The organism is Kitasatospora sp. NPDC003701 (genome assembly GCF_053587085.1).
Genome location: NZ_JBSFNM010000073.1, coordinates 1 through 43,096 on the forward strand (window position 1 = coordinate 1; position 43,096 = coordinate 43,096).

Consider the following 43,096-nt stretch of genomic DNA (forward strand, 5'->3'; position numbering starts at 1 on the left):
GGCCGCGCCGCAGCTCGTCGAGGTCGACGTTGGGGCTGACGTTCACGCGGAGCTTGCGACCCCCGGTGAAGATGTCGGCGGTGCCGTCCTCGTTCTGGCTGAGGAAGGTGCCGAATCCGGCCGGGGGCTGTGCCAGCCGGTCCACTTCCTCCTTGAGGGCCACGATCTGGTCGCGGGCCTCTCGCAGGGTGGAGGCGAGCCGTTCGTTCTGGGCGGACACGCCGGCCAGGTTGGTCTGGAGCTCGACGATCCGCTCTTCGAGGATTCTCGAATTGCGCGGCGAGTCGGCGAGCTTGCGGCGCAGCACGGCGATTTCCTGCTCAAGGTACGAGACCTGAGCGGCCTCGTCGGAACCACGAGCGGGCCTGCCGGTGCTGCGGTTGTAGTCGTCATCGTGGGCTGCCACGGTCCTCACCTCCTCCGGGGAGCTGGACGCTTCCAGACCCTACCTGGGACCAGGGGTCCGTAAACCCCTAGATCAAGAAAGATGGAACGGGCGTGTCCGATCTTCGCCCTCGCGTGCTTCCCCTCTGCTAAGGAGATACCCAGCGCGCACCACCCAAAGCCGACCAGATGTATCGTCGAACGAGTCGATATCCGATCGCGACCGCGGGTCGCGGTCCGATCGTTGTACGAATGGCGGGATTGCCTCCCAATAAGGGGCGACCCGGGACAGAAACGGCAGGGGACCATGTCGGTGACCGAAGAGGCGACGACCGGCGAAGCGCTGGAGGTGTGGATCGACCAGGATCTGTGCACCGGCGACGGCATCTGTGCGCAGTACGCGCCCGAGGTCTTCGAGCTCGACATCGACGGCCTCGCCTATGTGAAGGGCTCGGACGACGAACTGCGCCAGCAGCCCGGCGAGACCGTACCGGTGCCGCTGACGCTGCTTCAGGACGTGGTGGACTCGGTGAAGGACTGCCCGGGCGACTGCATCCACGTGCGGCGCGTCTCCGACCGGGCCGAGGTCTACGGCCCGGACGCGGAGTAGCCCGCGGGTCCCGCCCCGAGCCGAAGGGCCGCGCCGATGCCGAAAGCGACGAGTGACAAGCGAGGCACGAGCGCCGGAGCGAGGAACGTCGGCACCGGGTCAAAGCGGCCCGGAGGCGAGCGGGCGAATAACAGTCAGACCTGCGCGAGTGGGGCGGCGGTCTGGGCACGGTCCCAGCCGCCGCCCTTGCGCGTCCAGGTGAGGTCCAGTGAGATGTCCGGGCTGAACCGCGGCACGTCGTCGCTGGAGTACCCCTGCGCGTGGCCGGTGATGACGCCGTCGCTGCGCAGGCCGAGCCGGCCGACGGTGAGGTTCTCGCGCTCGGAGAGCAGGGTGGCCACGACGGCGGGCCGGCCGTCGGCGCCGGGGGCGAGCAGGTAGACGGCGTCCGGCGGGGTGCCGTTCTCGGCCGCGCAGTGCGCGGCGGCGACGGTGCCGGGACGGCCGTCGCCGAGGTCGGCGGCGAAACTGACGGATATCTTGACCGGGAACGGGCCGCAGTCCAGCGGGAGTTCGGCCTTGGCCGGATCGGGCGCGGCCGCCGCCGGGAGGGCCTTCACGGTGGGGCGGGCGGGCTTCGGCGTTCCGGTGGCCGGGTCCGCGGCGAGCGCGGTGGCCACCACGGCGGCGCAGCCGCCGATCGCGAGGGCCCAGTGCCAGGGGGCCGATCGGGCGTGTCCGGGCCCGCTGCGGGCCTGCGGTGTCTGCTGCTCAACCGTCGCCGTGACCGCGGTCTCCACCAGGCGTCCCCTCCAGTGGGTCGGTGTGAGCGAGCATCGTCCCACACCGGGGTGGCCGGGAGGCGGCCCGGGTGCGCAGGTAGCACGAAGGGGTGGTACGCGGGCGTGAAACCCGCCGTACCACCCCTTGCGGACGTACGGTCAGCCGAGGTCCGACTGCTCCGGCTGCTCGGTCCCGCCGGCGCGGGCGGCGGCCCGGGCGGCGGCGCGCTCCTGCAGGCTCGGCTCGGCCGAGCCGTTGTCGTAGTCCTCGCCGTACGCGCCCTTGGCCGGGCGGCGGCGGCGCAGCGGCGGCTCGACGCCGTCGGCGAGGCGGCGGGAGGTGAGGAGGAAGCCGGTGTGCCCGATCATCCGGTGGTCCGGGCGGACGGCCAGGCCCTCCAGGTGCCAGGTGCGGACCATGGTCTCCCAGGCCTGCGGCTCGGTGAAGGTGCCGTGCTCGCGCAGCGCCTCGACGGTCTTCGACATCTGCGTGGTGGTGGCCACGTAGCAGCAGATGAGGCCGCCGGGGACGAGCGCCTTGGAGGCGACGTCCAGGCACTCCCAGGGGGCCAGCATGTCGAGGATGACGCGGTCGACGTCGGACTCGACCAGGTTGTCCTGGAGGTCGCCGACGGTGAGCTTCCACGCCGGGTGGGGGCCGCCGAAGTAGCGCTCGACGTTGCTCTGGGCGATGTCGGCGAAGTCCTGCCGGCGCTCGTAGGAGGCCAGCATGCCGGTGTCGCCGACGGCGCGCAGCAGGTAGGTGGAGAGCGCGCCGGAGCCGACGCCGGCCTCGACCACGCGGGCGCCGGCGAAGATGTCGGCCATCGCCAGGATCTGCCCCGCGTCCTTGGGGTAGATCACGGCGGCGCCGCGCGGCATGGACAGGACGTAGTCGGGGAGCAGGGGGCGCAGCGCGAGGTACGGGACGTTCCCCGTGGTGCGCACGACCGTGCCCTCGGGGGCGCCGATCAGCTCGTCGTGCGGGAACGCACCCTTGTGGGTGTGGAACTGGTTCCCGGCCTGGAGCGTGAACGTGTAGTGGCGGCCCTTCGGGTCGGTCAGCTGGACCTGGTCCCCGACCTGGAAGGGCCCGCGTCGGCGGGTGGCACCGGTCGGTTCGGACATGCGGACAATCCTAAGGGAAGCGGGCGCTCCGGCCGACCACGATGATCACCGGCCGGCGATGGCGGTGGTCAACCGCTGCTCGATGTCGCTGAGCGTGGCGACGCCGTAGACCCGGCCGTCGGGCTCCACCACCAGGTACTCGCTGGCCGGGTTGGCCCGGATGGCGCGCAGCAGGTCCTCGCCAGCGAGTTCGGCGGACAGCCGCAGGCCCGGTTCGAGGTCGCGGGCCAGCGCGCCGACGGCGACCCAGGGGCGCCGGTGCTCGGGGACCTCGCGGACCTGGGCCTCGCGGACCAGGGCGATCGGGTCGCCGCGGCCGTCGATCACCACGAGGGCGCCGGCCTGCTCCTCGCGGACGCGGCGCAGCGCCTCGCCGAGCGGGGTGTCGGAGGTGACCTCGACGACCCGGCGGACGAGGTCGCGCAGCCGCAGGTCGGGCAGGACCTCCTTGAGCCGGGCCTGCTGGACCCCGGCGCCGGCGCCGTTCCAGATGATCACGGCGAGGACGGCGGCCAGCACGGCGTCGACCAGGGTGTCGGTGGTGGTGCGCTCGACGCCGCGGGCGGCGCCGAGCAGCGGCAGGCCGATCAGGACGGCGATCGCCAGCACGCGGCCGGCCCAGGCGGCGGCGACGGTGCCGGTCATCGGCCGGCCGGTGACGGCCCAGACGACGGCGCGCAGCATCCGCCCGCCGTCCAGCGGGAGGCCGGGCAGCAGGTTGAAGGCGGCGACGACGAGGTTGGAGACCATCAGGCCGGTGAGCAGCACTCCCGGGACGCTGGAGAGCTCGACGGCCTGGACGGCGAGGTAGAAGACGCCGCCGAGCACCAGCGAGAGCAGCGGGCCGACGAAGGCCAGCCAGAACTCCCGCCAGGGGCTCTCGGCCTCCCGCTCGATCTCGGAGACGCCGCCGAGGAACTGCAGCCGGATGCGGCGGACCCCGAGCCGGTAGCGGAGCGCGACCACGGTGTGGGCGAGTTCGTGGATCAGGACGGAGCCGTAGAAGGCCACCGCGAAGAAGAACGCGACCAGGTAGCGGGTGGCGCCGAGCCCGGGCAGCACGTGCTCCAGCTGCCCGCCGAAGACCCAGGTGATCAGCGCGGCGATCACGAACCAGGAGGGGGTGACGTAGACCGGCACGCCGAAGGGCCGGCCCATCAGGATGCCGCTGTGCCGCTCCGGCTCCTCGGGCGGGCGGGGGCCGGGCCGGGAGCCGCCGTCCTGCGGTGGCTGCTCGGAGGTCTGTCGACCTCTGCTGTCGCTCACCGTGATCCCTTCGGTCGGTTCCCCGTCGTGCGGCCGTGCGCCCACGCTACGTGATCAGGGCCGCGTACCGTCGCGCGCCCCTCTCGCAGGCTTCATACCCACTGGGAGCGCGGTGTGGCAGCACCGTGGCAGCGGGATGACAGCTCGGGGCAATAGGGTCGGGGTATGCAGCAGACCGACACCAGCAGCGCCGTCGCGGCCCCGGCGCGTCCACCGGCGCCGCCGACCGGCCTGTCCCCGTCCCGCGCGGGGGACTTCCTGACCTGCCCGCTGCTGTACCGGCTGCGGGTGATCGACAAGCTGCCGGAGCCGCCGAGCGCGGCGGCGACCAGGGGCACGCTGGTGCACGCGGTGCTGGAGCGGCTGTTCGACAGCCCGGCGGTCGAGCGGACGCCGGAGCGGGCGCTGGGTCTGCTGCGCCCGCAGTGGGAGCGGCTGCTGGGCGAGCGCCCGGAGCTGGTCTCGCTGTTCCCGGAGGACCCGGACGGCGCGGCGCTGACCCGCTGGCTGGCGGACGCCGAGAAGCTCGTCGAGCGCTGGTTCCGGCTGGAGGACCCGACCCGGCTGCACCCGGTGGAGCGGGAGCTGTACGTGGAGACGGCCCTGGAGTCGGGGCTGCTGCTGCGCGGCTACATCGACCGGGTCGACGTCGCGCCCACCGGCGAGGTGCGGCTGGTGGACTACAAGACCGGCCGGGCGCCCTCGCGGGACTTCGAGGGCAAGGCGATGTTCCAGATGAAGTTCTACGCGCTGGTGGTGTGGCGGTGGAAGGGCGTGATCCCCAAGCGGCTGCAGCTGGTCTACCTCGGCGGGGGCGGGGACGTGGTCAGCTACGACCCGGACGAGGCGGACCTGCTCGCGGTGGAGCGCAAACTGCAGGCGCTCTGGGAGCGGATCTCCGAGGCGGTGGCCACCGGCGACTTCCCCGCGACCCGCAACCGGCTCTGCGACTGGTGCGACCACCAGGCCAGCTGCCCGGAGTTCGGCGGCACTCCCCCGCCGTACCCGCTGCCGGTGCCGCCGGCCCGTACGTCTGACGAGGACGATCCCACGGGGGATCCGATGAGCAAGGAGTCCTAGGTGACGATCCGAGTGCTGCTGGTCGACGACCAGCCGCTGCTTCGCACCGGTTTCCGGATGATCCTGGAGGCCGAGGCCGACCTGGTGGTGGTCGGTGAGGCCGGCGACGGCCAGCAGGCGCTGGACCAGGTCCGGGCCCTGCAGCCCGACGTGGTGCTGATGGACATCCGGATGCCCCGGATGGACGGCGTGGAGGCGACCCGCCGGATCGCCGGCCCGGGTCGGGACGGCCCGGCGAAGGTCCTGGTGCTGACCACCTTCGACCTGGACGAGTACGTGGTGGAGGCGCTGCGCGCGGGTGCCAGCGGCTTCCTGCTGAAGGACGTGCCGGCCGAGGAGCTGGTGCAGGCGATCCGGGTGGTCGCGGACGGCGCGGCGATGCTGGCGCCGAGCATCACCCGGCGGCTGCTGGACATGTACGCCACCAAGCTGCCCTCGGGCGAGGAGGCGCCGCCGCAGGCGCTGAACGCGCTGACCGAGCGTGAGCTGGAGGTGCTGAAGCTGGTGGCGCGCGGCCTGTCCAACGCGGAGATCGCGGCGGAGCTGTTCGTCAGCGAGACCACGGTGAAGACGCACGTCGGCCATGTGCTGACCAAGCTTCAGCTGCGGGACCGGGTCCAGGCGGCGGTGTACGCGTACGAGAGCGGTCTGGTGCGCCCCGGCGCGCTCTGAGCCCGGCCGGTCCGGTACCGGACCGGAATGTGACGGTGGCCCGTCCGCTCCCCTTGCACCCTGGGGGGAGTGGACGGGCCACCGTGCTGAGGGTCGCCCGGGTTACTTGCCGAGCCGGCCGATCTCCCAGAAGCGGAAGAAGCCCGTGGTGTCGACGGTCGACTCCACACCGGTGATGTTCGAACGCGAGGCGAAGAAGGCCTTGTTCTGGAACAGCGGGATCAGCGGCGCGTTCTCGGCGACGATGCCCTGGATCTGCGTGTAGCTGGCGGCGGCGGCCGCGCGGTCGGCCTGCTTGAGGCTCTCGGGCACCAGCTTCTGGCTGATCCGCGGGTCGTCCCAACCGTGGTGGTAGGCCCCGCCGTCGACGATCAGCGGCGCGACGTAGTTGTCCGCGTCCGGGTAGTCGGCGAACCAGCCGATGGTGTAGGCCTGGTACTTGCCCTCGACCCAGCCCTTCTTGTAGACGTCCCAGTCCGCCTCGTGCTGGACGGTCACCTGGAACACGCCGCCGGCCTCCAGCTGCTTCTTCAGCGCGTCGGCCTCGGCGCCCTCGGCGCGCGAGCGCGACCAGGTGAGGTTCAGCTTGACCGGCATCTGGACCTTGGCCGCGGTCAGGATCGCCTTGGCCTTGTTGACGTCCTGGTCGCCGTACTTGTCGAAGAAGGCGGTGTTGTGGCCGGCGACACCGGCCGGGACCATCGAGTAGAGCGGCTGGACGGTGCGCGCGAAGACGTCGCGGGCGAGCGACTTGCGGTCGATCAGCTGGGCCGCCGCCTGCCGGACGGCGACGTTGCCGCCGGTCGCGTCCTTGGTGTTGAAGACCAGGTAGCGGGTGTCGTTGCTGTCGCCCTCGACGACCTGGAGGTCGCTCTTGCCGCCCTGCTGGTCGGCCAGGACCTGGGCCGCGGTGTTGGGCTCCAGGCTGTTGTCGGCCAGGTCGATGTCGCCCTTGTCGAGCGCGGCCTTCAGCTCGGCCGGCTTGTCGAAGTACCGGAGGGTGAACTTCTTGTTCCGGAGCTTGGCGTCGCCGGTGTACTTGTCGTTGGGGGACAGCACGACCTTGCCGGGGACCTTGGCGCCGCCCTCGACGGCCGTGGTCTCGATCGAGTCGATCTTGTACGGGCCGGAGCCGACCAGCTTGTCGTTGGACAGCAGCTTGTCGGCCGGGAAGACCTCCTGGTCGACGATGGCGCCGGCCGGGCCGGCGAGCTTCGCCGGGAGCGTCGCGTCGGGCGCGGAGAGGTGGAAGAGCACCTCGGTGTCGCCCTTGGCCTCGACCGACTTGATCGACTCCAGCAGGCCCGACGGGCCGCTCTGGTCGGCGATCTTCTTCGTCCGCTCGATGGAGTAGACGACGTCGGCGGCGGTGAGCGCGTGGCCGTTGGAGAACTTCAGGCCGCCCTTGAGCGTGCAGTGGTACTGGGTGGCCTCGCCCGCGGTGAACTCGCAGGACTGCGCGGCGTCCGGGCCGGGGGTGCTGGAGGCGGCCGGGTAGGACAGCAGCGACTGGAAGGTGTTGCGCAGCAGCAGCCAGGAGCCGGCGTCGTACGCGCCGGCCGGGTCCAGCACGTTGGTGACCGAGGTGGTGCCCATCGTGATCGCCTTGTCGCCGTCCCCCTTGACGGCGTCGGTGACCGAGCCGCAGCCGGCCACCGAGACGGCCACCAGGCCGGCGCAGCCGAGCACTGCCAGTCGTTCAGCTGAAGTCTTCACGGGTCGCGTCCTTCGGGTGCGGTCCGGCCGGGGGGCCGGCGGCCCGCGCTCGGTTAATCCTCCGGGGTCGTGGAGGTCGCGCACGGACCGGGCGCCGTGCGACCGCGGGCAGGACGGGGTTGCCCGTCAGCGGCGATGGCAGGGCTCGGGGGTGGGGAACGAACTGGAGTAGCGTGCCATATCGAACACACCCCACCGATACGTGTACAGGTGACAGTTGGGACACGAGGGGACGGTGTGGGCGCGGCCGTCCCACGAGTTGTCAGGCAATGCCCGATTTCTCCCCGGGGACGCGCCGTGAGCGGACGACACCGACCACGTACCGGTCGGTAAGAGGTCTCCGCAATGAGACGACAATCACACTCGCGAGGCGACCAGCGAGCGGAGCAGTTCAAGATCGACGTGCTCCAGCGAGGGCAGCACCAGCCGCCCGGGGGCGGGCTCGATCGGCGCCACCGACGGCACCGCGATCACCGGGCAGCCGGCCGCCTCGGCCGCGCGGACGCCGGTCGGCGCGTCCTCCACCACCACGCAGCGGCCCGGCTCCGCGCCCAGCCGGCGCGCCGCCTCCAGGTACGGGTCCGGATGCGGCTTGGTCCGCGGCACCTCGTCCCCCGCGATGGTGAAGGCGAAGTGGTGGGCGCCCAGCGACTGCAGCACGATGTCGATGACGTGCCGGTGCGAGGCGGACACCAGCGCGGCCGGGACGCCGTGCGCGGCAAGGGTGTTGAGGAGCCGCTCGGCGCCCGGCATGAGCGGCACGCCGCCGCCCAGGAGGTCCACGAAGCGCTGGTTGATCAGGACGGTCAGGTCGGCCGGCGAGATGTCCACCCCGGTGGCGGCCAGCAGGTAGTCGATCACCCGGCTCATCGGGCCGCCGACCACGTGGGCGCGGTCGTTCTCGTCCAGCGTGTAGCCCAGCTCGGCGAAGAGCGAGGCCTCGGACTTCCACCAGAAGTCCTCGGTGTCCACCAGGGTCCCGTCCATGTCCAGCAGCACCGCCTGCAGGCCCCGGCCGTCGCCGTGGTCGAGGGTACGGGTGGCGGTGGAGATGGTCGTCATGGCGGGGTCCTTCCGTCCGTGCCCCGGGGCGCTGCCCCTGGGGATGGCACGGGCCGGCCCGCTGGTGAGCGGACCGGCCCGTTCAGGATGATCCAGGATACGCCCCGCCCTGCGGAAAGGAGCGAACGGTGCGCGACGCGGGGGTTACCGCGCGTTGAAGTACTTGGCCTCCGGGTGGTGGATCACGATCGCGTCCGTGGACTGCTCGGGGTGCAGCTGGAACTCCTCCGACAGCACCACGCCGATCCGCTCGGGCCGCAGCAGCTCGGCGATCTTGGCGCGGTCCTCCAGCTCCGGGCAGGCCCCGTAGCCGAGCGAGAAGCGGGCGCCCCGGTACTTGAGCGCGAACATGTCCTTGACGTCCTGCGGGTCCTCGCCGGAGAAGCCCAGCTCGAAGCGGACCCGGGCGTGCCAGAACTCGGCCAGTGCCTCGGCCAGCTGCACCGAGAGGCCGTGCAGCTCCAGGTAGTCGCGGTAGGAGTTGTTGGCGAACAGCTCGTTGGCGGCCTCGGAGACCCGGTTGCCCATGGTCACCACCTGCAGGCCGAGCACGTCCCGCTCGCCCGACTCCTCCGGGCGGAAGAAGTCCGCCAGGCAGAGCCGCCGGCCGCGCCGCTGGCGCGGGAAGGTGAAGCGGGTGTGCTCGGAGCCGTCCTCGTTGTAGACGATCAGGTCGTCGCCCTTGGAGTTGGCCGGGAAGTAGCCGTAGATCACGGCCGGCTCCAGCCAGCCCTCGGTCTGCAGCCGGTCCAGCCACATCCGCAGCCGCGGCCGGCCCTCGGTCTCCACCAGCTCCTCGTACGAGGGGCCCTCCCCGGTGCGCGCGGCCTTCAGGCCCCACTGCCCCTTGAACAGCGCGTCCTCGTCCAGCCAGGAGGCGTAGTCGGCGAACGGGATGCCCTTGACGATCCGGTCGCCCCAGAACGGCGGGGCGGGCACGGTGTTGTCCACCGCGACGTCCGAGCGGATCTGGCCGAGGTTGACCTCGTCCGGCTCCTCGACCTCCACCCGGGCGTGCCGGCGCTGCTTGAGCTCCGGCAGGGTCGCGCCGGGCACGCCGCGCTTGACCGCGATCAGCGCGTCCATCAGCCGCAGGCCCTCGAAGGCGTCCCGGGCGTAGCGGACCTCGCCCTCGTAGATCTCGTGCAGGTCCTGCTCGACGTAGGCGCGGGTGAGCGCGGCGCCGCCGAGGATCACCGGGTAGTCGGCCGCCAGCTTGCGCTGGTTCAGCTCCTGCAGGTTCTCCTTCATGATCACGGTGGACTTCACCAGCAGGCCGGACATCCCGATGACGTCCGCCCGGTGCTCCTGGGCGGCGTCCAGGATCGCCGAGACCGGCTGCTTGATGCCCAGGTTGACCACGTTGTAGCCGTTGTTGGACAGGATGATGTCGACCAGGTTCTTGCCGATGTCGTGGACGTCGCCCTTGACGGTGGCCAGCACGATGGTGCCCTTGCCCTCGTCGTCGGACTTCTCCATGTGCGGCTCCAGGTGAGCGACCGCGGTCTTCATCACCTCGGCGGACTGCAGCACGAACGGCAGCTGCATCTGGCCGGAGCCGAACAGCTCGCCGACCACCTTCATCCCGGCCAGCAGCGTGCTGTTGACGATCTCCAGCGCCGGACGCTCCGTCAGCGCCTCGTCCAGGTCGGCCTCCAGGCCGTTGCGCTCGCCGTCGATGATCCGGCGCTGCAGGCGCTCCTCCAGCGGCAGCGCCGCCAGCTCCTCCGCCTTCGACGCCTTCATCGAGGTCGAGGAGACGCCCTCGAAGAGCTGGAGCAGCTTCTGCAGCGGGTCGTAGCCTTCGCTGCGGCGGTCGTAGACCAGGTCGAGGGCGACCTCGCGCTGCTCCTCGGGGATCCGGGCCATCGGCAGGATCTTGGAGGCGTGCACGATCGCCGAGTCCAGGCCCGCCTCGACGCACTCGTTCAGGAAGACCGAGTTGATCACCATCCGGGCGGCCGGGCTCAGCCCGAAGGAGATGTTGGACAGGCCCAGGGTGGTCTGCACGTCCGGGTGGCGGCGCTTGAGCTCGCGGATCGCCTCGATGGTCTCGATGCCGTCCCGGCGGGACTCCTCCTGGCCGGTGCCCAGGGTGAAGGCCAGGCAGTCGACCAGGATCGAGCCCTCGTCGATGCCGTACTCGGTGGTGAGCTGGGCGATCAGCCGCTCGGCGATGGCGACCTTGGTCTCGGCGGTGCGGGCCTGGCCCTCCTCGTCGATGGTGAGGGCGATCAGGCCGGCCCCGTGCTCGCGGGCCAGCGAGGCGATCCGGCCGAACCGGGTGTCCGGGCCGTCGCCGTCCTCGTAGTTGACCGAGTTGAGCAGCGCGCGGCCGCCGAGCGCCTCCAGGCCGGCCCGCAGCACGTCCGGCTCGGTGGAGTCCAGCACGATCGGCAGGGTGGAGGCGGTGGCCAGCCGGCCGGCGATCTCCTTCATGTCGGCGACGCCGTCCCGGCCGACGTAGTCCACGCAGAGGTCCAGCAGGTGGGAGCCGTCCCGGATCTGCTCACGGGCGATCTCCACGCAGGCCTGCCAGTCGCCGGCCAGCATCGAGTCGCGGAACTTCTTCGAGCCGTTGGCGTTGGTGCGCTCGCCGATCGCCAGGTAGGAGGTGTCCTGGCGGAACGGCACCGCCTGGTACAGCGAGGCCGCCGAGGGCTCCGGGCGCGGGTCGCGGGCGGTGACCGGACGGCCCTGGACGCGCTCGACCACCTGGCGCAGGTGCTCGGGCGTGGTGCCGCAGCAGCCGCCGACCAGCGAGAGGCCGTACTCGCGGGTGAAGGTGTCGTGCGCCTCGGCCAGCTCCTCCGGGGACAGCGGGTAGTGGGCGCCGTCCTTGCCCAGCACCGGCAGGCCCGCGTTCGGCATGCAGGAGAGGCCGATCTTCGCGTTCTTGGCCAGGTAGCGCAGGTGCTCGCTCATCTCGGCCGGGCCGGTGGCGCAGTTCAGGCCGATGTAGTCGACGCCCAGCGGCTCCAGCGCGGTCAGCGCCGCGCCGATCTCCGAGCCGAGCAGCATGGTGCCGGTGGTCTCGACCGTCACCTGGACGAGGACCGGGAGGTCCAGCCCGGCCTCGGCGAGCGCCCGCTTGGAGCCCAGGATCGCGGCCTTGGTCTGCAGCAGGTCCTGGCTGGTCTCGACCAGCAGCGCGTCGGCGCCGCCGGCGATCAGGCCGGCCGCGTTCAGCTGGAAGCCGTCGCGCAGCACCTCGTACGGGGCGTGGCCGAGGGTGGGCAGCTTGGTGCCGGGGCCGATCGAGCCGAGCACCCAGCGGGTCCGGCCGTCGGTGAAGGAGTCGGCGGCCTCGCGGGCGATCCGGGCACCGGCCTCGGACAGCTCGAAGATCCGGTCGGGGATGTCGTACTCGCCGAGCGCCGAGAAGTTGGCGCCGAAGGTGTTGGTCTCCACGCAGTCCACGCCCACCGCGAAGTACGCGTCGTGGACGGAGCGGACGATGTCGGGCCGGGTGACGTTGAGGACCTCGTTGCAGCCTTCCAGGTTCTGGAAGTCCTCCAGGCTCGGGTCCTGGGCCTGGAGCATGGTTCCCATCGCGCCGTCGGCCACCACCACCCTGGTGGCGAGCGACTCACGCAAAGCGTTCGCGCGGCTCTGCTGAGTGATGGACGGGTCGGCTGCAGTGGCCATGGGGCTTCTCCCTGGGTGCGACGGCTGTCGGCTTTGCGCGCCCGCTGAATCGGGCACGCACGTGGCCAGGGTATCCGGCCGGTGGCGTGCGCCGGTGGAGCATTTCGTATCCTGAGCACTCGGCCGCGAGGGGGAGCGACTGCATGGCGGGGATCGGCGCACGGATACGACTGCTCGGACGGGCCCTGGCGGCACCGCCACGGGCCCTGCGAACGCGCTGGCGGGGCTGGTCCCGATGGCGCCGCGCCCTTGTGGTGACGCTGGTCGCGGCGGCCGTGGCCGTGCTGCCGGTCGGCTCGGCGGCGCTCGCCCTGCGGCTGCAGTACGCCGGAGACCCCTCCCCCGAGGCCCGCACCCGCGGCAAGGACGCGGTCTGGCTGGGCCACGCCTGGGTGGACGGCCGGAAGAGTGACGCCGACGTCGCCGACCTCGCCCGGCGGCTCGCCGGGACGGGCGTGCGCGACCTGTACGTCCACACCGGTCCGCTGGAGCACGACGGCTCGCTGCCGCCGAGCGTCCACCCCCGGGCCCGGTGGTTCGTCGAGGCCGCGCACCGGGCCGTGCCCGGCATCCGGGTGCAGGGCTGGCTGGGCGACGAGGTCAAGCCCGAGAAGGACGCCCTGGACCTGGAGGACGCCGCCACCCGGGACCGGGTGACCGCCTCCGCCCGCCAGGTGCTGGACCTCGGCTTCGACGGGGTGCACTTCGACATGGAGCCGATCCGCCCCGGCTCCCGGGGCTGGCTCGCGCTGCTGGACCAGGTCCGCCCGGTCACCGCCGAGCGCGGCGCCCGGCTGTCGGTGGCCGCCCCGCAGATCGACCCGCTGCCCTTCCAGCACGACATCGCCATCGCGCTGACCGACCACGGCAAGTGGTGGGACCAGGCCTACTTCGCCCAGACCGCCCGCCGGGTCGACCAGATCGCGGTGATGACCTACGACTCCAGCATGCCGACCGAGTCGCTCTACGGCGGCTACAACGCCTACCAGACCGAGCTCGCCCTGGAGGCCACCCCGGAGGACGTGGACCTGCTGATGGGCCTGCCGTTCTACTGGGAGGACAAGTGGGGCCACTGGGGGCACGCCGAGACGGTGGACGCCGGCATCCGCGGCATCCGGCTCGGTCTCGGCCGCTACGACCTGGACCGGAAGAACTTCGGCGTCGGCCTGTACGTGGACTTCGCCGCCACCGAGCAGAACTGGGCCGACTACCGGAGCGGCTGGGTGCGCTGAGCCCCGGCGCCCGGCGGCGGCCGGACGGCTTCACGACGGGGCGCCCGGACGGCCGGACGGCCGCACGACGGGGCGCCCGGCCGCGGCGGGCCCGGCTACGCCATCCGGTGCGCGAGGGCGCCCAGGTAGCGCCGGACGGCGACGCTCTCGCCCAGCACGTAGTGCGAGACGGCGCGGTGGAACGGCCGGTACACCTCACCGCGCTCGGTGACCGTCAGCGAGCAGCCCCCGCCGGCCGGCGTCAGCACGAGCGTCCAGGTGCCGCCGTAGGGGAGGTCCGGGTCGGCGACGCCGGTCACCAGACGGTGCGGGGCCTCGCTCTCCACCACCTCGTAGGTGGTGTGGCCGTGCCGGCCGTACTCGCGCCAGCGGGCCCGGCCGCCGGCCCCGGCCGGCAGCCGCTCGACGTGGGACAGGCCCGGGCGCCACGCCGGATAGAGGTCGACGTCGGTCAGGACGTCCCACACCGCGCCCGGCGGCTGGGCCAGCTCCAGACCGCCCTCGCTCACGTGCTCCACCGGCAGGCGCCGGCCCGCCGCCAGCGCCGCCACCACCACCGCCGCGGCCCCGGCGGCCATCACCGCGCCGGCACCGATCCACCGCCGTCCGTCCATCCGCCCGGCTCCTCACACCCGCCGTCCGGCCCCTTCCTCCATCATCGCGCCGCCCCGCCGCACGGGCGCGGCACGACTCTGCGTCACCACTCCGATACGATCCGTGCCCGATGGGCCGAGGCGGACCGCGCCCGGCCGCCCGGACCTCCGGAGAACCGCCGTGCAGCGCCACCCCTTCCTGGCCGCCCTGGCCGCCGTCCCGCTCCTCCTCTGCGCCGCCCCCGCCGTCGCCGCGCCCGCCGACACCCCGCCCCGGTACGCCGCACTGGGCGACTCCTACGCCGCCGGGGTCGCGGCCGGCGCCTACGACCCGGCCGCCGGGGACTGCCACCGCAGCGCCAACGCCTACCCGGCGCTCTGGGCCGCCGACCACGGCGCCACCGGGTTCCTCGCCGCCGCGTGCAACGGGGCCACCACCGCGGACGTCCGGAGCGGGCAGCTGCCGCAGGTCGGCGCGGACACCACCGTGCTCACCCTGACCGTCGGCGGCAACGACCTCGGCTTCGCCGGGGCCGCCGTCGACTGCCTCCAGCCGCTGACCACCGAGGCCCGCTGCGCCGCCACGCTGGACGAGTCCGGCCGCCTGCTGCGCGAGGAGCTCCCCGGCCGGCTCTCCGCCCTCTACGACGCGGTACGCGCCGCCGCCCCCGCCGCCCGGGTGGTGGTCACCGGCTACCCGCACCTGCTGCGCACCGGCACCACCTGCCTGATCGGCACCGACGCGCGCCGCCAGCGGTTCAACACGCTCACCGACGAGCTGGACGAGCTGATCCGCCGGCAGGCCGACGCGCACGGATTCGCCTTCGCGGACGTCCGGACGGCGTTCGAGGGCCACGGGGTCTGCGCGGGTGCGGGACAGGAGTGGATCACCGGCATCACGCTCCCCCGGCTCTGGGAGTCCTTCCACCCCACCCCCGACGGACAGTCCCTCGGCTACCTGCCGGCCGTCACCGCGGCGACCGGGCCGCGCTGAACCGCCCCGGGCCCCGGCAGGCGCCCGGGGCCGTGCCGTCACCGTCCGGGGCGCCGCCCCGGACGGCCCGGAACCCGCCGCGGCGATAACCGCTGGATCCCGGCGTCCCGCTCCCCCAGACTGTCCCGGTGCCCGGCCGGGCGGCGCATCAAAGCCCGTAGGCTGGGCAGGTAGGGACCATGGAGCGAGGCGTTCCATGGGTGACGAGAGGTTCGACAGTCGGCAGCCGGCCCGCCGGCGCCTCGGCAGGCCAGCCGGGGCGGGGTACGTCCGTCCGCCGACCGGAGGGAGACGCTGGGTGATCGAGTTGGAAGATGTTCCCGAGTTGATCGACCCGGTGATGGTCTGCGCCTTCGAGGGCTGGAACGACGCCGGGGACGCCGCCTCGGCGGCCGTGGCGCATCTGGACGAGACCTGGGGCGGCAAGGTGTTCGCCGCCCTGGACGCCGAGGACTACTACGACTTCCAGGTCAACCGGCCCACGGTCTGGCTGGACGGCGGCATCCGCCGGATCACCTGGCCGACCACCCGGCTCTCGGTGGTCCGGGTGACCGAGCCCACGACCCGGGACATCGTCCTGGTGCGCGGCATCGAGCCCAGCATGCGCTGGCGCTCGTTCTGCAACGAGCTGCTCGGCTTCGCGCACGAGCTGGGCATCGAGCTGGTGGTGATCCTGGGCGCGCTGCTCGGGGACACCCCGCACAGCCGCCCGGTCCCGGTCAGCGGGGTCACCTCCGACCCGGAGCTGGCCCAGCGGCTGGACCTGGAGGAGAGCCGCTACGAGGGCCCGACCGGGATCGTCGGAGTGCTCCAGGAGGCCTGCACGCACGCCGGGGTGCCGGCCGTGACGCTCTGGGCAGCGGTGCCGCACTACGTCGCGCAGCCGCCGAACCCGAAGGCCACGCTCGCGCTGATCAACAAGCTGGAGGACCTGCTGGACCTGCGCATCCCGCCGGGCGAGCTCGGCGAGGACTCCCGGGCCTGGCAGCTGGGCGTGGACCAGCTGGCCGCCGAGGACACCGAGGTGGCCGAGTACGTCCAGCAGCTGGAGGAGGCGCAGGACACCGCCGAGCTGCCGGAGGCCTCGGGCGACGCGATCGCCCGCGAGTTCGAGCGCTATCTGCGGCGCCGGGAGAACGTCGGGCCGGCCGGTGAGAAGCCGGTCGCCGGGCATGCCACGGCGGAGCGGCCGAGCGATCCCGAGCCGCCGGCCGCCCGGGAGAGCCAGGACGGCGGCGAGGAGGACTGACCCTCCCCGCCGGATCGCCGAAGGGGCGCCGGGACCACTGGTCCCGGCGCCCCTTCGTGCGTTCTGCCGCGTGCGGTCCTACAGCGCGATGCCGAGCAGCGCGTCCACCGTGCGGGAGACCAGGCCGGGCGCGCCGATGTCCGTGCCGCCCCCGGCCTCCTGGCCGGCGGCCCAGCGGTCGACCGCGGCCAGCGCCGCGGGCGCGTCCAGGTCGTGCGCGAGCGCCTCCCGGACCTCGGCGAGCAGGGCCTCGGCCGGCGGGCCGTCCGGGCGGGAGACCGCGGCGCGCCAGCGGGCGAGGCGCTCGACGGCCTCGTCCAGGGTGGCCTTGGTCCACTCCCAGTCCTCGCGGTAGTGGTGCGAGAGCAGGGCGAGGCGGATCGCCGCCGGGTCGACGCCCTCGCGGCGCAGCGCCGAGACGAAGACCAGGTTGCCGCGGGACTTGGACATCTTGTGGCCGTCCAGGCCGACCATGCCCGCGTGCACGTACGCCTGGGCGTACGGGTGACCGCCGGTGGCGACCTGGGCGTGTGCGGCGCCCATCTCGTGGTGCGGGAAGGAGAGGTCGCTGCCGCCGCCCTGGATGTCGAAGGACATGCCGAGGAACTGCAGGGCGATCGCGACGCACTCGATGTGCCAGCCGGGGCGGCCGTGGCCGAGCTCGGTGTCCCAGGCGGGCTCGCCCGGGCGGGCGGCGAGCCAGAGCAGGGCGTCCAGCGGGTGCCGCTTGCCGGGGCGGTCCGGGTCTCCGCCGCGCTCGGCGAAGATCGAACGCATGGCCTCCCGGGTCAGGCCGGACACCTCGCCGAAGTGCGGCTCCGACTCGATCGAGAAGTAGACGTCCTCGTCCACCTTGTAGGCGGCGCCGCTCGCCAGCAGCTTCTGGACCAGCGGGACGATCCACGGGATCGACTCGACGGCACCGATGTAGTGGGCCGGCGGGAGCAGCCGCAGGGCGGTCATGTCCTCGCGGAAGAGCGCGGTCTCGCGCTCGGCGAGGGCCACCCAGTCCTGGCCGGTCTCGATCGCCCGCGCCAGCAGCGGGTCGTCCACGTCGGTGACGTTCTGCACGTACAGGACGTCGTGGCCGGCGTCCCTCCACACACGCTGCACCAGGTCGAACGCGTTGTACGTGGCGGCGTGGCCCATGTGGGTCGCGTCGTAGGGGGTGATGCCGCAGACGTAGATCCGGGCGGTGCCGTCCTGCGGGACGACCTCGCGGATACAGCCCGCGGCGGTGTCGTGGATACGAAGGGGGAGCCCCTGACCAGGCAGGGCGGGAACCTCGGAGGCGGGCCAGGCATGCATGGGAATGACTTTAACCGCGCGAACATTTGAAAGCCTAACCAGTGCGCAAGATCGACTGGATTCGCTTCCTATCGTTGCCTGAGCGCTTCTGGACTGATAGAGACCGGCGCTTGACGTGGTCCGCCCGCCGGAGCGCCCGGTTCCGGGCAGGCGGATGAGCGCCCGGCCGGCCCTGCCGCCGACCGGGCGCCCGACCCCCTGGGGGACGCGGCTGGAGCCGCTACAGCCGCTGCCAGAGGGCCGGCACGTTCGGCGGCTCCCAGCCGGTGATGGCGGTGTGCCCCTGGAGGCAGCGGTAGGAGGCGCCGGCGTAGGTGACGCGGTCGCCCGCGTTGTAGAGCGTGCCGGCGGTCCAGGTGCCGCCGGGCGGGGTGGTCGGGGGCGTGGTGGGCGGGGTGGTGGTCGGCGGCGTGGTCGGCGGCGTGGTGGGCGTCTGCGGCACGTTCAGGACGAAGTCGTAGGTGCCCTCCTTCGCCGAGCCGACCTGGCGGACGTTCATCAGCAGCCGGGCGTCGTAGATGGTGTCGGTGCTGTTGCGCGGCTCGCCGGGGAAGTAGAGCTGGGTGGTGAGCACCGGGCGGCCGGGCGCCTGGAGCTTGACGTGGATGTGCCGGGTGCGGCCCGGGTACAGGCCCGGCACGATGGTGGTGAGGGTGAACGCCCCCTGGGCGTTGGTGAACTGGTGACCGCGGAAGGCGAAGCCGGTGTTGTCGTAGGCGCCGTTGACGTCGGCCTGCCAGAAGTCGAGCAGCACGCCGGAGATCGGCAGGCAGGCCCGGCCGAAGACGTAGCCGCTCACGGTGAGCCGGGTGCCGGGGGTGCTGTCGGTGATCAGCGAGGTCCGCAGCGGGGAGTTCGGCTTGAAGTAGGGGCCCTCGGTCTGCTCGATCGTCGGTTCGTCGCCGTCGTGGCAGGCGGGGGTGAGGCCGGGTGCCTCGCCGGTGCCGGCCCGGTCGCGGGCCAGCGCGACGCCGCCGCCGATCAGCAGCGGGGCCGTGCCGAGGGCCGCGGCCGCCTTGAGGACGGTCTTGCGGCTGATCCGGCGGTCGAACAGGCCCTCCGGCCGGGTGGGCTCTTCGGACGCGGGCATGCGCCGACTCCTTCGGTGGGGGTGTGGGGGTGTGGGGGTGGTGCCGGTGTGGGGGTGGCGCCGGTGTGGGGGGCGGCCCTTGTCATGGTGGGGGCATGACAAGGACCGGGCCGACGACCCGCCCGTTCCGTACGGGCCGGCCATCGGCGGCCAACAGCCAAGCTACGGGCCCCCCGGGGCCGCCGCGATGGACATGATCCGGGGATCGTGGTGATTTCCTCCGACCCGGGCCCGGAACTCCCCCGGCGTCATCCCGGTCTCCCGCCGGAAGAAGCGGCAGAAGTACGCCGGATCGCCGAATCCGGCCTCCCGGGAGACCTGGCGGATCGTCAGTTCCGTCGATGCCAGCAGCCGTTTCGCCTCCAGTGTCTGCTGCTGGCGGATCAGCCGGCCGGGTGTGCAGCCGGTGGCCTGCTTCACCAGGGTCTGCAGATGCCCCGGCGAGACACCCAACTCCTGGGCGCAGGAGGCCACCGAGCGGTGCAACCCGCCCGGGTCGGCGATCAACCGGCCGAAGGCGGCGGCCAGTTCGCTCACCCGGCCGGGCGCCGCGCCGTCCGCGCCCGGGGCACAGGCGCGCAACGCCCGGACGACCAGGATGTGCAGGCTGGCCCGCAGCACGCCGGGGTAGCCGGCCGGCCGCGTCCGGTACTCCTGCTCCATGTCGGCCAGCAACGCGGCGATCGGCCCGGCGTGTTCGCCCAGGGCCAGGGCCGGCCGGGCGGACAGGCCGCGGAGCGCGGCGAGGTCCTCGGGATGGGAGAGCAGGAAGTCCTCGTTGAAGAGGACGACCTGGCCGGTCAGGCCGTCCGCGTCGGCCCAGTAGTGCACCTGGCCGGGCGCGATCACGCACAACTGCGGGGGCTGCAGCGTCCGGTGGACCAGGTCCAGGACGTGGGCGCCGCGGCCGCCGGTGACGTAGACGATCTCGTAGAAGGAGTGCCGGTGGGGGAAGCCCGCGCGGGAGAGCGGGCCGATGGCGTCGAAGCTGCCGATCGCGAACGGGAGCAGATGCGGCAGCGGGACCTGTAAGCGATGCAGCGGCAGGTCCAGGTGGGGGGTGGTCCGTCGCTCGTCCATCGGAGCAGTCTGCGGCCGAGCCGCCGTACCGGTCCAGACCATTGCAGGCCGGGTCCGGTGGCCGCGGTCCGGGCCGGGCAGGGCCGGCCTGCCCGACCCGGCCGGCCCGGGCAGGGCTGAGCCGGGCTGGCTGGTCCGGAGGCCTAGATGGGCGGCCAGGGGATGGACGGCCAGTCCTGCGACGGCAGCGGGTGGCGGCCGGTGCGGAGCAGCTCGGCGACCCGCTCGCGGGTGGCGGTCAGCTCGGCGGCGGTCAGGTGCGGGGCGAGCAGCTCGCCGAGCGCGCCGTCCAGCTGCTCGGCGAGGCCGCCCAGCACCTCCAGCGCCTCCGCCGTCAGCGGCGCGCCGGCCCAGCCCCAGAGCAGGGTGCGCAGCTTGCCCTCGGTGTTGAAGGTGACGCCGTGGTCGATGCCGTAGATCCGGCCGTCGGCGGCGGCGATCAGGTGGCCGCCCTTGCGGTCCGCGTTGTTGAGCACCGCGTCCAGCACGGCGAGCCGGCGCAGCCGCTCGTCGTCGGGGTGGACCAGCAGCGCCGTCCGGCCGTCGCCGACCTCGGCGCGCACGATCGGCAGCCAGCCGTCCTCGGCTCCGCGCGGGTCCTGCAGGGCGAGCAGCGGGTCGGCCTGCGGGTCGGGCTCCACCCAGAGCTGCACCATGCCGGGCCCGTGCGGGCCGTCGCGCAGCACGGTGGGCGGGATCGGCGCCCAGCCGGTGGCGGCGGCGAGCTCGTACGCGGCGACCTCGCGGCCGGCCAGCGTGCCGTCCGGGAAGTCCCAGAGCGGGCGCTCACCGGCCACCGGCTTGTAGACGGCCTGCGCGGTCGGTCCGTCCGGCCCGTCCAGGGTGACGCTGCAGTACAGCGCGGCGTTGGAGGCGTCGGTGAGCCGGCCGTGGACGGTCAGTGCGCCCTCGCGCAGCAGGCGCAGCGCGGTCGGCACGTCCGCGGCCAGGGCGGCACCGGCCACCGGGTCCGCCTGCGGTGCGGTCTCGGTGTTCAGCGCCGGTACCCGTTCGCGCGCGGGCACAGGTGGCCCTCCGGGTCGAGCGGCAGGTTGCAGAACGGGCAGGGCTTGCGGCCGGCCGCGACGAGGTCCAGCGCCCGCTTGGCGAACACCCGGGCCATCGCGCCGGAGAGCCGCACCCGCAGCATGTCCGGGCCGTTCTCGTCGTCCTCGAAGACGGTCTCGGCGGCGTCCTCGCCCTCTTCCTCCTCGATCACCGCCTGCGCCTCGACGACCAGGCAGCTGTCGATGCTGTCCCAGGCCAGGGCCATCGTGCCGACCCGGAACTCCTGCTCCAGCGGCAGGTCCAGCGGCGCGGTGTCGAGCAGGTCCACCGGAGCGGCGGCGGGGATCGCGGAGTCGCCGCCGCTGCGCCGCAGGGCCTCGTCGAGGACCTCCTCGATCCGCTCGGCGAGCGCGGCCACCTGGGTCTTCTCCAGCAGCACGCTGGTGATCCGCCCCCGGGCGCTGGCCTGCAGGTAGAACGCCCGGGCGCCGGGCTGGCCGACGGTGCCGGCGACGAACCGTTCGGGCTGGTCGTAGAAGAAGACCTGACGGGGCACGCTCTCGCTCCGGATCGTTTCGATCGTCGTATGTCGTGTGGGTCGTGTGGTGTCGTGCGGTCGTTCGGTCGGGCGTCCGGCGGTTGTCTGTCGGACGGGTCCGGCCCCCCGGACACCGGTGGGCCGGGTCGCGGCAGGCTCGCTAGTCACCCTACGACCTCCGGGCCCGGCCCGGGGAGCCGAGCCGGTGACGGGGGGTCCGGCGGCGTCGGCGGGGCCTGCGGGCCGTGGCGGCCGGGACCGGCCGGTGGCGGCTCCGCGCGGCGGTCGCCGGGCCGGTGCCGTCGCCGGGGCGGTCGGTCAGGCCGTGCCGCCGACCACCGCGTCCCCGGCCGGGGTCGCGGCCCCGCCGCCGTGCCCGCCGCCGCTCGGCTTCGGCGCGAGCGAGGTGAGGTCGCCCGTGTCGCCCATTCTCAGCACGAAGGGTCGCTGCGGGGTGTAGCGGATCGCGGTGACCGAGCAGGGCTCGACGCTGATCCGCTGGAAGTGGTCGAGGTGCAGGCCGAGTGCGTCGGCCACCACCGCCTTGATCACGTCACCGTGCGAGCACGCGAGCCAGACCGCGTCCTCGCCGTGCTCGGCGGCGATCTTCGCGTTCCACTCGCGGACCGCGTTCACCGTGCGGTGGCTCAGCTCGCGCAGGGACTCGCCGCCCGGGAAGGCGGCGGCCGCGGCGTGGTCCTGGACGGTGCGCCAGAGCGGCTCCTTGGCCAGTTCGCCGAGCGGGCGGCCGGTCCACTCGCCGTAGTGGCACTCCCCGAGGCGCTCGTCCTCGGCGAGCGCCGCGAGTTCGGGCCGGACGGCGAGCAGCGGCTCCAGGGTCTGCCGGCAGCGGTCCAGCGGGCTGCTGACGGCCTGCACCAGCGGGACGGCGGCGAGCCGGCCGGCCAGCGCGGCGGCCTGCTCGCGCCCGGTGTCGTCGAGGTCCACTCCGGGGGTCCAACCGGCCAGGATTCCGGCGGTGTTCGCGGTGGATCGGCCGTGGCGGACGAGCAGCAGCGTGGGCATGGGGCCCAGCGTAAGGCCTCGCGGGCGGCCCGTGGGGCCCGGCCGCCGTCGCCGCCCGCTGCCGCTGTCCGGTCGGCGGGCCTGCTCGGCCCGGTCCGCCCTGCTCTGCCTGCACTGCCTGCGCTGCTGGTCGGCCTGGTTCGCCTGCTCGGTCCGGTCCGGGCGCCGTGGCGAGCCGGCGGGGGCGGGAGCGGGCCGGCGAGGGCGGGAGCGGGCCGGCGGGGGCCGGAGGAGGAGCCGGTGAGGCCGGTGCGCCGAATCCTCACGCTGGCCGATGTGCCGTCGTCGCGGCCGTCGAGGGGCCAGAATGGCCCGCATGATCGTCCATTGCGCCATCTACCGCGACGGCCGCCGGATCGAGGCGCCCGAGGACTACACCGGCGCCCTCACCGCCGCGCGGGCGGCCGGCAAGGGCAGCTTCGTGTGGATAGGCCTCTTCGAGCCGACCGTCGAGGAACTCGACCGGGTCAGCGAGGAGTTCTCACTGCACCCGCTGGCCGTCGAGGACGCCGTCAGCGCGCACCAGCGCCCGAAGGTGGAGGCCTACCAGGGCTCGCTGTTCGTCGCGCTCAAGACGCTCGGCTACCACCCCGGCGGGCACGCGGTGACCAGCGGCGAGGTGATGCTCTTCGTCGGCGAGGACTTCGTGATGACGGTCCGGCACGGCGCCGACAACCCGCTCGGCGAGCTCCGGGAGGACCTGGAGCGGCAGCCGGACCTGCTGAGGTTCGGGCCGAGCGCCGTCCTGCACTCGGTCTGCGACCTGGTGGTGGACGGGTACGTCGACGTGGCCGTCGGGCTCCAGGCCGACCTCGACGAGCTGGAGGCCGACGTCTTCGCCCCGACCCGGATCGGCCGCGACACCGCCGGGCGGATCTACGGCTACAAGCGCCAGCTGGTGACCGTCCGCCGGGCGACCGGCCCGCTGCTGGACCCGATGCTGCGGCTGGAGCGCGGCGGCGTGCCGTTCGTCCGCCCCGAGGCGCTGCCGTACCTGCGGGACGTCGCCGACCACCTCGCCAAGGCCAACGACCAGGTCGAGGGCATGGACCGGCTGCTCTCCGACATCCTGAGCGCCAACCTGGCGCAGGTCAGCGTGCAGCAGAACAACGACATGCGGAAGATCTCGGCCTGGGCGGCGCTGGCCGCCGTACCGACCATGATCGCGGGCGTGTACGGGATGAACTTCGAGCACATGCCCGAACTGCGCCAGCCCTGGGGCTACCCGGCGGCGGTGGCACTGATGGTGGCGGTCTGCACGGTGCTGCACCGGGTGTTCAAGCGGCACGACTGGCTGTAGCGCGACGGGGCGCGGGCGTGGGCCCGCGCCCGCGGGCGCCCGGATCACGCCAGCCCGGCACGCTCCATCGCCTCGACGCCGGTGCGCAGCGCCTTGACCCGCTCCTCCAGGGTGAACCCGGCCGGCGCCAGGGTGAGCGTGGTGACGCCCGCGTCGGCGTAGGCCTGCATCCGGTCCGCGATCCGGGCGGTGTCGCCGACCAGCGAGGTGGCGTCGATCAGGTCGTGCGGCACGGCGGCCGCGGCGCCCTCGTAGTCCCTGGCCAGGTACTTCTCCTGGATCTCGTCCGCCGCCTGCTCGTAGCCCATCCGCCGGGTGAGCTGGTTGTAGAAGTTCTTCTCCTTGCTGCCCATGCCGCCGATGTAGAGCGCGGCGTAGGAGCGCTGGGAGTCGACCCCGGCCTTGACGTCGTCGCCGACCGCGATGGTGACGGTCGGGCAGAGGTCGAAGTCCTCGTCCAGGGCCTTCCCGGCCTTGGCCCGGCCGGCCCGCAGCGGGTCCAGGGAGAGCGCGGCGTGCTCGGGCGAGAAGAAGATGCCGAGCCAGCCGTCGGCGATCTCGCCGGTCTGCTCCAGGTTCTTCGGCCCGATCGCGGCGATGTACAGCGGGATGTGCTCGCGCACCGGGTGCACGGTGAGCTTGATCGGCTTGCCGGGCCCGCCGGGCAGCGGCAGCGTCCAGTTCGCCCCCTCGTGGACCAGCCGCTCGCGGGACATCGCCTTGCGGATGATCTCCACGTACTCGCGGGTGCGGGCCAGCGGCTTGTCGAACTTCACGCCGTACCAGCCCTCGGAGACCTGCGGGCCGGAGACGCCGAGGCCGAGCCGGAAGCGTCCGCCCGAGAGGGTGTCCAGGGTGGCCGCCGTCATCGCGGTCATCGTCGGCGTGCGGGCCGGGATCTGGAAGATGGCCGAGCCGACGTCGATCCGCTCGGTCTTGGCGGCGACGTAGGACAGCACGGTGGCGGCGTCCGAGCCGTAGGCCTCGGCGGCCCAGCAGACCGAGTAGCCGAGCCGGTCCGCCTCCTGGGCGACGGCGGTGTTGTCGGCGTCCATGCCGAGTCCCCAGTAGCCGAGGTTGATACCGAGTCGCATCTGCCATGCCTTCCAGTCGGGTTGTCCGTGAGGGTAACCGCACGTCCGGCGGCAATGCTACTGGCCGGTAGCTATGGGCTGGGCCACATCCGGATCGGCCGGTCGGGTGGTGATCGTTCTGCGGGTCTGCACACCTGCCCGGGCACCGGCCGCTACGCTCAGCCGACGTGGGGACGCCTCTTCCCACCTGCGCGTTTGCCGGGCCCGCCGATACCGCCGGATTCCGGTGCGCCACCGGTCCGGGCGGCGCGGGCCGCGTGGGCCGCGCGGACGGGGTGAGCGGTCCGAGTGGCACAGGCGGTGTCGGCGGCACAAGCGGTGTCGGCGGCACGAGCGGTGTCGGCGGCACGAGCGGTTTCAGCAGGACGAGTGGTTTCAGCGGTACGAGCGGCATCAGCCGTTCCAGCGGTTCAGCAAGACGAGCGGTATCAGCGGTATCAGGTGTTGTCGGCCAGTGGAGGGCCCGTCCGATGGAAAAGCGCCACCTCGGCCGTACCGGGCTGCAGGTCTCCCGGCTCGGTCTCGGAACCATGACCTGGGGCCGCGACACCGACGAGCACGAGGCCGCCGATCAGCTCAAGGAGTTCGTCGACGCGGGCGGCAACCTCGTCGACACCGCCGACGTCTACGGCGACGGCGGCGCCGAGTACCTGCTCTCCCGGCTGACCGACAACCTGATCCCCCGCTCCGAACTGGTCATCGCCACCAAGGCGGGCAGCGTCCCCGACTCCCCCCGCCGCTTCGACGGTTCGCGCGGCCACCTGCTCGCCGCCCTCGACGCCTCGCTGCGCCGGCTCGGCACGGACTACGTCGACCTGTGGCAGGTGCACGCCTTCGACCCGTCGACCCCGGTCGAGGAGACGCTCAGCGCCCTGGACATCGCCGTCGCCTCCGGTCGCGCCCGGTACGTCGGCGTCTGCGACTACAGCGGCTGGCAGCTCGCGCGGGCCGCCACCTGGCAGCGCGCCCACCACGGCCGGGTGCCGCTGGCCGGCGCGCAGCTGGAGTACTCGCTGCTCCAGCGCGGCATCGAACGGGAGGCGCTGCCCGCCGCCGAGGAGGCGGGCGTCGGGCTGCTCGCCTCCTCGCCGCTCGGCCGCGGCGTGCTCACCGGCAAGTACCGGCACGGAGTCCCGCAGGATTCGCGCGGCGCCTCGCCGTACCTGTCCGGCTTCGTCCAGCCGTACCTCGGGGAGCGCTCGCGGCGGATCGTGGACGCCGTCGCCACCGCCGCCGACGGGCTGGCCAGCAGCCCGCTCGCGGTGGCGCTCGCCTGGGTGCGGGACCGGCCCGGCGTGGCGAGCGCGCTGGTCGGGGCGCGGACGGTGGCACAGCTGCAGTCGGCACTGTCGGTGGAGGCGCTTACGCTTCCGGGTGAGATCCGCGGTGCGCTCGACGACATCTCGTCGCCGGTCCACCGCTATCCGGACCAGGGGTGGAGCGAGCTCTAGGGCTGCGCCGCCCCCCGGTGCGGCCGGATCTCGACGACCGACGACCGATGACCGACAGCTGCTGACGACTGATGGCTGATGACGACGTGACCGACCCGGCTCGACCTGATCCGGCCGGGCCGGACCCGACCGTGCCGACCGCGCGTGCCGCGGTGGCGGCCGCACCCGGCCGCCTCCCCGGGGCTCGGCACGGTCGGCGCCCCAGCAGTGGAGTGACCTTTCTTGGAGCGAACGATGAGTGACACGGAGAACGGCGCTCCGGAGGAGACCTCGGCGGCCCCGGGTACGGACGGCCCCGACAAGGCGGCCGCCGTGGCGGCGCTGGCGGAGGCGATCCGGGTGGTCGGGCAGCAGTCGAGCCGCCCGGCGGGCTCCCCGGAGACCCCGGCGGGTGCCCCCGACGCACCCGGGGCGCCGGCCGCCGCCCGCCCCGCCCAGCTCCGGGCCGAGACGGACGAGCAGCGCGCGCAGGCCCTGCGGGCCACCGCCGAGGTGCTCGCCGCGGGCGGCGCACCCACCGACCTCGCGCCCGCCGCCGTGGCCGCGTTCGGCGACGCCGCCGCCGAGGAGTTGCGCGCCGACCCGTGGGCCGTGCTGGCCCTGCCCGGTGTCCGGCCCGAGCACGCGGACGGGTTCGCCCGCGGGCTGCTCGGCCCCGCCGCCGGCCCGGGCGACCCGCGCCGGGCCCAGGCCCTGGTGCCGTGGCTGCTGGAGCAGGCCACCCTGCGCGGCCACTCCGCCGTGGAGATCGGCGAGGTGACGGCCGGGCTGGAACGCCTCGGCCTGCCGGACCCGGCCGCCGCGCTGCAGTCGGCCGTGGTCGACGGCCGGGCGATGCCCTTCCAGGAGGAGCTGACCGGCGCCGAGGCGCACGGCGCGGGCGGCGACGAGGACGACGAGCCGCCGACCCGCACGGTGCTCGCGCTGGAGCGGCTGGCGCTGGCGGAGGAGAGCCTGGCCGACGGGCTGGTCCGCCTGATGTCCACCTTCGTCCCGGGAGTGGACGAGGCCGAGGGCGACGGCGGGACCGCCGAGGAGAGCGACGGCGCCGAGGCCGGCGAGGAGGGCGACGGCGCCGAGGCCGGCGAGGCCGCTACGGCGAACGCGCCGGTCGAGGGCGAGGGGGAGGAGGCCGGCGACGGCTCCGACCCCGCGGGTGCGCCCGTCGCGCCCGGCCCGGCCGCCTGGGAGGCGGCCGCCGTCGCGGCGTCGTCCTCCTCGGCGACCGCTCTCGTCCGGGCCGTCGCGGCAAGCGCCCTGGTCACCCACACGGGTGGCGAGGCGGCCCGCGCCGAGCCGGTCGCCCTGGTGCGCGCCGCCGCCGGTCTCGGCCTGCGCGCCTGGGCCGCCACCTGGACCGAGCAGGGCCGGGACAGCCTCGCCGCGCTCGCCGACGGCCCGGTGTCCGTCGCCACCCTGGCCGAGCTGCTGTCCGGTGCGACCGGCCCCGGCCGCTCCTCGGACGGCACGCTCGCGCTCGACGTCCTCGTCGTGCTGGACGCCCCGCTGCTGGACGTCGAGCTGGCCGCCACCCTGCTGGAGTCGCTCGCCGACGGCACCCGGCTGGTCCTGAGCGGCGACCCGGGTCAGCTCTGGTCGGCCGGCCCGGGCCGGTTCTTCGCCGACCTGCTGGCCGCCAAGGTCTGCCCCTCGGTGGCCTCCCGCACCCCGGACTTCGGTCCGATCGGCGAACTGGTCTCCGGCATCGGCATCGGCGAGCTCCAGCCGGTGGAGGCGCCGGACAAGGAGGTGGTCATCCTGACCGCCAAGGACGGCGGCGAGGCCGTCCACCGCGCCATCCAGCTGCTCACCGACTCCATCCCGCGCGCGCTCGGCATCCCCGCCGAGCAGGTGGTGCTGCTGACCCCCGGCCACGGCGGCGCCGCCGGGACCCGGGCGCTGAACGCCGCCGCGAAGGCCCGCCTCAACCCCGGCCCGGGCCGCTTCGGCGGCTTCGACCCGGGCGACCGGGTGGTGGACTCCCCCGCCCCCGGCGTCGTCCGCCCCGCCCGGGTGCTCGACGGCGACGCGGCCGGCCTGCACCTGGAGTACCCGGACGGCTCGCGCCGCAGCGTCCCGCCGGCCGAGGCCGGTCGGCTGCGGCACGGCTGGGCGCTGACCGTCCACCAGGCGGTCGGCCGCCGCTGGCCGGGCGCGGTCGTCGTCCTCCCCGAGGACGCGGGCGCCGCCCTCACCCGCCAGTGGGTCTACACCGCGTTCGGCCGCGGCGAGCGCCACCTCTCGGTGGTCCACGCGGCCGGCCCGGCCCTCCCGCAGGCCGTCGCCGAGCGCCCGGCCCCGCCCCGCACCACCCGGCTGCGGGCGATCCTCGCCGAGAACGCCGCCGAGTCCTCCTAGGACCGGTCCGGCGCCCTGTGCGGCGCCCCGGGTGGCCCGGTCGGCGACGTGCCTCGTCGACCGGGCCACCCGCTCCACTGCCCGGCCGGCCCTGTCAGGGGGTGGCTCTACGGTGTTCCGGGGCCACCACCGGTGGCCGGCTACGGGCAAAGGGGAGAGCATGACCACACTCGAAGGCCGTCCGCACACCGCGCTGCTCGTCGTCGACGTGCAGAACGGCGTCGTCGAGGGAGCCCACGAGCGCGACGCGGTCGTCGCCAACATCGGCCGCCTGGTGGCGAAGGCCCGCCGCGAAACGGTCCCCGTCATCTGGGTCCAGCACTCCGACGCGGACCTGGTGCCGGAGAGCGACGGCTGGCGGATCGTCCCCGAGCTGACGCCGGGCGGGACCGAGCCGCTGGTCGGGAAGAACTACGGCGACTCCTTCGAGGACACCGCCCTGGAGACGGTGCTGTCGGGTCTCGGCATCGGCCGGCTCGTCGTCGTCGGCGCGCAGACCGACCAATGCATCCGCTCGACCCTCCACGGCGCCCTCGTCCGGGGTTACGACGCGGTCCTGGTCGCCGATGCCCACACGACCGAGGACCAGACCGCCTGGGGGGCGCCGCCGCCTGCCCAGGTCATCGCCCACACCAACCTGTACTGGACGTACCAGACGGCGCCCGGGCGGACCGCCGGGACGGTCGCCACCGAGGACGTCGACTTCGGCGCCACGCCCTGACGCCCGCGCCGGCCCGGCCCCGGCCCTGCTGTCCGCTCGGTCCTGACGCCACGCCGTCCTGGCCTCGCGCCGTCCTGGCCTCGCGCCGTCGGAGCGGAGGTCCGCCGGCTACCGCGGGGCCGGGTCGGGAGCCGTCCATAGACAACGGTCATGGCTCCGGTAGAAATCAAGCCTTGGACGCATACTCCCAGGTCGACGGAGGGTGGAGACAGTTCCCCACGCAACCGAGGAGTGCTGTCCCATGGATCTTCAGCTCACTGGCAAGGTGGTCGTCGTCACCGGTGCCTCCGCCGGGATCGGCGCCGCCGCCGTCCGGCTGCTCGCCGCCGAGGGCGCCACGGTGGTCGGGGTGTCCCGGTCGCCCGAGGGGGTGGCGGAGCTCGGGGAGCGGGTCGAGGCGCTGGCCGCCGACGTGACGGAGCCCGGCGCGGCCGGCCGGGTCGTCGAGCGGGTGCTGGCCCGGCACGGACGGCTGGACGCGCTGGTCAACAACGTCGGCGGGCTGGACGCCCGGGCAGGCTTCCTGGAGGTCACCGACGAGCAGTGGCTGGCCACCTTCGACCTCAACTTCCACGCCGCGGTGCGGATGAGCCGTGCCGCCCTGCCCGCGCTGCTGCGCGAGGGCGGCGCGCTGGTGCACGTCGCCAGCGAGGCGGCCCGGCTGCCGGACAGCCCGCTGGTGGACTACGCCGCGGCCAAGACCGCCCTGCTCTCGCTCTCCAAGTCGCTCGCCGTGGAGTTCGGCGTCCACGGGGTCCGGTCCAACGTGGTGTCGCCCGGCCCGACCAGGACGCGGCTCTGGGACGCGCCCGGCGGCTTCGCCGGGCAACTCGCCGACCGCTTCGGCCTGCCGGTGGAGGCGGCCGTCGAGCACTTCGTGCGGGAGGTCCGGCGCCTGCCGAGCGCTCGGCTCGGCACGCCCGAGGACGTGGCCCGGGTGATCGCCTACCTGGCCTCGCCGCTCGCCGGCCAGGTCACCGGTGCCGAGTGGGCCGTCGACGGCGGCGCGCTCCGTCAGCTCTGAGCTCCCACCCACCCCACCGGCACCGCACAACCCACCTGTGCGGGTGCCCGCACCCGAAGGGAAACGTCCGAAACCATGCGCTCGCAGAAGCGTTTCCGCACCGCCGCACTCGGCCTCGCCGGCCTGCTCCTCACCGCGGTGGGCGTCTCCGCCGCGAACACCGCCGCCGCCCACGGACCGGACCGGCCCGCCACCGACCGGGCCTGGCGGCTGGTCGACCGCTCGCCCGGCCTCGTCCAGCCGCGCGCGCTGACCGTCGACGGCTCGCTCGGCACCCGCCGGGCGGCCCAGGAAGTCCGGCTCGCCCAGCAGCTCTACACCTTCTGGAACACCGGTGAGCAGCGCCACCTGGACGCCGCCGTCGCCCCGGACTTCCGGGACAACACGCTCCCGGCGGGCCGCCCGCAGGGTCCCACCGGCCCCGCCTTCGCCTCGCGCGCCTTCCGCGCCGCCGTGCCGGATCTGACCTGCGAGCTGTCGGACCTGCTGGTCACCGGTGACAGGATCACCGCCCGGCTGGTCTTCCGCGGCCACTTCAGCGGCGTCTACGACGGCCGGCAGGGCGATGGCCGGCGCGTCGAGTTCAACGCGATCGACATCCAGCACGTCGGCACGGTGCGGATCACCGAGGACTGGCACATCGAGGACAACCTGACGCTGATGGCGCAGCTCGGCGCGGCCGCCGGCCACTGAGCGCCCGGCCGGCGCCGGTCCCCGCCCTGCCGCCCCGGGCAGGGCGGGGCGGCAGGGCGGGGACCGGGTCACAGGGCAGGAACCCGGTGGCAGGGCGGGAACCCGGGTGGCAGGACGGAACAGCCCGGGTCAGTCGTCGGGGTCCTCGTCGTCGTAGACCTCGCTGACGTCGAACCGGCAGATCAGCAGCTGCGGGTCGGCGTGCTCGAACGGCTCCGGCAGCCACTCCCCCGGCTCGGTCGGCTCGGCGGCGGCGACCCAGAGCGTGGAGTCACCCTCCTCCAGGCCGAACTCCTCGCTCCGGGCGGCGATCTCGTCCGGCTCGTACTCGCCGAACAGCACGCCGATGGCGGCGTTCACCTCGCCCGATCCGCCCCCGCCGGGGGTCAGCGAGTCGTCCAGCCGCTCGGCCTGGGCGCGCAGCCGCTTCGGGTCGACCACGTGGTAGTCGCGGCGGATCAGCACGCTGATCGCCTCGGGCTGCTCGGGGCCGTGGTATCCGCCCGGCCCCTCGTCCCCGGGGACCTCGAACGGGGTGACCTCGTCGTAGACCTCGTAGAGGAGTTGGTCGTACGCGATGGCCGCCGTCGCGAGCTGCTCGTAGGCGGCGAACACAGCGGGATCGTCCGCTGCGCTGGGGCTTGACACCGCTTCCAGATGACGGTCGATGGCGGCCTTGACCGCCTCGGCGGCGGCGCGTACCTCGGCAATGGTGGGCTGCGCGGCATCAGACATGGTGCAGACGCTATCTCCCCGCGGTGTCGGTACGCACAGCGGTTGTCACCTACACCCGCGATTTCACCGCAACTTCCCCCCTGATGTCCGATCCGCGTGGTTCTGTACCCGCGCACGCCCGCGCAGGGCGCACGTACCCGGCGCCGCCGGGCCGTCCGCGTGCCGCTTCCGCGAGCCGTGATCGGGGTATCCCGTCCGCAGTGGAAACGGAACTGATGCACTGTCAGGAGCACGGGTCCGGGGCCCGCCGGGAGGGCGGCCGAAAATACCCGGGCCCGTTGTCGGAGGCAGGCCGTAGGCTTGCCCGAAGGTGTCCCTCAGGAGGAGCGTTTTGACCCCACCGAAGCCGGTCCGGCAGCCGGAGTACGAGTACCAGTCCCTGCGCATGCCGCGCGGCACCTCCCGCAACGCGGCGCGCCAACTGCTCACCGAGCATGCCGAATACGGGCATTGGGAGCTGGACAGACTCCGGCTGTTCCCCGACGGAAGCCGAACGGTGCTGCTGCGGCGGCGGATCATCCGGCAGGTCCGGAGCTGGTGACGGGCCCCGCGCGCTGATCGGTCCGGCCCGCCCGCGCCCCCGGCCGCTCGCCTGCCGGATCGCGTGCCGGCTTCGCGGGCGCGCGGCTGTGCACGCTGGGTAGCCTCGCGGGTCGTCCTCGTGAGCACCCGCCGACGCGGCGACCGCGCCGACGCTGCTCGGCCTTCGGCACGGCTCCGACCTCCGGCCTCCGACCTTCGGCGCAGCGCGCTCTCCCGCGCGGCGCGGCCGCCGGGTGCCCGCGACCGTCCGTTCGACCGACGGCCGCGGGCACCCGGCGCTCACCACCGGGCCCGCACGGCGCCCGCTACCGCCGGCAGCCCCGCCGGGCCCTCCCGGGATGCTGCGGCACTACGGGCGCCGCCTCAGGCTTCGACCCCTCGGGGAGCGGGCCCCACCCAGGGCGAGGATGCCTCGCCCGGCGCCCGGCCTCCGATCAGCGTGCGCCGGCGCGGGCGCGACGGTAGAGCACGCCTCCACCGAGCAGCAGCGCGAGGCCGGCCGCGCCGAGCAGCTCGGTGCCGCCCGCACCGGTCGAGGCCAGCTGGCCGCTCCCGGCCGCCTCCGGCGCGGCGGTGCGAGCCGAGGCCGGCACGGCCTGCCCGCTCTGACCGCCGCCGGCCGCGGTGGTCGCCGCCGGCGTGCTCGTCGTGGTGGTCCCCGCCGGGGTGGTGCTACCCGCCGGGGTGCCGGTGGACGGGCCGCCCGTCCGGGGGTTGCCGGGCGTGGTCTCACCGCCGCCCGGGTGCTGCGACGGCGGGGTGGACGGCTGACCGGTGCCGGGCGGCGGCGGGTTGTGCGAGCCGTGCCCCTCGGGGCAGTCCTCGTCCGGCTTGGCGGGCGGGGTGGCCACGACCGGGCCCTCGTTCCCGCAGGCGTTCCCGAAGGCCGGGTTGCCGACGCCGACCACGTCGACCGAGTTGCCGCAGGCGTTGACCGGGATGTGCACGGGCGCCTGGACGTTGTTGCCGGAGGCCACGCCGGGCGAGCCGGCCGCCGGGCCGGAGGCGGAGGCGCCCGAGGCGCTCTGGCCGCTGCCGCCGCCGGGGTGCCCGCCGACGTTGGCGCAGTGGTTGCCGTACGCCGGGTTCAGCACGCCGATCACATCGACGGTGTTGCCGCAGGCGTTGATCGGCACCTCGACCGGCACCTGCACCGAGTTCCCGGAGGCCACGCCCGGTGAACCGACGGCGCCCCCCTGCGCCTCGGCGCCCGCGTAGGCGTAGCCGGCGGTCGAGGCCAGGACACTGCCGGTGGCCACGGCCGTGAGGAGCCCCTTCTTGGCTACATTCCTCATATTTTCCCCTGACGTATCGAGACGACGTGATGACCTACTGAAAGTCGGAATTTCCGAATAACGAGCAAGGTCTTCGAGTGCACAGGGGACAACGAGGGGCAAGCGGCGAGGTTGAGCCAAAAGAACCCGCTTCACCCGATCGAGCGACACATCTCGAACAGGGCGACACGGGGTGGACAGCACCACCGGCCGACCGCCCGTCGGACCGGCCCCGCGCCCCCGACCTCCGCGCCCCCGGCCGGCTCCGGACACACAAGTGCCCCCGGCGTGGCGCGTCCGCCACCCGGGGGCCGAGTGAGTCGATCCGATGACCGGCCCGTCGACCTGTCGGCCGGTGCTACACCGGCCGGTCGACCCGTCGACCGATCACGCGGTCATCGCGTGCTCGAACGAGCGGCGCGGCTCAGAAGTTGGCGCAGTGGTTGCCGAACGCCGGGTTCAGCACGCCGATCACGCTGACGGTGTTGCCGCAGAGGTTCACCGGGATGTGCACGGGAATCTGCACCTGGTTGCCCGCAACCACGCCGGGGGAGCCGGCGGCCACACCGTTGGCGGCGGCGCCGCCGTGGGCGGACGCGACACCGGCGGCGGCCAGCACCAGGCCACTGGTGGCAGCGGCAACAGCGGCGATCTTCTTGACCTTCATCATTCCTCCTGTATGGACAACGCAACCCGTTCGGCGGGCTGCATAGGAGTGAACGACGGTGTGGCAAACGGGGTACGGAACCTTTTCCCCATTCACCCGCAACGGTGATGTCTCGCACAGACAGTCGATGCGTGGATTCATGCAGAATCGTTTCTCTCGATCTCCGTTTCGCCCTCCCTAATCATTAGCTCGGACAATGCGGACGGCCCGCCCCCGGTAACCCCGGGAGCGGGCCGCGGTCCCGCGGGCGGGACGGTCGTTCAGCAGGCGTCGATGAAGCGGTCCAGCACCCGCACGCCGAACTTGAGCCCGTCCACCGGCACCCGCTCGTCCACGCCGTGGAACATCCCGGCGAAGTCCAGCTCCGGCGGCAGCTGCAGCGGCGCGAAGCCGAAGCAGCGGATGCCGAGGTCCTGGAACGACTTGGCGTCCGTCCCGCCGGAGAGGCAGTACGGCACGGCGCGCGCGATCGGGTCCTCCGCCTGCAGTGCGCTCTGCATCGCCTCGACCAGCGCACCGTCGAAGCTGGTCTCGATCGCCTTGTCCGAGTGCAGGCTCTCGCGCTTCACGCGCGGGCCGAGCACGCTGTCCAGCTCGGCCAGGAACTCCTCCTCGTAGCCGGGCAGGAAGCGCCCGTCCACGTGCGCGGTCGCCTGCCCGGGGATCACGTTCACCTTGTAGCCGGCGCCGAGCATCGTCGGCTGGGCGGTGTTGCGCAGCGTGGTGCCGATCATCTTGGCGATGCCGCCCAGCACCCGCAGCGTCTCGTCCATGTTCTCCGGGTCGAGCCGCACGCCGAGCGCGTCCGACAGCTCGTCCAGGAAGGCGCGGACGGTCTTGGTGATCCGCAGCGGGAACGTGTGCCGCCCCAGCCGGGCCACCGCCTCGCACAGCTCGGTGATGGCGTTGTCGTCGTTCTCCATCGATCCGTGCCCGGCCCGGCCCTCGACCGTGAGCCGCATCCAGTGCATGCCCTTCTCGGCCGTCTCCACCAGGTAGAGCCGGACCTGGTCGTTGACGGTGAAGGAGAAGCCGCCGACCTCGCCGATGCCCTCGGTCACCCCTTCGAAGAGGTCCGGGTGCTTGTCCACCAGGTACCGGGCGCCGTACGTGCCGCCCGCCTCCTCGTCCGCCACGAAGGCCAGCACCAGGTCCCGCGGGGGCTTGCGCCCGGTCCGCAGGCGGTCGCGCACGACGGCCAGCGTCATCGCGTCCATGTCCTTCATGTCGACCGCGCCGCGCCCCCAGACGCAGCCGTCCGCGATCTCGCCGGAGAACGGGTCGTGCGTCCAGTCCGCCGCGTTGGCCGGCACCACGTCGGTGTGCCCGTGGATCAGCAGGCCCGGACGCGAACGGTCCTCGCCCTCGATCCGGACGACCGTCGAGGCCCGCCCCTTGGCGGACTCGAAGATCTGCGGCTCGATACCGAACTCCGCGAGCTGCTCCGCCACGTACTCGGCGGCCTTGCGCTCGCCCGGGCCGGAGCCGTCGCCGTAGTTGCTGGTGTCGATCCGGATCAGGTCGCGACAGATCTCGGCGACCTCCGACTCGGCCGTCACCTTCGGCACCGCCGCCCGCCCCGCCGCCGACTCGCTCCGCTCGCTCACGGTCACTCCTCGTCTCAGCCCCGCACCGACGCACCAGCGCGCCACCCCCGGGACCTGCACCCGGGCCGTACGAGCACGTCCGCCCATCCTCCCCCAGCCCCCCACCCGTATCCACCCCGCGGGCACCCGGGAAACGACGCGAAACCCCCTGGTCACACCCCCGCCACAGAGCACCCCTTGCCCTGGTCACCGCCCCCGCCCGCTGCTCCGGAGCCGTTTTGGGAGCGCAAGCCGATCTTTGCTACAGTTACATCTGTCAGCGCGGCCGACGAGGCCGAAGAGACAACACCCGGTCCGGGTGGCGGAATGGCAGACGCGCTAGCTTGAGGTGCTAGTGCCCTTTATCGGGCGTGGGGGTTCAAGTCCCCCCTCGGACACAGCAGGATCGTCGGCACGGTCGGCGAGGAGATGCGGGTCAGGAGCAATCCTGGCCCGCATTTCGCGTTTGCACGGGGTCCTGCGGGAGTACGGTCCGCTGCCGCCGGATCGTCGATCACACCGCGCTCACCTGACACCCCGGTGACGGTCGCGACCGTCACCGGGGTGATGCGCAGACTCGTCGCGGCTGTGAGAGGCCCGGGGTTCAGGGGGTTCGTGAGCGGGACGGAGCAACGGCTGCCTCCACTGCGAGCGGGGCGTCAGCCCGCCGGCGTTGCCTTGCTGAACATGCTGGACGACCCGAGAGCTCCTCACCTCTGTGTCGTTTCCGGAGCGCGAGGCATCGGCAAGTCCTACTTGCTGGTCTGGTTGGCAGCCTCTCTCGGCGGCTCCGACAGCCCGGTCGGCCGGCGGCCGGACGCCGCGTTCTCGCTGGCCGGGATGACGGCGGATGCGGCGATCTGGCGATTGGCCGCCCGGTTGGGGGTTTGCGCGCGCACGGCGTCGGAGCTCGTCCTGGCACTGCGGGAGAGCGATCGTCCGAGACTGTTGCTCCTGTGGGATCTCGACCGCTCGGCCGAGCCCGCGGCCATCGCGGCACGGGTACTGGACCGGCTGACGGACGTACCGGGCCTGCGTGTGGTGGCCGAGGGAGCGGAGGGCATCTGGGAAGCCTCCCCAGGGGCCGCCGTCATGGCGTTGGACGAGCCCGGATGGACCGATCCGGCACGGTTCTCGGCCTGGTACGAGAAGCGGCGCGGAGCTTCGCCCCTGGAAGCTGCGGACGTCTACCCCAGCCCGGGGCTCGCCCTGCTCGCTGCCACGATCCCGGCCGAGGCGCCCCGGTCGACGGGGGTGGGAGTACACGCCGTCTGGTGGGCCGCCGCGGGAGACGCGGCCCGAGGAGCACTTGCCGCACTCGCCGGTGCCCAGCAGCCGCTGTTCAGGGTGCAGGGGCGGCTGAGTCGGGTGCACCTGCTGCGACGGCGCGGCCCGGGCCAGGCCTGACGCGTCCGCGCAGGTGGCGGGGTGTTTCCGGGCGCCCGGATACCCTGGGTCGGTGAACGAGAACCTGCCCCCGTGCCCCCGGTGCTCCAGCGAGTACACCTATGCGATGGACGCGCTGATGCTCTGCCCGGAGTGCGGGAACGAGTGGACGCCCGTCGAGGGCGGCGGCCCCGACGGGGCCGCCGGGGAGCGGGTGGTCAAGGACGCCGTCGGGAACGTGCTGAGCGACGGCGACACGGTGACGGTCGTCAAGGCGCTCAAGGTCAAGGGCAGCCCGTCGGGGATCAAGGCGGGCACCAAGGTCCGCAACATCCGCCTGGTCGACGGGGTCGACGGACACGACATCGACTGCCGGATCGACGGGTTCGGCGCGATGCAGCTCAAGTCGGGCGTGGTCAAGAAGGCCTGACCGGTCAGAGGCCGTGCTCGTCGAGGATCCGCAGCAGCTTGCGCCTGCGCCGCTGCTCGGTCCTGAGGGCTTCGAGCTCGTCCGCGAACGCCGCCTCCGTCCCCAGGGCCCGGTGGCAGGCCCGGGCTTCGAGCAGCAGCCGGGCCAGCTCCCGGTACGGGCCGTCGCCAGTGAGCGGCTTGAGGCGCTCGATCGCCCGGCGGTGCTCCTCCAGTGCCTCGGCGGGCCGGCCGGCACCGCCGCGGCCGAGCTGCGCCGGCAGGGGCGGCTTGAGGGCCCGCTCGGCCTTGGCCAGTTGCTGCATCAGGTGCTTCTCGGCCCAGCCGGACGGGTTGCGCCGGCCCGCCTCCTCCGCCCGCTCCCGGACCCGGCGCAGGCCCGGCGCGCCCAGGAGGTCGCGGTAGTCGCCCAGTTCGGCCTCCAGCAGGTGGTCGTGGTCGCCCAGCAGCCGGTCGACCAGCCAGTCGGCCAGCTCGGTGCGGTCCGGCGGTGCCGCCCGGCAGGCCTCCAGGTGGGCCTCGTCGAGATCGGCGGCGACACCGCCGACGCACCCGGCGGAGTCGTCGATCCGGTCGTAGGACCGGCCGAGCAGCCTGATCGCCTCCCGGGCCAGGGCGACCGCCCGCGCGGCCTGACCCTCCGACGTCAGGGCGCGGACCGCGGCCACCGCCTCGCCGGCCTGGAGCGCGTAGGCCTGGGCGTCCGCGTACTCGACGTACCCGTACCGGCTGAAGCGGCCGACGGCGAGCAGGTCGGTGATCCGGGCCCGCAGTTGGGCGGGGTCGGCCCGGGCGGTCGCGGCCCGGAGCTCCAGGCGGCGGCGCAGGCTCCGGTCGCCGTCCATCAGTTCGCGCACCAGGAGCAGCAGGTCGTCGCGCGAGCGCGAGCCGAGCCAGGACTCCAGGGCGCCGGCCCGGGCCTTCCCCTCGGCCTTGAGCCGGGGCAGCTCGTCCCACTTCTCCAGCACCACCAGGCCGACCGCGACGCAGTGCTTGCAGAAGTTGCCGTCGAGTCCGTAGGGGCAGTCGCACTCGCCCGACAGCCCGTACTCCTCGTCCAGCTCCAGCACGACCTCGTAGGCCTCGGTGCCGCTCACGACGGCGGTGAACCGCTGGGCCCCGACGTCGAGTTCGGCGACCGCGTCCCGGTAGCCCAGGCCTCGTTCGAAGGAGCGCGGCCCGGCCAGCCCGCTCAGGTCGTCCTCGGTGAATCCGGCGCTGCTCGTCACACCGGTCATTCAAGCAAACCGCGGCGGCCGGCCGGCGGCCTTCCGTCCCGTCAGCGGGCCGTCCAGACGGGGCAGGCGGGGTGGTGGCGGTGGGTGCGGATGATGGTGCCGCCGAGCGAGCGGTGCTCGGTGGTGGAGACGGCGCAGCAGCGCGCCCACGCACCGGCGGGGGCGAGGCCGCGTGGGGAGGACGGCGCCGGCACGGCGGGTGCGGCGGACGGGGCGAAGGTGTGCGTCGCGGCCGGCGTCCGGTGCGGGGTGCCCGGACGGCGGCGGCGACGGCGGGGAGCAGAAGTGGTCACGCAGCGAGATTGCCCCGGCCGCGGCCGGTGAATCCGGGGCTCACCCGGATGGGCGACCGGGTGCCGGGGCGGGAAGCGGGCCGGGCGGGCGTCAGAAGGCGATCGTCCGGCCTTCGGCGGCGGCCTGGCGGGCGGTGTAGGCGACGCCGTGGACCTTGAGGCCGCGGGGGTCGAGGAGGGTGATCGCCCCGCCGTGGTTGCCGAGCGTGAAGCCGCCGGCGGCGTGGACGGTCAGGGCGGCGCCGGCGGCCAGCGGTCCGGCGGGCAGGGCGAGGCGGTGCCCGGCCTGGTCGGCGAGGTGCCAGCCGGTGAGGTCGGCCGCCACGGGCGAGGTGTTGAGGACGGTGACGGTCTCGTCCTCGGGGGCCGGGCCGAGCGGGTTGACCAGGGCGGCGACGATCCGCAGCGCGGCGTTGTGGCCGGTCGGGTCGGTCGGGCGGGGCGGGGTGCCGGGGAGGGGGTGGCCGGTGGCGTCGTCGGTGTGCCAGGCCTGGGACTGGAAGGCGAGGAAGACCGCCACCCAGCGGTTCTCGGCGGGCAGGTGGATCAGCAGGCCGCCGTCCTGGCGGACGCCGTTGTCGGAGCGGAACCGGCCGCTGTTGCCCTGGTTCATGTGGATGTCGTGGACGCCGTTGCCGGGCCGGAAGCCGAACACCTTGTCGGGGACGGCCGGCTCGGGGCCGAAGCGCTGGCCGAACAGGTACAGGGCGGTGGCCGGGTCGTCGATCGCGCGCTGCACGTAGTGGTCCAGCAGGTCGGCGAGGTCGTTGTCGGCGCCCGGGAGGCCGGGCGGCAGGACGCGCAGCGCGGCCGGGTCGAAGAGGTTGCCGCGGACGAAGTCCAGCGCGGCCGTGCCGGGCTTCGGGGGCAGGTCGGTCCAGCCGCTGCCGGCGGCCGGGAGCAGCCCGGTGACCGGGTGCCGGAAGTCGTCGACGACGATGTGGAGCAGTTCCGAAGGGGCCTGCTGGGATTCGACGTTGACCGCCGCCCGGTACTCGGTGCCGGCCGCGTCGCGGAGGTGGATCTGGTAGTGCGGGGTGTCGCTGCCGTCCTCGCGGCGCCGGTCGACGGCGGTGGCGGCGAGCACGCCGTAGTTCTTGAGGGGCATGGGTGGGGTGTCCTTCGGCCGGGTTCGGTGATCGGAGAGCACTCCGTTGTCCCGCACCCGGGGCCGCCGGTACCGGCGAATCGACGGATGTTCACCTGCTGTCCGCCCGCACCGCCCGCACCGCTCGGACCGCCCGCACCGCTCGGACCGCCCGCACCGCGCCGGCGACCGGCAGCCGCCGAGGGGCGCCCGCTCCTCACCCTCCGGTCGCAGGCCCGGCCCCGGCCCGGGGCCCGCCGCCGGGCGGCGCCGCAGCCCGTCGGCGGCCGAGCGCGTGGAGCATCTCGGCGACCACGAAGCCCGTCACCGAGGCGACGATCAGCAGCGGCATCGCGTCCGCGGAGTCGGCGCCGAGCAGGGCCGCCCCGAGCACGCTGCTGGTGACCGGCAACCGGGTGACGGCGGCGGCCGAGGCGGCGAGGCCGGCGGCCAGCCCCGGGGTGTAGCCGAAGCCGGGCAGCGAGCCGCAGGCCACCCCGAGGGCCCCGCCGATCAGGAGCGCCGGGAAGATCGGGCCACCGCGCAGGCTGCCCAGCGCGATGCCCCAGCCGAGCGCCTTGCAGACCACCAGCGCCAGCAGCACGCCGACCGGCCAGGACGCCGGGTCGGCGGCCAGGTTGGCGAGCGTGATCTGCCCGGAGAGCGCCGCCTCCTCCGGTGAGCGCCCGGTGAGCAGCGCGTACGCGCAGATGCAGACGCCGACCGCGACGGCGCACAGCACCGTCCGGACGGCCGTCGTCCGCACGGTCGGCGCGGGCCGGTCCGGCCGGCCGGTGACGTACCCCTTGACCCGCCCGCCGAGGGACCGGCCGGTCACGCAGACCGTCGCGACCGCGATCGCGACCGGGATGCCCCAGAGGAAGTCGCCCGGGTCGGGGATGCCGGACGCGGGCACCGACGGCAGCGAGAGGGCGCCGATCGACAGCCCGGTCCAGTGGCCGAAGCCGGTGAACACCAGCGCACCGATGCCGCTCGCCAGCAGGCACGGCAGGATCAGCACCGTCAGCTGCGGGCCGCCGAGCCCGGCCGCCTCGATGATCATCACGGCGGCGACCAGCGGGCTGCCGAAGATGGTGGAGATCGCCGCCGCCGAGCCGGCCGAGCCGAGCACCGGCCCCAGCTGGGGTTTGGCGATCAGCCAGGCGGGCCGGACCGCGAGCAGGGCGAGGCCGCTGCCCAGGCCCATCAGCGGCGCCTCGGGACCGAGCACGACACCGAGCGGCAGACAGGCCAGGGCCGCCAGCACCACACCGGGCACCGCCTTCGGCAGGATGGGCGGGCCGCCGAGCCCGTCCACCGGGATGTGGCCGCCCCGGCCCGGCAGCCGGGTGACGATCGGGACGAGCAGCAGCCCGGCGAGCAGCAGCGCGGGCAGCGGCCACCACCAGGGCGCGCGGTCCAGGCCGAGGGTCTCCGGGAGGCTCTCCCAGATCCAGTGCTGGAGCTCGTGCTCCAGGCTGACGAAGCCGAAGGCGGCCAGCGAGACCGGGATGCCGACGAGGGCCGAGATCAGCAGGAGGCCCAGGTAGCCCTTCTTCAGCAGCACCGCGCGGACGGCGTCGGGGCCGCCGCTCTGCCTCCCGGTCTGCTGGCCGGTCTGCTCAGGCATGCCCGCTCCTCGCGCTCACCGGGGCCGGCCGCCGCCCGGTCCCGTCCTGGGACCGAGTCTCGCCCGGGGGCGCGGGGCCCGCGCCCCCGCACGGCGCGCCCCCGGGCGGGTTACGCCGTACGGGTGAGCCGCCGTCAGTCCGGGGCCCGAAGGCCGGCGGGCGCGCGGACGGGGCCCGCCGGGCGGACGCGTCAGCGCGGAGGCGTCAGCGCGGACGCGTGAGGGCAGACGCGTCAGCGCGGTCCCGTCAGCGCGGACGCGTCAGGGCTGCGGGACCTTCCGGGACTCCTCCAGCGCGCTCTCGATGCCCTGCACCATCCGCCAGAGCGGCGCCCGGCGGCTGGCGACCAGCACCACGACGTCGTCCGCCTCGGCCCCGCCGGCCGGTGCGCCCTCGGCCGGCCGGTCGCTCCAGGTACCGGTGACGAAGGCCATCGCCGCGTCCACCTCGGCGGTCCAGTCGCTCTCGCCGCCGGAGCGCAGCCAGGTGCGCAGCGCGTGGTTGTGCGCGGAGACCACCGCGGCCGCGATCACGTCGGCGCGCAGCGCCCCGTCGGGCTGCTCGGCGAACCGGCCGCGCAGGTAGTGCGCGAGCATGTGCTCGTAGCGCCAGACCACCGACAGCTCGTACGCGCGCAGGCCGGGCACCTTGCGGGTGAGCCGGTAGCGCTGGACGGAGAAGGACGGCTGCTCGGCGTACATCTGCAGGACGAGGCGGGCGGCGTCGCAGGCGTGCCGGACCGGGTCCTCCTCACCGGTGCCGGACTCCAGGAACTCCGTCATCTCGGCGAGGCTGCGCTCGTGGTCGGGGAAGACCACGTCCTCCTTGGCCGGGAAGTAGCGGAAGAAGGAGCGCCGGCCGACTCCGGCGAGCGAGACGATGTCGTCGATGGTGGTCTGTTCGAAGCCTCGTTCCAGGAAGAGCTCGAAGGCGGCGGCGACGAGCGCCTCACGCATCGCCGGCTTCGGCGGACCGTCGTTCATGGGCTGGTCCTGCTCTTCCTTCTCGCTCATTCCCGGAACATACCTCGGCTTCGAACAGCCGAGCCAGCGTGTGCGGCGGGGCCCGGGGGCACCCCGCCGGTGCCCGCTACGGCAGGTTGCGGGCCATCACGATGCGCTGGACCTGGTTGGTGCCCTCGTAGATCTGCGTGATCTTCGCGTCCCGCATCATCCGCTCC

39 protein-coding genes, 1 tRNA gene and 1 pseudogene are annotated in these 43,096 nt (G+C 73.8%); 16 read left to right on the forward strand and 25 right to left on the reverse strand.

Going from position 1 to position 43,096, the window contains the following annotated elements:
* Positions 1 to 406 (reverse strand): annotated as a pseudogene (locus tag ACWDRR_RS38765) (proteasome ATPase); the annotation flags it as partial.
* A gap of 285 nt (positions 407 to 691) precedes the next feature.
* On the opposite strand from ACWDRR_RS38765, the gene ACWDRR_RS38770 reads away from it, so the two are divergent.
* Entirely contained in the window at positions 692 to 994 is a 303-nt protein-coding gene (locus tag ACWDRR_RS38770) for a ferredoxin (protein WP_360626963.1), read from the forward strand.
* A gap of 134 nt (positions 995 to 1,128) precedes the next feature.
* Here ACWDRR_RS38770 and ACWDRR_RS38775 read toward each other — a convergent pair whose 3' ends face one another.
* From ACWDRR_RS38775 to ACWDRR_RS38785, 3 genes are all read right to left on the reverse strand, one after another.
* Entirely contained in the window at positions 1,129 to 1,734 is a 606-nt protein-coding gene (locus ACWDRR_RS38775) for a hypothetical protein (protein WP_449776993.1), read from the reverse strand.
* A 141-nt stretch (positions 1,735 to 1,875) separates the two neighbouring features.
* Complete coding sequence (locus ACWDRR_RS38780) at positions 1,876 to 2,844, reverse strand: tRNA (adenine-N1)-methyltransferase (protein ID WP_449776994.1); 969 nt, start codon at positions 2,842 to 2,844, stop codon at positions 1,876 to 1,878.
* Positions 2,845 to 2,889: 45 nt separating this feature from the next.
* On the reverse strand, positions 2,890 to 4,110 hold the full coding sequence (locus ACWDRR_RS38785; RefSeq protein WP_449776995.1) for a site-2 protease family protein: 1,221 nt from the start codon (positions 4,108 to 4,110) through the stop codon (positions 2,890 to 2,892).
* Positions 4,111 to 4,275: 165 nt separating this feature from the next.
* On the opposite strand from ACWDRR_RS38785, the gene ACWDRR_RS38790 reads away from it, so the two are divergent.
* Together ACWDRR_RS38790 and ACWDRR_RS38795 are read left to right on the forward strand one after the other, a co-directional pair.
* The gene (locus tag ACWDRR_RS38790; protein WP_449776996.1) at positions 4,276 to 5,190 is read left to right on the forward strand and encodes a RecB family exonuclease; all 915 of its coding nucleotides are present in this window, start codon (positions 4,276 to 4,278) and stop codon (positions 5,188 to 5,190) included.
* Positions 5,191 to 5,862 carry a response regulator transcription factor gene (locus tag ACWDRR_RS38795; RefSeq protein WP_329486940.1) on the forward strand — a complete coding sequence of 224 codons (672 nt, stop codon included), beginning with the start codon at positions 5,191 to 5,193 and terminating at the stop codon, positions 5,860 to 5,862.
* Between the two features lie 102 nt (positions 5,863 to 5,964).
* On the opposite strand, the gene ACWDRR_RS38800 is transcribed toward ACWDRR_RS38795, so the two are convergent.
* The 3 genes from ACWDRR_RS38800 to metH form a co-directional block, all read right to left on the reverse strand.
* A complete protein-coding gene (locus ACWDRR_RS38800) occupies positions 5,965 to 7,578 on the reverse strand; it encodes an ABC transporter substrate-binding protein (RefSeq protein ID WP_449776997.1) in 1,614 nt (537 codons plus the stop codon).
* Between the two features lie 357 nt (positions 7,579 to 7,935).
* Positions 7,936 to 8,640 carry an HAD family hydrolase gene (locus ACWDRR_RS38805; RefSeq protein WP_449776998.1) on the reverse strand — a complete coding sequence of 235 codons (705 nt, stop codon included), beginning with the start codon at positions 8,638 to 8,640 and terminating at the stop codon, positions 7,936 to 7,938.
* Between the two features lie 144 nt (positions 8,641 to 8,784).
* Positions 8,785 to 12,288 carry a methionine synthase gene (gene metH, locus ACWDRR_RS38810; protein WP_449776999.1) on the reverse strand — a complete coding sequence of 1,168 codons (3,504 nt, stop codon included), beginning with the start codon at positions 12,286 to 12,288 and terminating at the stop codon, positions 8,785 to 8,787.
* A gap of 143 nt (positions 12,289 to 12,431) precedes the next feature.
* On the opposite strand from metH, the gene ACWDRR_RS38815 reads away from it, so the two are divergent.
* Positions 12,432 to 13,520 (forward strand): hypothetical protein, encoded by a 1,089-nt coding sequence (locus ACWDRR_RS38815; protein ID WP_449777000.1) that lies wholly within the window; start codon positions 12,432 to 12,434, stop codon positions 13,518 to 13,520.
* 95 nt (positions 13,521 to 13,615) lie between these two features.
* Here ACWDRR_RS38815 and ACWDRR_RS38820 read toward each other — a convergent pair whose 3' ends face one another.
* Positions 13,616 to 14,134: an SRPBCC family protein gene (locus tag ACWDRR_RS38820; protein WP_449777001.1), complete on the reverse strand. Its 519-nt coding sequence runs from the start codon at positions 14,132 to 14,134 to the stop codon at positions 13,616 to 13,618.
* A gap of 160 nt (positions 14,135 to 14,294) precedes the next feature.
* Between ACWDRR_RS38820 and ACWDRR_RS38825 the strand changes: the two genes are divergently transcribed.
* Both ACWDRR_RS38825 and ACWDRR_RS38830 read left to right on the forward strand, forming a co-directional pair.
* A complete protein-coding gene (locus tag ACWDRR_RS38825) occupies positions 14,295 to 15,107 on the forward strand; it encodes an SGNH/GDSL hydrolase family protein (RefSeq protein WP_449777002.1) in 813 nt (270 codons plus the stop codon).
* Positions 15,108 to 15,405: 298 nt separating this feature from the next.
* Positions 15,406 to 16,356, forward strand: coding sequence for a PAC2 family protein (locus ACWDRR_RS38830; protein ID WP_449777003.1), 951 nt, complete (start codon positions 15,406 to 15,408; stop codon positions 16,354 to 16,356).
* A 78-nt stretch (positions 16,357 to 16,434) separates the two neighbouring features.
* On the opposite strand, the gene mshC is transcribed toward ACWDRR_RS38830, so the two are convergent.
* The 6 genes from mshC to ACWDRR_RS38860 all read right to left on the reverse strand — a co-directional run bounded on the left by mshC (position 16,435) and on the right by ACWDRR_RS38860 (position 22,406).
* Entirely contained in the window at positions 16,435 to 17,664 is a 1,230-nt protein-coding gene (mshC, locus tag ACWDRR_RS38835; protein ID WP_449777004.1) for a cysteine--1-D-myo-inosityl 2-amino-2-deoxy-alpha-D-glucopyranoside ligase, read from the reverse strand.
* 220 nt (positions 17,665 to 17,884) lie between these two features.
* Positions 17,885 to 18,754, reverse strand: coding sequence for a dioxygenase family protein (locus ACWDRR_RS38840; protein WP_449777005.1), 870 nt, complete (start codon positions 18,752 to 18,754; stop codon positions 17,885 to 17,887).
* A gap of 162 nt (positions 18,755 to 18,916) precedes the next feature.
* Positions 18,917 to 19,834: a helix-turn-helix domain-containing protein gene (locus ACWDRR_RS38845; RefSeq protein ID WP_449777006.1), complete on the reverse strand. Its 918-nt coding sequence runs from the start codon at positions 19,832 to 19,834 to the stop codon at positions 18,917 to 18,919.
* A gap of 143 nt (positions 19,835 to 19,977) precedes the next feature.
* On the reverse strand, positions 19,978 to 20,859 hold the full coding sequence (locus tag ACWDRR_RS38850) for an SCO1664 family protein (RefSeq protein WP_449777007.1): 882 nt from the start codon (positions 20,857 to 20,859) through the stop codon (positions 19,978 to 19,980).
* Positions 20,829 to 21,398 carry a DUF3090 domain-containing protein gene (locus ACWDRR_RS38855; protein ID WP_449777008.1) on the reverse strand — a complete coding sequence of 190 codons (570 nt, stop codon included), beginning with the start codon at positions 21,396 to 21,398 and terminating at the stop codon, positions 20,829 to 20,831. The genes ACWDRR_RS38850 and ACWDRR_RS38855 overlap by 31 nt, the downstream gene beginning before the upstream one ends.
* A gap of 300 nt (positions 21,399 to 21,698) precedes the next feature.
* The gene (locus ACWDRR_RS38860) at positions 21,699 to 22,406 is read right to left on the reverse strand and encodes a histidine phosphatase family protein (RefSeq protein WP_449777009.1); all 708 of its coding nucleotides are present in this window, start codon (positions 22,404 to 22,406) and stop codon (positions 21,699 to 21,701) included.
* A gap of 307 nt (positions 22,407 to 22,713) precedes the next feature.
* Between ACWDRR_RS38860 and ACWDRR_RS38865 the strand changes: the two genes are divergently transcribed.
* Complete coding sequence (locus tag ACWDRR_RS38865) at positions 22,714 to 23,706, forward strand: magnesium and cobalt transport protein CorA (protein WP_449777010.1); 993 nt, start codon at positions 22,714 to 22,716, stop codon at positions 23,704 to 23,706.
* Between the two features lie 44 nt (positions 23,707 to 23,750).
* On the opposite strand, the gene ACWDRR_RS38870 is transcribed toward ACWDRR_RS38865, so the two are convergent.
* Positions 23,751 to 24,800, reverse strand: a complete 1,050-nt coding sequence (locus ACWDRR_RS38870; RefSeq protein WP_449777011.1) for an LLM class F420-dependent oxidoreductase — start codon at positions 24,798 to 24,800, stop codon at positions 23,751 to 23,753.
* 470 nt (positions 24,801 to 25,270) lie between these two features.
* Between ACWDRR_RS38870 and ACWDRR_RS38875 the strand changes: the two genes are divergently transcribed.
* The 5 genes from ACWDRR_RS38875 (at position 25,271) to ACWDRR_RS38895 (ending at position 31,047) form a co-directional block, all read left to right on the forward strand.
* A complete protein-coding gene (locus tag ACWDRR_RS38875) occupies positions 25,271 to 26,251 on the forward strand; it encodes an aldo/keto reductase (RefSeq protein WP_449777012.1) in 981 nt (326 codons plus the stop codon).
* 234 nt (positions 26,252 to 26,485) lie between these two features.
* Entirely contained in the window at positions 26,486 to 28,609 is a 2,124-nt protein-coding gene (locus ACWDRR_RS38880; protein WP_449777013.1) for a helix-hairpin-helix domain-containing protein, read from the forward strand.
* A gap of 160 nt (positions 28,610 to 28,769) precedes the next feature.
* The gene (locus ACWDRR_RS38885; RefSeq protein WP_449777014.1) at positions 28,770 to 29,330 is read left to right on the forward strand and encodes a cysteine hydrolase family protein; all 561 of its coding nucleotides are present in this window, start codon (positions 28,770 to 28,772) and stop codon (positions 29,328 to 29,330) included.
* 241 nt (positions 29,331 to 29,571) lie between these two features.
* Positions 29,572 to 30,354, forward strand: a complete 783-nt coding sequence (locus tag ACWDRR_RS38890) for an SDR family NAD(P)-dependent oxidoreductase (RefSeq protein WP_449777015.1) — start codon at positions 29,572 to 29,574, stop codon at positions 30,352 to 30,354.
* Positions 30,355 to 30,429: 75 nt separating this feature from the next.
* Positions 30,430 to 31,047: an ester cyclase gene (locus tag ACWDRR_RS38895; RefSeq protein WP_449777016.1), complete on the forward strand. Its 618-nt coding sequence runs from the start codon at positions 30,430 to 30,432 to the stop codon at positions 31,045 to 31,047.
* 129 nt (positions 31,048 to 31,176) lie between these two features.
* Here ACWDRR_RS38895 and ACWDRR_RS38900 read toward each other — a convergent pair whose 3' ends face one another.
* The gene (locus ACWDRR_RS38900) at positions 31,177 to 31,782 is read right to left on the reverse strand and encodes a hypothetical protein (RefSeq protein ID WP_449777017.1); all 606 of its coding nucleotides are present in this window, start codon (positions 31,780 to 31,782) and stop codon (positions 31,177 to 31,179) included.
* 331 nt (positions 31,783 to 32,113) lie between these two features.
* On the opposite strand from ACWDRR_RS38900, the gene ACWDRR_RS38905 reads away from it, so the two are divergent.
* Positions 32,114 to 32,323, forward strand: a complete 210-nt coding sequence (locus tag ACWDRR_RS38905; protein WP_363608817.1) for a DUF5703 family protein — start codon at positions 32,114 to 32,116, stop codon at positions 32,321 to 32,323.
* Positions 32,324 to 32,759: 436 nt separating this feature from the next.
* On the opposite strand, the gene ACWDRR_RS38910 is transcribed toward ACWDRR_RS38905, so the two are convergent.
* The 3 genes from ACWDRR_RS38910 to ACWDRR_RS38920 form a co-directional block, all read right to left on the reverse strand.
* A complete protein-coding gene (locus ACWDRR_RS38910; protein ID WP_449777018.1) occupies positions 32,760 to 33,620 on the reverse strand; it encodes a chaplin family protein in 861 nt (286 codons plus the stop codon).
* Positions 33,621 to 34,023: 403 nt separating this feature from the next.
* Entirely contained in the window at positions 34,024 to 34,266 is a 243-nt protein-coding gene (locus ACWDRR_RS38915; RefSeq protein ID WP_380393546.1) for a chaplin, read from the reverse strand.
* Positions 34,267 to 34,526: 260 nt separating this feature from the next.
* On the reverse strand, positions 34,527 to 35,873 hold the full coding sequence (locus tag ACWDRR_RS38920) for a M20/M25/M40 family metallo-hydrolase (protein WP_449777019.1): 1,347 nt from the start codon (positions 35,871 to 35,873) through the stop codon (positions 34,527 to 34,529).
* A gap of 292 nt (positions 35,874 to 36,165) precedes the next feature.
* Between ACWDRR_RS38920 and ACWDRR_RS38925 the strand changes: the two genes are divergently transcribed.
* From ACWDRR_RS38925 to ACWDRR_RS38935, 3 genes are all read left to right on the forward strand, one after another.
* Positions 36,166 to 36,250, forward strand: a tRNA-Leu gene (locus ACWDRR_RS38925).
* A gap of 289 nt (positions 36,251 to 36,539) precedes the next feature.
* Positions 36,540 to 37,259, forward strand: coding sequence for a hypothetical protein (locus tag ACWDRR_RS38930; protein WP_449777020.1), 720 nt, complete (start codon positions 36,540 to 36,542; stop codon positions 37,257 to 37,259).
* Between the two features lie 52 nt (positions 37,260 to 37,311).
* The gene (locus tag ACWDRR_RS38935) at positions 37,312 to 37,668 is read left to right on the forward strand and encodes a zinc ribbon domain-containing protein YjdM (RefSeq protein WP_449777021.1); all 357 of its coding nucleotides are present in this window, start codon (positions 37,312 to 37,314) and stop codon (positions 37,666 to 37,668) included.
* A 4-nt stretch (positions 37,669 to 37,672) separates the two neighbouring features.
* On the opposite strand, the gene ACWDRR_RS38940 is transcribed toward ACWDRR_RS38935, so the two are convergent.
* The 6 genes from ACWDRR_RS38940 to ACWDRR_RS38965 all read right to left on the reverse strand — a co-directional run.
* Complete coding sequence (locus ACWDRR_RS38940; RefSeq protein WP_449777022.1) at positions 37,673 to 38,896, reverse strand: SWIM zinc finger family protein; 1,224 nt, start codon at positions 38,894 to 38,896, stop codon at positions 37,673 to 37,675.
* A 50-nt stretch (positions 38,897 to 38,946) separates the two neighbouring features.
* On the reverse strand, positions 38,947 to 39,198 hold the full coding sequence (locus ACWDRR_RS38945; protein ID WP_449777023.1) for a hypothetical protein: 252 nt from the start codon (positions 39,196 to 39,198) through the stop codon (positions 38,947 to 38,949).
* Between the two features lie 91 nt (positions 39,199 to 39,289).
* A complete protein-coding gene (locus ACWDRR_RS38950) occupies positions 39,290 to 40,306 on the reverse strand; it encodes a DUF2278 family protein (protein ID WP_449777024.1) in 1,017 nt (338 codons plus the stop codon).
* A 196-nt stretch (positions 40,307 to 40,502) separates the two neighbouring features.
* Positions 40,503 to 41,915 carry a chloride channel protein gene (locus ACWDRR_RS38955; protein WP_449777025.1) on the reverse strand — a complete coding sequence of 471 codons (1,413 nt, stop codon included), beginning with the start codon at positions 41,913 to 41,915 and terminating at the stop codon, positions 40,503 to 40,505.
* Between the two features lie 261 nt (positions 41,916 to 42,176).
* Entirely contained in the window at positions 42,177 to 42,872 is a 696-nt protein-coding gene (locus tag ACWDRR_RS38960; RefSeq protein ID WP_449777026.1) for a TetR family transcriptional regulator, read from the reverse strand.
* A gap of 133 nt (positions 42,873 to 43,005) precedes the next feature.
* A partial coding sequence (locus ACWDRR_RS38965; RefSeq protein ID WP_144385854.1) for an acyl-CoA dehydrogenase family protein occupies positions 43,006 to 43,096 on the reverse strand: 91 nt, incomplete at its 5' end.

What these genes read in the sequence shown, in the direction of transcription:
- ACWDRR_RS38770 (WP_360626963.1), top strand. Translation starts at nt 692, where the DNA reads ATGTCGGTGACCGAAGAGGCGACGACCGGCGAAGCGCTGGAGGTGTGG.
- ACWDRR_RS38780 (WP_449776994.1), bottom strand. Translation starts at nt 2,844, where the DNA reads ATGTCCGAACCGACCGGTGCCACCCGCCGACGCGGGCCCTTCCAGGTC.
- ACWDRR_RS38790 (WP_449776996.1), top strand. Translation starts at nt 4,276, where the DNA reads ATGCAGCAGACCGACACCAGCAGCGCCGTCGCGGCCCCGGCGCGTCCA.
- ACWDRR_RS38805 (WP_449776998.1), bottom strand. Translation starts at nt 8,640, where the DNA reads ATGACGACCATCTCCACCGCCACCCGTACCCTCGACCACGGCGACGGC.
- metH (WP_449776999.1), bottom strand. Translation starts at nt 12,288, where the DNA reads ATGGCCACTGCAGCCGACCCGTCCATCACTCAGCAGAGCCGCGCGAAC.
- ACWDRR_RS38815 (WP_449777000.1), top strand. Translation starts at nt 12,432, where the DNA reads ATGGCGGGGATCGGCGCACGGATACGACTGCTCGGACGGGCCCTGGCG.
- ACWDRR_RS38820 (WP_449777001.1), bottom strand. Translation starts at nt 14,134, where the DNA reads ATGGACGGACGGCGGTGGATCGGTGCCGGCGCGGTGATGGCCGCCGGG.
- mshC (WP_449777004.1), bottom strand. Translation starts at nt 17,664, where the DNA reads ATGCATGCCTGGCCCGCCTCCGAGGTTCCCGCCCTGCCTGGTCAGGGG.
- ACWDRR_RS38840 (WP_449777005.1), bottom strand. Translation starts at nt 18,754, where the DNA reads ATGCCCGCGTCCGAAGAGCCCACCCGGCCGGAGGGCCTGTTCGACCGC.
- ACWDRR_RS38845 (WP_449777006.1), bottom strand. Translation starts at nt 19,834, where the DNA reads ATGGACGAGCGACGGACCACCCCCCACCTGGACCTGCCGCTGCATCGC.
- ACWDRR_RS38860 (WP_449777009.1), bottom strand. Translation starts at nt 22,406, where the DNA reads ATGCCCACGCTGCTGCTCGTCCGCCACGGCCGATCCACCGCGAACACC.
- ACWDRR_RS38865 (WP_449777010.1), top strand. Translation starts at nt 22,714, where the DNA reads ATGGCCCGCATGATCGTCCATTGCGCCATCTACCGCGACGGCCGCCGG.
- ACWDRR_RS38870 (WP_449777011.1), bottom strand. Translation starts at nt 24,800, where the DNA reads ATGCGACTCGGTATCAACCTCGGCTACTGGGGACTCGGCATGGACGCC.
- ACWDRR_RS38875 (WP_449777012.1), top strand. Translation starts at nt 25,271, where the DNA reads ATGGAAAAGCGCCACCTCGGCCGTACCGGGCTGCAGGTCTCCCGGCTC.
- ACWDRR_RS38880 (WP_449777013.1), top strand. Translation starts at nt 26,486, where the DNA reads ATGAGTGACACGGAGAACGGCGCTCCGGAGGAGACCTCGGCGGCCCCG.
- ACWDRR_RS38885 (WP_449777014.1), top strand. Translation starts at nt 28,770, where the DNA reads ATGACCACACTCGAAGGCCGTCCGCACACCGCGCTGCTCGTCGTCGAC.
- ACWDRR_RS38890 (WP_449777015.1), top strand. Translation starts at nt 29,572, where the DNA reads ATGGATCTTCAGCTCACTGGCAAGGTGGTCGTCGTCACCGGTGCCTCC.
- ACWDRR_RS38895 (WP_449777016.1), top strand. Translation starts at nt 30,430, where the DNA reads ATGCGCTCGCAGAAGCGTTTCCGCACCGCCGCACTCGGCCTCGCCGGC.
- ACWDRR_RS38900 (WP_449777017.1), bottom strand. Translation starts at nt 31,782, where the DNA reads ATGTCTGATGCCGCGCAGCCCACCATTGCCGAGGTACGCGCCGCCGCC.
- ACWDRR_RS38910 (WP_449777018.1), bottom strand. Translation starts at nt 33,620, where the DNA reads ATGAGGAATGTAGCCAAGAAGGGGCTCCTCACGGCCGTGGCCACCGGC.
- ACWDRR_RS38915 (WP_380393546.1), bottom strand. Translation starts at nt 34,266, where the DNA reads ATGAAGGTCAAGAAGATCGCCGCTGTTGCCGCTGCCACCAGTGGCCTG.
- ACWDRR_RS38930 (WP_449777020.1), top strand. Translation starts at nt 36,540, where the DNA reads ATGCTGGACGACCCGAGAGCTCCTCACCTCTGTGTCGTTTCCGGAGCG.
- ACWDRR_RS38950 (WP_449777024.1), bottom strand. Translation starts at nt 40,306, where the DNA reads ATGCCCCTCAAGAACTACGGCGTGCTCGCCGCCACCGCCGTCGACCGG.
- ACWDRR_RS38955 (WP_449777025.1), bottom strand. Translation starts at nt 41,915, where the DNA reads ATGCCTGAGCAGACCGGCCAGCAGACCGGGAGGCAGAGCGGCGGCCCC.
- ACWDRR_RS38960 (WP_449777026.1), bottom strand. Translation starts at nt 42,872, where the DNA reads ATGCGTGAGGCGCTCGTCGCCGCCGCCTTCGAGCTCTTCCTGGAACGA.